The following is a 55,318-nucleotide window of genomic DNA, read 5'->3' on the forward strand; positions in this document are numbered from 1 at the left end:
ACCAGAGCGTGGACCGACGCGACCTGGACCGCGTCTACCGGGGGCTGCGCTCGGACGAACCGGTCCGGAGCCGGGCGCACCGGCTGCAGCGCCCGGAAGTCCACATTCCAGGTCTGCGGAGTGCCGCATGGCACGATCCCTCCGAGTTCTCCTGGGTCGCTGGCTTGGAGGACGCCTACCCCCGGATTCGCGCGGAGTTCGAGCGCCAATACGCCGCGTCCGGCCTGACCCGCCACCCGGAGTCCACCGAGCTGGCGGAGCAGGGCCGCTGGAGCACGTACCACTTCTACCGGATGGGCGTGGCGTATCCGGAGCACCTGGCCGACTGCCCGGCGACTGCCGGGGTGCTCGCCGCGGTGCCCGGGATCTCCGACGCCGGCATGTGCTACTTCTCGGTGCTGGGGGCCAACACGAAGGTCAAGCCGCACTGCGGATTCCTGAACGCCCGTATCCGCTGCCACCTGGGCATCGTCGTGCCGCCGGACTGCCACATGCGTGTCGGCACCGAGACCCGCACCTGGCAGGAAGGCCGATGCCTGGTCTTCGACGACTCGTACGAGCACGAGGTCGACAACCTGGCCGACCGGCCCCGGGCGGTGCTGTTGTTCGACACCTGGCACCCCGACCTCTCCGATCCAGAGCGCCGCGCTCTGACCTACCTCATGAGGGAGTGGAGCACGGATGTGGACTGAGCAGGGCGACGGCGGTGTCGTCACTGCCGATCCCGGGCAACTGACCGCCTTCATCGACTCCGTGTGCCGGCAGATGGGAGCCGACCCGGATGTGGCGGCGGCGGTCGCAGGCCACCTGGTCGGCGCGAACGCGGCCGGCCATGACTCGCACGGCGTCCTGCGGCTCGGTCAGTACGTGGCCGAACTCGACCGCGGCGATCTCGCGCCGGCCGCTCGGCCCTCGGTGCTCAGGCGTCGCGGTGCCTGCCACCTCGTCGACGGTCACCGGGGATTCGGGCATTTCACAGCGCGGTTCGCCTCGGAACTCGCCATGGCCGAGGCCGCCGAGACCGGCCTTGCCGCCGTCGCCATCCGGCAGTGCGGGCACATCGGCAGGCTGGGCCACTACTGCGAGGAAATCGCGGCGGCGGGGATGGTCGGCCTCATGGTGGTCGGCGCGGTCGGTCCGGACGTCGGCGTCATGGCCCTGCCGGGCACCTCGCGGCGCTTCCTGGCAGCCAATCCCTGGGCACTGGGCATACCGGCCGCCGATTCCCCCGTCGTGGTCGATGTGTCCATGTCCATGCTGGCCGAGGGGAAGGTCTCCGACGCCGCGGCGCGCGGGGTGCGGCTGCCGGCGGGGTGCGTGGTCGACGCCGCGCATCAGCCGAGCCAGGAGCCGGGCGACTACTTCGCCGGCGGTGGACTGCTGCCCCTGGGCAGCCCGGCCGCCGGTCACAAGGGCTTCGGGCTGGCACTGGCCGCCGCCCTGCTGGGCGGCCTGGCCACCATCGACGACGACGACCCCGTGCTCGCCGGCACCCAGCGACCGCCGTGGTCCACCGGTGAAGCGGAGATGTCCGGTGTCTTCCTCGTCGTCATCGACCCGGAGGCCTTCGGCGGCCGGACGGCCTATCGAGAGTCCGTCGGCGAGGTCGCGCGGCACATCGCCAAGGTCGAGGTCGACGACGGCGCCACCGTGACGGTCCCCGGCGAGCCGGAGAACCGGAGCCGCGGTCTTCGCGCCGACGGCTTCGACCTGCCGACCGCCGTCGCCGCCCAGTTGGCCGACATCGGAGCCCGTTTCGGAATCCCGTTCCGGGCCGCGTGAACGAGCACGCCTCTTCACGTTCCCCGCAGCAGTGCTCTTTTCCATCACAACGAAAGACAGCCAAGGAGGCTGACATGCCGGCGTGGGTCGGAGACAGTCGACCGTATCTGGATCAGTGGATCGAGGAACAGCGCGTCGATCGGGCGCAGCTCACTCGAATAATCGACGGGCTGGAGTCCAGCGCGCTGCGCGAACCGAGCCAGGAGACCACCTTGCAGCGGCCGGAGGTGATCATCCCCGGCCTTGCCGCCAAACCGTGGTGGGACGCCGGCGAGTTCCCCTGGGTGGCGGATCTCGAGGCCTCGTTCGAAGCCATCCGCAAGGAGTTCGAGGCGGTGGGCGGTCTGGAGGCGACCGAGGCCGTCCGGCACCCCAACTCCGCCAACCTCGCCAAGGCCGGCCGGTGGAGCGCCTACTACTTCTACCTGTTGGGAAGAAAGTATCCGGAACACCTGGCCGCGTGTCCGGATACCGTCAGCGCGCTGTCCGCGCTGGACGGTGTCAGCGAGTCGGGCATGTGCTACTTCTCGATCATGGCGCCGAGGACTCACGTGGCGCCCCACTGCGGGTTCATCAACGCCCGTGTCCGCTGCCACCTGGCGCTGGTCGCCCCTGAGGGCGGGCACATGCGGGTCGGCACCGAGGACCGTCGCTGGGTGGAGGGCAAGGCGTTCCTCTTCGACGACTCCTTCGAGCACGAGGTGTGGAACGACAGTCCGTCGGGCCGTGCCGTGCTGCTCTTCGACGTCTGGCACCCGGACCTGACGGAGATCGAGAAGCGGGCCCTCGCCCACATGATGACCGTGTGGAAGACGATCCTCTACACGGACAACTAGATGAGCCCGGACACTTCTGCGGACGTGTGGGGATCCGCCGGGATCCCCACCACCACACACTGGGCGCTCTCGTCCTGGGCCTTGGTCAAGTCGACGGGATTCCCCTACGAACTGCTGGAGCGGTTACGGGCCGAGTCGATCGCCGACCTGGTGGCCGCCGGCGATGACAAGGCCATCGCCGACGCCATCGAGGGATGCGTGCACCACTTGGTGGACACGTGCCTCGAAGGGCGTTTCCTGGAGGCCGTCATGCTCTCCAGCCGAGGTGCGTACGAGCAGTTGCACCGCTGGCTGGCCGACGGCCCCGATCCCGGCCGGCTTCGTTCGGGAGACCGCCGGAAGGTGCTGCTGGCGGCCATGTACCTGCAGCGCATGTGCGCGAAGAACGAGAGCACGAGCTTCTTCGGGCCGGTGTACTGGGCGCGCGTCGGCCCGGGGGAGGGGCTCGTACTCGAAACCGGCGAGCCCGCCCCGGCGCGTACGCGGACCTACTGGACGCACTGGGCCGCGGAGGCCATCGCCGACGTGATGAGCGCGGACCCGCAGGTGCTGGCGCAGCTCGTCCCCTCGATCCCTCCGCAGCTGGTGCAGCGTGATGGCGAGTACATCGCGGTGCGCTTCGTGGACTGGCCGATCGAGGTGGATCGGCTTCAGCCGCCGGACCCAGGCTCGCTGGAGGACCGGCTTCTCGCCCGGTGCGACGGGCGCATGGACGCTGCGGGGCTGGCGCGTGCCGAGAACGCGGAGATCGAAGCGGTCACCGCGGCACTCGGCGAACTGGAACGGCGTGGCCTGGTCGACTACCGGGTGCAGGTACCGACGGGGGTGATCGACCCCCTCACCGCGCTGCGCGACCGTGCCGCCGCGCTGCGGGGGCCGGCCGGCCCCCGCTGGTGCTCGGTACTCGACACGCTCGGCAGGACAAGCGCCGCGCTCCAGGAAGCGGGCTCCCTCAAGGAGCGCCGGGACGCGTTGAACGGCGTGTCCGCTGCCTTCTCCGAGGTGACGGGCGCGGCGGCGGAGAGGGAGGCCGGCCGACACTATGCGGACCGGTCGGTGGTGATCGAGGACGGGCACTTCCCGTGGGATCGCTTCGACATCCGTGACCCCCTCTACGGATACCTCCGCACGGACATGCCGGTCCTGTTGGACCTGCTGTTCGAGCTCTCCCTGGCTCGTCGACGCCGGCGCGTGGAGATGATCACCGAATGGTTCGTCGATTCCTTCGGATACCGCAGCGTGCCGCTGGACCGGGTGATCGCCCATGCCAATGCCGACGGACTGGGGCAGCGGCTGCGGTCGGCGGACGATCAGGTACTGGCGGGCGGGCCATCGGCACTGACCGACCAGTTGTTGCGGAACACCGACCGCTCTCGGGTCCAGCTCGACATGGACTGGGCCAGGCAGCGGGCGGCGGGAGTCGACTTCGACACCTGGTGCGTGGCCGGGGCGGACCTGTTCGTGGACGCGCCCAGCCTGGAGGCCGTCAACGCCGGCTCCTTCCAGGTCGTCATCGGTGAGGTGCACGGCCTGCACGACCAACTGCTGCAAGGGCTCTGGCCGGCCCTGCACCCGCAGCGCGCGGCGTTCGAAGCGGAGGTCGGCGCACTCATCGGCGGCCTGACGGACGGCCGTATCTGCGACCCGGTCATGGGGCACTGGCGCAAGACCCTGGCCCGCAGCGAGGTGCTGCCGGAGATAGAGTTCCGCGGCGCCAGCCCGAGAGGGGCGGGTGACGTGGCCCGAGCCGCCTCCCTTTACATGACCGCGGACTCCGGGCGCCTGTCGCTCGAGTCCACGGCGCTGGGCAGGGTCCATCTCACCCGGCCACCCCTGTACTCCTGGGGGGACGAGGTGGAATCGGTGTTCACTCCGTTCACCGGTGCCCGGCTCATCGGCGCCGACGACATGTTCCGCAGGCTGGACGGGGCCGATCACCTTCCCAGGCTGACCCTCGGCCGTACGGTGGTCCACCGGGAAACCTGGCGGATTCCCACGTCCAGGAGGAAGTCCTGGACGAGCCTGTCCGTGGAGAACCAGAGATTCGCCCACGGGCTCAGGGAACAGTACGGGCTTCCGGAGCGGATCTACGCGAAGTTCCCCGGTGAACCCAAGCCGATCCTCGTCGACTTCGCCGTGCCGGCGCTCGTCGACCTGTTCTCCCGTCACTGCGCCCGAGCCACCGGGGCGGTGGTCGTCTCCGAAATGCTGCCGGACCGTGATGGTCTGTGGCTGCGGGACCAGGCCGGCAGGCACACCAGCGAACTGAGATTCGGATACTACCGCCGGTCGTCTACGGCAGGTGCGTGATGGACAGTGCGGGGACGGCCCGGGTGAAGAGTGTCGCGGGTGCGGGAGCGCCGCCGGAGACAGGTCCGGAGGGCGTCGGTTGCACACCCCTGCTGCGGCTGGTTGTTCCTGTGCGCGGTGAGAATCGCAGGCTCTGGCTCAAGCTGGAGGGCGCCAACGAGTACGGGTCGATCAAGGCTCGCACCGCACACGCGCTGCTGGGGGCTCGTGAACGCAGTGGGGAACTCCGGCCCGGCGGGGCGATCGTGGAGTCCACCTCCGGAAACCTCGGTGTCGCGCTGGCGGGCATGTGCCGGCGTCGTGGATACCGGTGCACTCTGGTCGTCGACGCCGACACCCCGAAGCGCAGCAAGGGGCTGATGGAGGCTCACGGGGCAGAGGTCATCGTGGTGCAGCGGGTTCCCGGCCGCAATCCGGTGGTGGAGCGTCTGGCCACCGTACGGCGATTGCTCCGGGAACGACCTGGTGTCGTGTGGACGGATCAGTATTCCAGTCCGGCCAATCCGGATGTGCACTATGGCTGGACGGCACCGGAGTTGGTGAGCGGGCTGGGGGACAGGCCCCCGGACGCCGTCGTGGCGGCAGTCTCCACCGGCGGAACGCTCGCCGGTCTGTCCCGGTACTTTCGGGAGCATCACCCCGACACGCGCATGGTGGCAGTGGACGCGGCCGGTTCGGTGGCTACCGGCGGCCGGCTGGAGCCGCGGCCGTTCAAGGTACCCGGCTTCGGCTCCGGGCGTCCGTCCGCCTTCCTTGGTCCAGAACAGTGGGACGTGCGCGTTCTGCTGGACGACCTGGCTGCTGCCCGGGCCTGCCGGCTTCTCCGTACGGCGACCGAACTCACTCTCGGCGGCTCGGCGGGGGCAGCCGTCCTCGGTGCTGTGATCGCCGCGCTCGGCGATCACGACCTACGGGACATCTGCGTGATCTGTCCCGACATGGGCGGCGCCTACCTGGGCACGGTCTATGCGGATCCTCCCGCCGAGCTGGCCGAGACGGGTTCCCTGCAGCGGGAAGGGTTGGAGGCGATCGCGGCAGCAGGCATGAAATGACGCGCGCCGCTCGGAGACGGCGGAGACGGCGGAGACCCGGCGGCGGCCGAGCCGGTCGATGACCGGGCCGAGGAGGCCGAGGCCGAGGCCCGGCGGGCGTACGCGACCGAGCAGGGCCGCCGCTGGTTCCGACACGACCCGAACGGCGCGGACGCCATCGCCGCCGCGACGAAGGCCGCCGGCAGGGCCCGGGAGCGCACTGCCGACTACCTGCTCGCGGCGCGGCTGGAGCAGCTGCGCGAGCAGCCGACGGCGTCGCCAAGATCCCCGTCACCGACCTTTGGGAAGGCAAGGGCTACGCAGCCCGCATGACGCTGCGGGCGTTGCGCGGCTACGAGACCTTCAGGACGGGTTGGGGGACGTGGCCTTTGGCGGGCGCCCGGATTTCGCTGTTCAGCTCTTGCGGGCCAGCGGTTGCCCGGCGAAGTCCACCCCTTCAAGGCCATGGGCCATGAGGTTGCGAATGTTGCCGTGATCAGTGTCGTTCGGCGTCGCCAGCACACTGCGATAGTGCTCACCGAATGCCAGCAGGGCCTCTTGGTCGCTCAGTCCTTCCAGCAGGGCCAGTCCCAGCGTCTTGCAGGAACCCTCGTTCTCACCTGCGGCGTTTTCCAGTTCCCCGTTGCGGAACGCCTGCGGCCGGTATTCGTAGTGCGCGGTGATGAAGGCCAAGGTGTCGGCGAACTCGTGCTCACCTGACGCAAGGCTTGCCCGCAGCGAGTTCAGATCAGTCATCTCGGTTCCCCTGGGTTGGACGGACGGTCCGTTTGCCTTCCGTGACCGGGGGACCATAGCCCCTTCAGGCCATCCGGTAGGAATCGGGCCACATGTCGGAACGACCGGCGGTACGACGGGCTGCTGCGCGCCATCGCGGTCTACGAGGAGGCCCACCCGGACGAGGTGCTGGCCGGGCCGCCGACCGGCCCCACGGCTGGGTCAGCCCGGCTTGACCGCCAGCGTCGCAAAATAGTTCGACATGTATTGAGCGGATGCGTTGGATTGGTGCGGCGCTTCCGTGAAGCCGGTGAGGACGAACCCGGCGGCGAGCTGCCCGCCGATCTGGTCGGTGAGGGTGTGGCTGTATTCAAGAGGGGCATCCGCGCCGAACTTCGTGGCGCGTTCCTCGGCGGAGTACTGCGTGACATCGCTGTAAGGCAGCTTGTGCACGACGATCAGCTCGCCGCGCTCGTCGAGCGCCTCGTGGTCGAACAAGTACGCATCAGGGTTGAGGAAGCCCACGAGCAGAGTTCCGCCCGGTCGCAGGACGCGGAAGCATTCACGCCACACCGGTGCCAAGTCTGGTACGAAGAGGTTGGAAACCGGATGGAATACGACGTCGAATGTTGCGTCGCCGAAGGCGCTGAGGTCGCGCATGTCGCCTAGGACGGTGCGCAGCTCGAGTCCGTCGCGCGCCGCCACCATCCGGTCCTGGCCGAGCTGACGGGGTGAGTTGTCGAATACGGTGACCCGCGCCCCTGCGGCGGCGAGGATCGGACCCTGCTGGCCGCCGCCGGAGGCCAGGCACAACACGTCCTTGCCGGTCAGGTCCGTCGGCAGCCAGGAGCGGTCGACTGGCTCACGTCCGATGAGAACAATCGACCAGTCGCCCCTGCGGGCGCGCTCGACATCCTCAGCACTCACCGGCCTCGACCACTCGTTGCCCTCTTGGACACACTTGTCCCAGGCTGCCCGATTGTGGGCAACGGGGTCAACAACGTTGTCCTGCACGTTCAACTCCCTGCTACAGCCAAGCGGGCACCCGCGGTACTGACAGTTCGGTGCCGCTAGCCAACACGATTGCAGGGTGCGGGCTCAACGAAATGAGCGGGCAGCCAGGTGTCCACGGGCTCGACGGGTGGTCGCGCAGCGGGTGCGTAAGCGCTGATTGCCGGGGTTGCGGAAGCCGTAGGCGCCAAGGGCGATGGTCTTGATGCTCCGCCCGCGCGTTCTCCGATGCCGGGCCGCGCGCCCTGGTGGAGTGCTACGCGGGCCGCCGCCGACCGTCGCGCGACGGTCCGATCCGCCGCCGCGGACCTCAACTCAAGCCACCGGGAGCGGCGTTCGCCGACCGATGGCAGAATGATTGGGTGGTCACCCTTGAGACTCCCCGTTTGATCCTGCGTCGCTGGCGCGAGGAAGACGTTGCGCCCATGGCTGCCGTCAATGCCGACCCCGAGGTCATGCGGTGGATCCGTGACGGCAGCGTCCGTGACGAACAGCAGACTCGCGGCGGGATCCGGGCATGGGAGAGCGAGTGGGAGTCACGGGGCTTCGGCCTGTTCGCCGTGGAAATCCGGTCCACTGGCGAGCTGGCCGGGTTCACCGGCCTTTCGGTGCCCGACTTCTTGCCGGAGGTACTGCCGGCGGTGGAGGTCGGCTGGCGGCTGGGACGTTCCCACTGGGGGCAGGGCTTGGCCACCGAGGCCGCTGCGGCCGCTGTACGGTTCGGGTTCGAAGAGCGAGGGCTGGAGCGGATCGTCAGCATCACTCAGGTGGGCAACGACGCCTCCGAACGGATCATGACCAAACTGGGGATGCATCCGGTGCGTGAGACCGTCAATCCCACTGGCGGCCGGCGAGTTCGGGTGTTCGAGTTGTCGTCGGACCAGTACGTCACAACCACTCGTTGACGGCGGCAACGAGGACGGTGGCCTCGTAGCGGACCGCGAGCTCGTCGAAGACACCGCCCGGTGGTTCCTTTTGCATCGCCTCTTGCATCGCCGACAGCCCAGCCACCTCCGGGACTCAGGCAGGACATCCAGGCAGTCTCTTTCGGATCACCGCGGGGTAGCCGTCAAAAATGGGCGGTTCCCTGCGGCTGGCCCGGCTAGTGTCCGTCCGAGTGGCGAGCAACAGGGGGCCTGATGGCGACGTCAGTAGTGGGCGAGGCGCTTGGCCGGCTGTGTGCCGTGCACGTGTCGGAACGGGATGACGGCGACTTCCCTGACGAGCTGTTCGACCGTGTGGACGACCTGATTGATGCCTACGGCGCCGACGACGTCGCCGAGATCGTTGCTGCGGCAGTGGAAGCCGGCCAGGCGTCGGTAGAACAGGCGATCGTGTTCCTGAACGTTGCGGCGTGGTCGGGCACGGATAACGGTGCGTCCATGAAGTCCACTCTGGACGAGTGGGTACGGAAGGCAGACGACGCCGTTCGTCTGGGCATCGCACTGCACCACGAGTGCTACCCCTTGCCCACGCGTACGGAGATGATTGCGAAGCTTTCCGAGATCGCTCTGCGCTTCCCGGCGTACCGGGCGATCTGCGAGCGTCACATCGCAGACCGTCCCGCGGACTGCCTCCGCAGTTGAACGCTCGCTGCTTCCGGACCGGACCCACCGGCGAGGTGGCCGCTGGCGCACATCAGCACATCAGCACTTCGCCGGAGCTCGTGAAAGGGGGGGCGATGGCGGACGAGCCTGACGATCACGCCCTCGGGCGGTGACGCGGCGGGCTGACCAAAAGGTCCACCTGGCGGTCGACGGCAACTGCCGCCCGCCGGCCTTCGTCCTCACTCCGGGCCAGGCTGGGAATGCACCCGCGTTCGGGACGGTGATGGCCGCGATTCGTTGCCCCGTCTGGAGCGCGAGGTGATCCGAAAGAGACGGCGTAGGCCCGCTGTCAGAGAGTGTTGGCAAGATCGTTGCCATGAATGGCACACGTACCACCCCGCCCCGGCCGGTCGACATCGCCGCGGTCTTCCCCGCGCTGGCCCCGCTGGGCCGCCCAGCGGTCCGGTTGCACCCGCGTCCCGGCTCTCCCACGGTGCACGACAGCTCGATCGGCGGGCCCCTGCTGTGGCCCGCACAGCAACCCTGGCTGTACTGCCGCATCGAGCATGAAGGCCTCCACCCCCTGGTGCCCGTGGCCCAGTTGTACGCGCGGGACATACCCCTGCTGCGGCCGCCCGGGCGGACCGACCTGCTGCAGGTCCTGTGGTGCCCTTCGGAGCACGCGCCGGACTCAAGCATTCCGATCGAGTTGTCCTGGCGGACCGCCGCGGATGTCACCGACGTGCTGGCGGCGCCGCCCGAGCCGTTCGACGCGGACGAGTACCTCTACGTGCCTGAGCCGTGCGTGCTCGCGCCGGAGCAGGTCACCGAGTACCCCGATTCCCTGGAACTCCCCGAGGAGTTGAAGCAGCAGATCACGGACCCCGCGCCCTGGCGGGCGGCGGGCATCGTGGTCGACGACGCCGACCCGCAGGTGCTCTATGACAAGGCGCTGTCCCACGCCCCCGGCTGGAAGATCGGTGGCTGGGCTCCCTGGGGGCTCACCGACCCCGTCCCCCGGTTCTGTGTGGCCTGCGGTACCGCGATGACGCCGCTGCTGACCATCGCCTCGTCCGAATGGCACCGCAGCAGCACGAGTTGGATCCCGTACGAGGATCAGGTCCCCGGCGCATCCGACGACAGTTGGTCCAATCCGCCCGAGATCACGGTGCTGGACGCCAATCACCTCCAGCTGTACGCCTGCCCGGCGAACGGAGGCCACCCGCACACCGACCTGGTCCAGTGAGGGGCTTCGGAACGCCCGGAACCGGGCATTCCGCAACAGCGGCGTCCGTACGGGGTGACGAAGGGATCCGACCGCTCCCCCCGGCCGGATCCGGCGGGGCTAGGGATCTTGCCGGTCAAGCCCGCGTCGTCCGGTGTCGGGCGGCGCGGGCAAGGCAAGCGTCCCGGGAGCGATCCGATCGGACCACCACTGGCCATGGCGTGGTTCGAGCCAGACGCCGGCTCCGTCGTAGGTGTCCCGGAACTCAGGGTGGGCGATCAAGGCGGTGAGAAGGTCCTGGTCGGCCGGTGACACGGGCGGCAGGTGGAAGCGCTTGATGTGAACCCACCGGTAGCCGTGGCTCTGCCCGTCGGGGAAGTCGGCATCCTGAAGACCCGCCCGCCCGGCGTCGCTCCCGGTCGGCTGGGTCGTTGACCGGGTGAGGCGCCGGGCCGGGGGGAAAGCCACCGTGCTCGCGGACGGCTCGATTCGGCTACGCGTCGCGCCTGTGCAGCAGCAGACCGCCGACCAGCAGCGCGGCCGCGCGGTAAGGACGGTGATCCGGTTCGGCACTGCCATGAGCGTGGTGCGGATCATCCCGGTGCCGTACTCGCCGCTGACGGCCAGCACCGCGAAGACGGCGATGACCGCCTGCCCGACGGTGACGCCGGTCAGGGCGAGCTTGACGGCGTCCTGGCCGCACCCCGCGTCCGGGCACTTCACGGCCTTGGCGGTGCCGCAGCCGACGGCCACGGTCAGCGCGACGGCGAGCAGGAGCAACCTGCCCATTTCCCCTGCGGTGCGCAACTTTGTCCACTCCGCGCGCAGGGCGCGGCCGAAGTCCCCTCGCCACGCGCCGTCAGCCGTGCTCGCGAGTCGTGCACCGCTCAGGAGACTCATACGTCCCTCCCGCGCAGCCGCACCCCGGCCAGACCGAAGGCGAGCGCGGCGTATCCGCACAGCACGGCGAGGCCGGCCCAGGGCGCCAGCGGGTAGTAGCCGGTCGACGGTTCGTACACGCTGAGCACCTGCGCGTACTGCGGCAGGGTCTGCTGGATGGCGAAGCCCGCGGCCGGGGTCACCCGCAGCAGCCACTCCGAGACGCCCGGGGGCAGTACGCCGGAGGTGGCGAGCAGGAAGGGCAGCACGATCGACGCGATGACCAGGGCGACAGCCGTGCCGCTGCGCCGCAGCAGGGCACCGACGCCGAGAGCGAGCACGGCGGCGGCTGCGCAGAGCAGTCCGGTTCCGACCATGACGCGCACTTCGGTCGCCGACGTGACGGGGAAGACATGGAAGCCCCTGCCACCCGTGCTGCGTTCCCCGATGGGAATGGTGATCGCGGCGGCGACCAGGCCGATGGCGAACGCGACGCCCCCGGCCACCAGCGCCTTGGCACCAAGCACCCGGCCCCGCGGCGGAGTTGCCGCCATGGTCGTACGCAGCAGACCACGCCGGTACTCGCTGGTGATGAACACCGTGCCCACGGTGATCACCACGATCAGCCCGGCGAATGTGCCGACGAGGAAGTTCTCGACGGAGAAGCCGACGCCCATGGCGGGCCCGCCGACGACCGGTGCGATGTCGCCGGCCCCCGTCACGGTGAACCCGCCGCCGTCGGTCTGGGTGAAGCCGCCCTCGGTGGTGTTCGTGTAGCTGCCGGAGGTGCCCGCGTCACCGCCCACCTGGGTGCCGCTCCAGGCGCTCTGGGACCAGCCACCGGTGAGGCCGGGACGGCCGAAGGTGCCGGTGGCCACGGCGGGGCTGAAGCCCGTTCCCGCCGCGGTGTCCTGCTTGGCCTCCGGTGACGTGGCGAAGAGCCCGGCCTGCACGGTGCGCGCAAGCCCAGGCAGCTTCGCCTGGCCGACCTTGGTCCAGTGGGAGCCGTCGGTGGACGCGTAACCGGTGAGGCTGTCGCCGGAGCGGACCAGGCGCAGCCAGCGCGGGGACTCCTCGGTCACCTTGCCGGAAGGGCCCGCCGTGTCGTGCGTGTAGTCGTACTGCATGCGCACGCCGTGACCGCCGGTGGCCATGACCGCCGCGTACGGGGATCCCTGGGTGAGGCTTTCCTTCACGATGATCCCTGCCTTCGCCCAGGGCTGGGCGCCCTGGGCCGTCTTGCCGGTCCCGGTGTCGGCCACACCGGTCAGGGACCGCAGGGGAACGGTGAGGGCGCCGTCGCCGGTGAGTGTCCTGTGGACGAAGTAGAAGCTGTCATTGACGGCCTCGCCGCCGGGGCCCTTCGGATACGAAGCGGAGTCGGCGCCGCCCCCGCCCCCGCCGGGGGCGGGGGCGGCCGTGCCGAGCAGGCCGACCACGATCGTCACCCGGAGCGCCCCCGCCATGGCGAGGACCCAGCCGCGTACCGTACGGAACTTCGTCCACTCGGCGTGCAGCGTCCTGAGGAACCCGCTCGGCTCAGCGCGCCTCGTGGCCGGGCGGCGAGGGGTGAGGCTGGCTGTCATCGCGTGGCCTCCCCTGCCGGGATGCCCCGGTACTCCACCGCGTCCCGGGTGAGCTCCATGTACGCCTCTTCGAGCGTCGCCCGGTGCGCGGACACCTGCGAGAACGGCACCCCGTTCCGGGCGAGCAGGGCCACGATCTCCTCGTCGGGCAGGCCCGTGACGCCAAGGGTGTCCGGGCCGGTGGCGAGAACGGCGGCGCCCGCGCCGTGCAGGACCTGCGCGGCGCGCGGAGGCGCGGAGGTACGCAGGGTGACCCGGCCGCCGGACGCCTCGGCGAGCAGCTCGGACACGCTGGTGTCCGCGACGACCCGGCCGCGACCGATCACCACGAGATGGTCCGCGGTGTCTTCGAGTTCGCTCATCAGGTGACTGGAGACCAGGACAGCGCGGCCCTGCCGGGCCAGCTCCGCCAGGAAGCCGCGCATCCACACGATGCCGTCGGGGTCGAGGCCGTTGAACGGCTCGTCCAGCATGACCACCGGCGGGCACCGAGCAGCGCCGCCGCGATCCCCAGGCGCTGGCGCATGCCCAGCGAGAAGCCGCCGGCCTTGCGCCGGGCCGCCGTGCCCAGGCCGGCCTGTTCGATGACCTCGTCCACGCGCCGGGGTGGCACGCCCTGTGAGTGGGCCAGCCACAGCAGGTGGTTACGGGCGGTGCGGCTCGGCTGCAACGCGGAGGCGTCGAGCAGTGCCCCCAGATGCCGGAGGGGGCGACGCAGGGTGCGGTACGGCACTCCGCCGACCAGGGCCTTTCCCTCCTCAGCTGCGTCAAGGCCCAGGATCACGCGCATGGTGGTGGACTTGCCCGCGCCGTTCGGGCCGACGAAGCCGGTCACCCGTCCGGGCCGCACGGTGAACGTCATCCCGTCCAAAGCCAGCTGCGGCCCGAAGCGTTTGCGCTAACCGACGACCTCGATCGTCGCCTTCGTACTCTCATCGCTCATGGCTCCACCCTGTGACGGAGCGAGTTACAGGGGCCGAACGGCCACTGTCATCTCGCTGTTAGGCGCCTCGGCTTAGCCTGGCCTGGTACGTGTCCTGGTACGTGTCTCGTGCGGTGGCGAGAGGGGAGCATGCGGATGAAATGGGGCCCGGCCCGACGGCTCGCGGACCTGACTGCCCGGCTCGGCCTGCGCCGTGGCACTGCCCGCACCCGCTTCACCGCCCTGTACGTGACTCTGTTCCTGCTGTCGGGGACGGCGCTGCTGGCCATCGCGGCCGTGGTGGCATCCGGCGGAACGCGCTCCAGCCAGACCGCCCCCGATGGCGGCACCGAACAGCCCGCCACGGCGGCACAGGCCCAGGGCCGCATCGACGAGCTGGAGCAGCAGCTGGCCCAGGCGCACGACACCCAGTCCCGGCAGATCCTGCTCGGCTCCGCCATCGCCCTCGGCATCATGGCGGTGATCTCGGTCGGGCTCGGCTGGTTCGTCGCCGGCCGGGTGCTTCGCCCGCTGCGCGTGATGACAGCGGCCACCCGCCGGATCACCGCCGACAGCCTGCACGAACGCCTGGCCATCGGCGGCCCCGGCGACGAGGTGAAGGACCTCGCCGACACCATCGACGACCTCCTCGGCCGCCTGGAGGGCTCCTTCGACGCCCAGCGCCTCTTCGTCGCCAACGCCTCCCACGAGCTGCGCACCCCGCTCACCACGATGCGGGCCTCCCCGGACGTGGCCCTCGCCAAGCCGGGCCCGGTACCCGAGACCACGGCCACGCTGGCCGCCCGGATGCGCGCCGAACTCGACCAGGTGGACCGGCTGCTGGAGAGTTTCCTCGTCCTGGCTCGCACCCGGCACGGGGAGTTCACCGACTCGGCTGACCTCACCCTCGGCCAACTCGCGCTGACCGCCCTGACCGGACGGGCAAAGGACATTGCCGCCAAGGGCCTGACCGTGCGTGAAAACCGGATCGACGACTGCGCGTGGGTCTGGGGCAGCCAGACGCTGCTGCGCCGCGCGGTCGACAACGTGGTCGACAACGCGATCACGCACAACGGCCCCGAGGGCTGGATCAGTGTCGCGGTACCGGCCGAAGGAGACGACGCAGGCGCAGTGTCCCTCGTCGTCGAGTCCAGCGGACCGGTCCTCGACCAGCGGCGGGTTGCGGACCTCGTGCAGCCCTTCCGCCGCCTTGGCGCCGACCGGACCGGCACCGGCCAGGGCAGCGGCCTCGGCCTCTCCATCGTCGCGGCCATCACTCAGGCCCACCACGGCACCCTGGACCTGCGCGCCCGCCCCGACGGCGGCCTGCGCGTCACCATCACCCTCCCCCGTACGGACGGCAGGGCGACGGCGAAAGCTCACAACACAGAAACGGCCGTGACGCGTTGAGAGTCCTGGTGGTCGAGGACGCCCGGCCCCTCGCCGAAGTCATTGCCGAGGGACTGCGCGACCAGGGCATGGCCGTGGACGTGGCCCACGACGGGCTCGACGCCGCTGCCAAGCTGGACGTCAACGCGTACGACGTCGTCGTGCTCGACCGCGACCTGCCAGGCATCCACGGCGACACCCTCTGCCAAATGATCACCGAGCGGGACGGCCGCGTGATGGTCCTGATGCTGACCGCCGCCGACTCACCCGGCGACCGCGTCAGCGGCCTGACCCTGGGCGCCGACGATTACCTCGCCAAGCCCTTCCACTTTCCCGAACTCGTCCTGCGCATCCGCGCCCTGGCCCGCCGCCGCCCCGCCGCCCGGTCCCGCACCCTGAGCACGGCGGGAATCGAACTCGACCCGATGCGCCGCACCGCCATCCGCGACGGCCGCCAACTCGACCTCTCCCTCAAGGAGTTCGCGGTACTCGAAGCCCTCCTGAACGCGAGCCCCGCCTTCCTCAGCACGGAAAACCTCCTCGAACAGGTCTGGGACGAACACGCCGACCCGTTCACCAACACCGTCACGGTGACCATCAGCCGCCTGCGCCGCAAACTCGGCGACCCCCCGGTCATCGCCACCACACCCGGCGTGGGGTACCGGATCACCGACCCAGCCGTCCCACCCGCCTGAGCAGCCGCCAGCCGCCAGCCGCCAGCCGCCAGCCGCCGGCCGCCAGGCGCCGGCGACTCCGTGACCGTGACCGGCGCTCTGACGCCCGAACTGGAGGTCCGGGCAGACACCCCGCTGTCCGCATTCGCGACTGGCTGACCCCACGCAGGACAAGGTCCGTTCACCCGTTAGCCGCCATGAGATGTCTTCCCACGCGATAGCCGAGCTGCTGGCGGCCTGGTGGTAGCGGAGCGTTCGCGAGCCCGCGCCCGGCGACGTGGCCAGGCACGGGCTCTGGCCGCCCGACCTACTCATGCTCGTCTAGGTAGCCGCACCCAGGCGGAACTCGTGGTCCGCCGTCTAGCCTTCGGATCATGAGTTCCGTACAGCAGATCGATTCGTCCGAAGAAGAGGCTCTCCCGCAGCTGACGGGAACCTGGTCCCTGATACTGGGCACCGCTGCTGTCGCGGCCGCCGGCTGCCCCCTGCTTCCGGAATTCGTTCCGAACCTGCTCCGCTACCTCCCTCTCTTCTTCATCCTGCCCTTGGGGATCTGGGCGGTCGTCTCAGGAGGCATCGCCCTGCGACGTGTGCGCGGCGACGAGGGAGCCAGTCGCATCCGGGCGCGGGCCGGGATCGCCCTCGGCACGGCGGCCGTCGTGACGGCGGTGGCCACCATCGTCTGGGCGTGCTGGGCACTGCGCCACATCTGAGAGTGACGGCCGTGTGCGGGGCCCTCGCAATACGGGCGGTGCCTGGCACGGCTCGTACTGCACCCGTGCGAAGCACCGCCCGCCCGGTCAGGCCCCGTCGCGGAGGTTCACGGACCGGAAGTTGAGGTCGGCGAAACGAATCTCCACGGCCGTGTGGATGTACGCCCCAGAGTTCGCTCACCGCCCCGCGGCTCGACAGCCGACTCAACGGCAGCCGCCGTTCAGCGCTTCCCCTTGCGGCCCGCCGGGTGAAGAAGGGTCTGACGCCGACTACGCCCACTCGACGCCCAGCTCACCAGGCGCGTCCAGCTGCTCCCGGGTTGCGCGCGTGAGCTCGCGACCGCGGTCATGACGCTCAGGGGCAGGTTGACGGCCTCAGGCCGCCGGGCCGTGGGATCGTCCCGTGCGGCCGCGGTACGCGGCCCTCTTCTTGTCAGAGGTGGGGCATTCCTCCGGTGCCGGAGTCGGCGAGGTGGAGGGCCTGGTGCGCGCGTTCTTCGATGAGGCGGCGGAATCCGGCGAGTGCGTACCGTTCCCCGGTCGCTGATCCCGGGCCGCGGATGCCGGCGGTGTCGGCCATGAGCTGCTGGGGCTGGGGCTGCCAGCCCACCACCAGGACCCGTAGCCCCCAGCCCTCCGCCCGCCGGTGCAGGTCCAGCAGGTGCAGCAGCCCGTCACGGTCCATCAGGGCCACCCCGTGCAGATCGACCATGAGAACCCGCTCGTAGGCGGTGACCTGCTCCAGTACCCGCCCCAGGGCCATACCCGCCTCGGCGTCGAGGTCGCCGTCGGCGCTGGCCCACAGAGTGCTGCCGCGGTGCTGCACGTCCACAGTGATCAATGCGTTGCCTCCCGTCACCCGGAAGGCCGGTGCCTCCGGGGCCCTCATCTTGGCGCGGACCCGCCGCGGCAGGGACGTGACTCGCTGGCACCCCGCGCCCCGTCTTGACGGCCGCAGGAGGCACGGGCACACACCGGTCCCGGCGCCGCGGCCCCTCCCCGCGCTGTGGGGGAGCTGCGGCCACTGCACGGACAGCCGGGTCAGCTGCCGCCGCGCTGGTGGTACTGGCCGACCCGGGCGCGGTAGGTGGCGTCGCCGCGGTGCTTGTCCTTGCCCCCAGCTCGGCGAGCGCCCCCCGCACCCGCACCAGCAGGACCTCGGCTTCTTGATCGTTCATGGCCCGGCTGCAAACGGGTGCGCTCATGTGGGTGTTCCGTTGGAAGGGGGTGCGTGGAGGGGGAAGAGGGAGACGGTGCCGGTGATGTCCAGGAGGCGCTGCATCTGCCGGTTGGGGGAGTCCAGGCGGATGTCGATGCCCGCCTTCTGGGCGGTGTGCCGGGCGACGAGGAGGGCGTTGAGACCCGCGGAGTCGCAGAACGTGAGCCGGCTGCAGTCGACAACAAGGGGCCTGGCCGGTGTGGCGTGCCGCAGGGCTTCGGCCAGAGCGTGACTCAGGTGCGGGCCGGTGGTGAGGTCGATCTCACCGACCGGCCGCACAACCACCGTCTGGTCCAGCACGTCCACGCTCACGCCGTTCTCACCGGCGGGCCCTGACGGATTCACGGTCATGACAGAGCACCCTCTCAAAAGGCCACGCCACGGCGGCGCGACTCGAGGCAGAGATCAGGTTGTCCGGGTGTTGCGCTGGTCATGGCTGTCCTTGCGCAGCCGGTCCGTGTGACGGGTCATCGCGTCGATACGGTCCGCGAGCTCCGAATCCTCCGGACGGCGCAGGTGCGCCCGGGCCCCGCTGAGGGGCTCGACGAGCCGCGCCACGTCGTTGTCCGCGAGCGCCTGGTCCAGCTCCGCCATGGACGCCGCCGCACCGGGCGGCAGGTCACTCAGAGAGCTGACCTGTCCGGCCAGACGGCGCAATTCCGCGGCATTGCTACGGGCCCACGCCGCGACGGTGCGGTCCGCAGCCCGGGAGTTCCGGGTGGCGGCGACACGCTCTTCACCGGTGCTGCCGGCGGCTCCGGGGCGAAGGCGCAGGTAGCGGCGTTCGGCCGCCTGGCGGCTGGCTACGCCCAGCGGGGCGGCGAGGTCCGACCAGCTCGCACCATTCTCCCGGGCCGCCTTGACCAGCCCGCTCTCCCACCCGGCCAGCCGCTCACGCACCTCTCGCAGCATCGTCAGCGCGGCCAGAGCCTGGTGCGGGCCGGGGTCCGGGGCGACCGAGGGCTCTCGGGAGGCTGAGTGAGCGGCATTCTCCATGGCCTGATTGATGATCTCCAGCGCTGCCGCAGCTGCGCCGGGGCTGAAAGGTTCTGGCTCCTGCATGGCACCCTCCACAGTCCAGTCATCCTCCGGGCGACGCTCAGCAGGTCACCCGATGCATGACATTCACCATGTCACTCGTTCAGTGACTCGCTGCTTGTCATCGTCTGGATGACATGTTACAACGGATGCACGTTGAAGCGCATTGGCAGTTTCTGCCTGAACCAACTGGAGGTGTTTCGCGATGTTGATGCGCACCGACCCGTTCCGCGAGATGGACCGGATCGTCCAGCAGCTGTCGGGCACGTCGGGCACGTGGTCGAAGCCGTCCGTGATGCCGATGGACGCCTACCGCCAGGGCGACGAGTACGTGATCGCCTTCGACCTCCCCGGCGTGAGCACCGAGGCGATCGACATCGACGTCGAGCGGAACATGCTGACCGTGAAGGCCGAGCGCCGGCCGACGGGCAAGTCCGACGGCGTGCAGATGGAGCTCTCCGAGAGGCCCCTCGGTGTCTTCTCCCGCCAGATCATGCTGGCCGACACCCTGGACACCGAGCGCATCGAAGCCGACTACGACGCGGGTGTCCTGACCCTGCGCATTCCGATCGCCGAGCGCGCCAAGCCCCGCAAGATCAGCATCGGCAGCACTGGCGACCGCAAGCAGATCTCCGGCTGAACCGGCCCCCATGCCGCGGCGGGGGACCAGGGGCCCCACCCCTCCCCCCGGGCACCCCGGTCCCCGCCGCCTTCCTCTTCTCCCCTTACCCTCTTCGTCCTCTCCCGTGGGGGTGACGTGATGGCTATGCGCCGCGAATCGTTTCTGGCCCACGTCCAGGAACGCGGCCAGTACGCGACGCGTGAAGACGCCGAGCGTGTGGCCCGTGTCGTCCTTGCCTTGCTGGGCGCGCATCTGATCGGCACGGTGCGGGCCGAGCTCGCGGCCCGGCTCCCCGAGACCTACGCCCTGATCCTCCTCAACCCCCTCCAGACGGCCGAGCCGCTCTCACCCGAGCGTTTCGTCCGCGCGACCGCGGCCTGGATCGAAGGCGCCACGGAGACGACGGCCCTGTGGGACATCGGCGCGGTCCTGTCCACCGTCGTCGCCGCCGCCGGCGACGAACTCACCCACGAGATCCTGCTCCAGCTTCCTCCTGGCTACGACGTCCTCTTCGGCCACCCCCAGCCCACCTGACCACCATCCGAGCCCCGAGCTGCCCCGCCCGACCACTGCAGAGAAAGGCCAGCGCACCGTCATGTACGACCAGACCCGACCCGACCGGATCCCCGCGGCCATGACGTACGACCAGATGCTCGAACGCGTCCGCTACGAAGGCGCCTACCCCACCCGCGAACGCGCCGAAGAAGCGGTCCGCAGTGTCCTGGGCGCCCTCGGCCGCCAGCTGACCGGTGACGAATGCGTCGACCTCGCCCGCCGCCTGCCCGCCGAAGCCGCCCTCGCCCTGACCTCCGCCGTCCCCGACGTCGAACAGCTCACCGGCTGGGGCTTCGTCAAAGACCTCGCGGCCCGCACCGGCGTCAGCCCGGCGGTCGCACGCTGGGACACCGGCGCCGTCCTCGCCCCCGTCGCCGCCCTCGCCGGCCCGGGCCTCCTCGCCCGCATCCTCCAGCAGCTCCCCGACGGCTACGCCCTCCTCTTCGGCCAGGCCCAGCTCGGCCAGCCCCAGCCCGCGGCCGCCTGACTGACCCCTCCCGCCAGGCGGATGCTGCCCCAGGGCGCGCCTCTTTGTGTCTGACGGAGACTGATTACCTCTCTGGCGAGCGAACAGAAATCTGTCCCGGCCGGAGTAGACATTTGCTGGCGGTGTGGTTATGGTTTCTCACGTAGCCGAGATCAAGCAGGGCCCGGCAGGGACGAACTGCCGGGCAGCAGCACCTGTAGTTGCAGTTCGCAGGACGGTGCGGTGGTGGAGTGTCGAAGCCAGAGCGGTTGCAGGACGGCGACGGGACTGACGACCGGACCGGGTGGCCCGCAGTGATCAGGGGCCGCCGCAAGCAGTACCGCAGTGACGCAGTGGTAGTACCTGGCAGTGGTAGTACCTGTAAGTGCAGTTCGCAGTACCCAGCAGTGAAGTGAGTGGAGCAGCACCTCGGTGAAGGCGTCGGCTGCGGGCGCGCGCACCGGGAGGTTCGGCAGTGGGGTTCTAAGCCAGAGCGGACGCAGGATGGGCGACGGGGCTGGCTGCCGAAGAGTGGCGCTACCGCAGGCCGCTGAGCAGTTCGCATCACCAGCAGTTCGCAGTAACCGTTTGATGAGTGATTGTTCCCAGAGGGAAGAACGGAGGAGCCGAACGCCATCAGGATCGCCCGGGTCGAAGGCTGAGCCCGGGTACCGCAGGACATCGATAGTGAGGTGGTCTCCGGTCAAGCAACCGCGATCCCCGCGCCCCGGCCGGCGTATCGGTCGGGCCAGCGGAAACAGAAGGCCGGCGCAGTCTCAGGGCCGGCAGATGGTGTTGTAGTTCCTTCGGGGCCCTGGCGCGATAGGCGCCAGGGCCCCTCCACGCGTTCCCGACAGAAGGTCTCATGACAGCAGAAGCCCCGGCCGGCCCCCTCGGCGGGCACCTGGACGATGACGACTACCCCGCCTACACCATGGGCCGGGCCGCCGAGATGCTCGGCACCACCCAGAACTTCCTCCGCGCCATCGGCGAAGCCCGCCTGATCACCCCGCTCCGCTCCGCCGGCGGACACCGCCGCTACTCCCGCTACCAGCTGCGCATCGCCGCCCGAGCCCGCGAACTCGTCGACCAGGGCACCCCCATCGAGGCCGCCTGCCGCATCGTCATCCTCGAAGACCAGCTCGAAGAAGCCCAGCGCATCAACGCCGAATACCGGCGAGCCACCGCCGAGGCCCCTGAGGGGCCGACCACGGTTTGAGAGGAAGCGGCCGCCCTCGCCGGTCGCCCTGCCCGCATCCGCCGGATGATCAGGGTGGCGTCGTGTGCGCTATGACGGTGTCGCCATCGGCATAACGCGGCGCCCGCACGGCACCCGGATGTTCCTTGCGGAGGCCGGCATGGAGGGCGCAGCACGCATGGACCCAACGACTCCGAGGGCTGGAGTGACGAGACGCCGGCCCCGACATGGGGGAGTCCCTGCGGTAGGGCGGCCGTCTGGCCTTTTTCGCGAGGCCGCTGACGATCAGCTACAGAGATGGTGTGCCTTCGACCGCGAGAGCTCCGCGTCCACCTTGCCCGCGCAGACCCCGCGAAACGGAGGGGGTTGCCTGGGTTGACGTACGGGGTGGCGGGTACGGCCGGGGTAGCCGACGGAGGGGATTCGATGGGGCCGGCGCTACTGACTCTCGGGGCCGCTGTATTGGGGGGCCTGGTCACGCTCATGTCAGTGCTGTTGACACAGCGGGGGGCGGAGCGGCTTCGGAGGGAAGACCGGGAACGCTTGGATCGGCACCGGTTGGAGGATCGGAAGCACGCTTGGGACACCCAGGTCCTTGAGGGGCGCCGAGCGTCTTACGCGAGGATCAACGCTGCTGCTCGCAGTGCCAGGGATGCGCTTGTGTTGTGCAGCATCCAGTTCCGGGATTCGGAGCCTGCCGCGCCGGAGACGGGCGCAGTGTTGGACAGTGTCTGGGCGGCCTATGTCGCGCAGCATGCGGAAGCTCAGATGAGTGTGTCCGATGAGGTACTCGTTGCGTTGGGAGCGGTGAATGGCTCTCTTCGACAGATGTACGGCCTTGTGCAGGGACTGCGGAGGGGCACCTCGGATCGGGAGGCCGCTTTGAGAGAGTTAGAAATACGCAGAGGCGAGTTGTGGGATCGGTTGATTGCGGCCAGGGATGAGATGCGGAAAGATCTCGGCATCGCCTCCAGTACTTGGCAGCCAGGCACGCCACAGGACACCTCGTAGCTGGCGTGTTGCGGTCCTGGAGGCGGAGCCGGAAGGATCCTTGGGGCGGGGAGCGGAGTGGACCCGCTCGAACAGACCGGAGGCCCGTTCCCCGTGAAATGGGGTCGCCCCGGCTTACTTGAGGGGTTTGGCGGACTGAGCCGGTTCCGAGGGCGGCGTACAGGACGAGTGGGCGGCCGTTGCGGCGCGGTGCCACTGCACTGCCCGGACCACTGCACCTACACCACTGAGGCCGACGGCCCTTCGGCAAAGACCTGGAGATCCAGGACTGCTCGGCCCTGGTCGCCGCCGTCGCCCGCCACCGCGTGAACACCCCGGCCCTGGCCACCGACGAACCCGACGCCTACTGGCGGGCCGCCGCCCTCATGGACCAGCTCGTCCTCCTGCGCCCCCTGCCGGCACAAAACCGTCGACGACACCTTCGAACCCTGGCGCGACCTCATCAACGACATCCGCGCCCTGCGCCTGAAGGTCTTCGACATCGCCGACCGACTCCGCTCTCTCCTGAAGAGGCGCACCTTTGCCGGGGGAGCCGCCTCGGGCAGGGACCCGCCCACCAGGGCGCCGAGCAGCTGACTCACCGCTGTCCCCGGGCACTCGTGGGAGGGGCCGCGGTTCGCGGCGTCGTGGGGCCCGCGAAATTCTGGACGTCGCCTTGGTTCGCCCGGACCTGGTGGCGGAGGTCAGCGACGACACCTCATTCGCCGGGGCCACCGGAGGTCATTGTTCCCAGTAGCCACGCCGCGGCAGTTCGACCCATACATCCGGCGGCCCCGCGACGGCGCGTGCATCGGTAAGCCGCAGTCCGGCGTAGCCACACGCATAGGCCGCTGCGTTGTGCCGGTAGAGGTACGAGGTCAGGACTGCTTCGGGACCGTCGCCGGGGTCTGGCGAACCGCCCGGGTGGAGATCCGAGCCTTCGAGGCTGCCGTTACGGGCGATCCTGCCCTGATTGCCGCTCTTGGGGTTGGCGTAGAGCCCGTAGCAGACCGTTCCAGCGGACAGGCGGGTCAAAACGCCTGGCATCGACGGCGCGTAGCCCCACGGCTGGGTGACGATGCAACCACCCCGCACGGTGGTCACGCCCACGATCTGCAGGCTCGCATCGAAGTTGTATTCCCAGGGCTCTTCGCGTAGTTGCTTCAGTTCGTCGCCGTCCGCTGGGGTTGCCTCCAGGCGGCGTATCGCTTCTTCGGCAGCGATCCCGGCCACGCAAGCAAGACCCGTGCCCTCGTAGTGGAGGTCTGCCAGTGCGGCGACGAGTCGTGCGCCCGCCCGTGCGGCCGTTCGTTCCACCAGGTTCAAGCCGCGCATTCCTTCGGGCACCTCGAACAGGTCGGGCGTCGGTCCGGCCAGGCTGAGCCGCCCCGGTGACCAGCCCCCGATCAGGGGTTTCCAGGGATCCGCGCCGGCAGCAGCGAGGGCCCGCGCGTTGTCCGGCCGGTCGGACCAGACGGCTTTCCACAAGGCGGTTGTCCCGTTCTCCAGCACGTCCACGTCCGCGACCCGCCGAGCCAGCTCGGTGACCACGCGCGGTGACCCCCAGGACGCCGCCCGGTGCAGGGGCCGCCCTCCGCTCCACGCCTCCGGATCGGCACCCTCATCGAGGCGCCGCGTCACATCGCCGTGGTCTGCCCAGCTCTCCCAGACCATGCCCGCCCAGCCATCCTTGCGACCCGTCACTGGTCCCCCTCCGAGGTGAATGCGGCCGGCTCCTGCCACCGCCCCGTACGCGCAGCATCACAGACGGGTCTGACAAACCTGACGATCGTCAAAGGGCCGGTGGGCCGGTGGGCGGGTGGGCCGGTGGGCGGGTGCAGGTGTGGGCCGAAGCAACCCTCCATGATGATCATGAAGTGGGCCGCGACCGCGGCTGCCGCAGCGCCCCGCCCTGTCGTGGGGTGGAACCTCGCCCCTGGTACGGGTACGGACGTAGGAACCCGGGGGTAGCGGCTCATTCAGTGGTTCTAGGGCCTGTTGGGAAAGTGCCGACGGGCCGGACGAGGTGATGCCCAGGTCCGGCCCGTCCGCTCGCCTCTACAGGTCGAGCTGGTACTGCAGTGTCGTGTGCGTGGGCACGTAGCCGAGGCTGTCGCTGATGTGTCTCATGTGCGTGTTGCTGTCGGCAGTGTCGGTCAGGAGGCCGCCGAGATCTGGATAGCGCCCGTGGGCTTGTCGGATCGACTCGGCCTTCATCCATCGGCCGAGACCGTGTCCGCGGTGCTCGGGCAGGACGCCGGTGCCGTAGTGCTGGCCATCACCCGTGCCATTGCCGGGGACGACGAGTTCGGTGAACCCGGCGATCGAACCATCGCAGTTGTCGATGGCGACGACGGTGTGCAACTGGTCGCCGCGCTGTTCGACGGCTTTCGCCGCAGCCCGGACCCGGTCCACGTCCCAGACCACGGTGCCGTAGTCGGTGTCGTCCATGGGCATGTCGTCCATGGCCCGGCGTGAGGCGGCGAACGTCTGGGCAAGGGCGTCGGGGACGGTTCCCTGCCATGACGCCAGCCGGTAGCCGGGATGCGGACGCTCGATGACCTCGGCGAGGTCGATGGCGTCCATGTCGGCCAGCGGCAAGCGGGCGAACCTCAAGGTGAGGACCTTGCGGAAGCCGTGGGCCGGCAGGAAGTGGTCGCCGGGCGATCCGGCCTGGGCCTGCGCGCTGACGCAGCGTCGGGCGTTGTCCCGGGCGGCGGCCACGGCCGTGTCGAGGAGCTGGGAGCCGACGCCCTTGCGGCGCTCCACGGGGTGGACGTGGAGGGTCAGTTCGGCCAGGTGCGCTTGTCCGCCATCGAACAGGCGCAGAAAGGCCGTTCCGACGGGGACGGAATCGGCGTCAGACGCCAGCCATGCAAGGCGCCGGCTGTGTGCCCCGTGAGCAGGGTCGGTCAGTGGGGTGATGCGAAACGACAAGGTGTCTCCGTCGTGAGCAGGTGGCAAAGGCCAGTACGCGGGCTCAACTGCTGGGCACTCCTGCGCATGTGCTCCACACCTCCTCGTCGACAGCGCCGGTCCGGATCAACATGGACGGCTGGGAGAACTTAGCTGGCCCATCGGTTCCTCGGCAAAGGGTTAACGGAAGGCTGGTGCGGCCGTGTGATCACAGCCACTCATTGAGCCGTACGCCGAGAGGGCCGCCGAGCTCGCTGTGGTGCGCACTGCCCGCCGCGCCCGAACCGGTTGGGAGGTCGCGGCATGACCACCCTGACCCCCCGCGCGGGAAAGACCGACGACATCCGTCGGGAAGACACCTCCTGCGGATACGAGCGGGACGAGACCGGCTCCCTTCACCAGCTCGGCGCCATGCTGCTCACGATGGCTGAGCGGGACGACGCCCTGGTCCCCGAAGGGCGCCGGCCCCGGCGCACCCTCGCCGAGATGGCCCCCGGCTACGTCCGGCCCCGCTGCTCACCTTCAACCTGCCGGTCCGCGCGACGGACGACGCCTGCGGCCCGTGCGGCTTCTGGACCTGCCGCTCCGGCCAGATGCCGCCGTCCCGGCCCCGCCACCGAGCTCGACGGGCAACGCTCCGGTGAGCGGCTGCGGCCACCCGCCGACCCTGGCGACATGCCCGACCGCCGACAGCCCGGACCGCGAGGCCGCGCACACCATCGCCAGCCACCCCGAGCAGGGCGGGTCCCTCTTCTGCAACTCCGGCGTGATCTTCGAGGTTATGTCGATCTATGCGGTCTCTGGCGCCTGTGAGCTGGTGGCTGGCCAGACGAACGTGTCGATGTCGGGTGGTCGAATCGTCTCCAGCCGCTCAGCTGGAAACGCTGCCTGCGATCGTCTGCGCGACTTGGGCCGCCGAGAGGTGAGTGGTGTCGATGACCTCGGCTTCTCGACGCAGCCAGGGAAGGGCGTCCTGGTAGCGAGGTATGTGGTCCAGGCGCCATTGCCGAGCGCCTGTTTCGACCGTGTCGCTCTCGATGCGTTGGGCCAGCGTGTCTGGATCGGTGTGCAGCACGTAGTGCCGCACCGGAATGCCAGCCTTCGTCAACCCGGCGTGGATCTCCCCCCAGTACTGCTCGACCAGCACCGACTGGGGGATTACGAGCACTCCGCCGACGAAGTCGAGGACCTGCGAGGCGGTCGCCACGACCAGACCACGCCAGGGCGGCCATTCCTGGAAGTCCTTGACGGGAACGGAGTCGAGGACGTGCCTCAGCATGAAGCCGACGGTCTCGGAGTCGAAGACCCTTGCGTCTGGAAGGAGCGCGGCAAGTTCCTTCGAGGTCGTCGTCTTGCCGGCGCCGAAGGTCCCGTTCAGCCAAATAATCATGCCGGTGACCCTATCCGCGGGGGACGGAGTCACTGTTGGCGTCCCGGACAGGACCGGTCTGCGGAGTACCCCAGCCGACGCGCCGCGAGAGTCAGCGGTGCTCAGCAGCTCCATTCGATGGCGCGGCCGTCGGGTGCGGAGGCGGCGGATCTCGCCGTGGGCGGTCTCCGGTTTACGGGTGGGATTGGCGACCTCGTCGCGAAGGTGCCGGTTGCGTTCGAGTGCGGTCTCCAGCCTGCGTTGCAGGGAGGCGCCCGTGGCCGCATGCCGTGGGATCCCGTGTGGGGCGGGGGCTCGCTGTTGGAGCTGATTGCTCGCGGTGATGAGGTCGGCCTGCGTGTACAGCCAGGACCGGGAGACACCGGCGGCGATTGCAAATCTACGCCCGGGTCAGTGTATGGAACAGCGTGACGAGACAGCATTTCACGCTCAACACCCGCCGCGTCCAGCTCGACGTCTGATCGCGGTTGTCCGGCCTCCGCACTGGTGGGTCCGCACGTTGAGGTGTCGCGTATTTCTTGCTCGGGTCGCCGTGATGGGTCATTTTCGTAGTGCCCAGGGCTCCGCCTGGAGACGGTATGTTCGTCCGGTGGCGCGGAGCGAAGCGCTTCGGGAGGGGGAGACTACCGGTGGACGTTATCGCGATCATGGAAGCTCTGGCTGAACAGGGCGTAACGGTGCTGTTCAAGGCGGATGCCGAGCGGATGGCAGAGAGGCGCAGGCCTTGGACCTTCGTCGCCAGCGGGGCCCCGTTGCGCGAGGACGTCCTCGTGCGAACCGATGCCGCGTCGGTGGAGCAATGCCTCGCAGCGTGCTTGCCCCGCCTGCGTGAGCTGGGCTTTTCGTTCCCTGAGTGAGGGAGCGCGCGGCAGTGGGTGCGTGTGGCAGTCGGCGCAACGCCGAGCGCGCCTCACGCCGACCGTCAGCGGCCTCTGGTTAGCCTGCGGATCCCGGCCATCGCGTCCCTTGGGGGCAGCTGTGACACAGATCCGGATCGCCACATTCAACCTCGAGAACTTCGACGAGACCGCCGTCGGCGCGCGTCCGTCGCTGGCTGAGCGCATCGCGCTGATGAAACCCCAGATCAACCGCCTCCGGGCGGACATCGCCTGCTTCCAGGAAGTCCACGGCCAAGAACGCCCCGGCCAGCCCCGCGAACTCCTGGCCCTGAAAGAACTCCTGACCGGCACCAACCTCGACGGCGCGCCGCTGGTCAGCACCAAGCCCGCCAACGATGCGGTCTTCGACATGCGCAACCTGGTGATCGCGACCCACCTGCCGGTCATCAAGCACGAGCAGCTCAAGAACGACCTGGTCGCCGAGCCCCGCTACCAGCGGCTCACCGCCACACCCCCCGACACGGCGCCGGTCGGGATCGGTATCGAGCGGCCCATCCTGCACGCGCAGATCGACATCGACCACGCGGCCCCCGGCCGCCTGCTGCACGTCATCACCGTCCACCTGAAGTCCAAGCTCCCCACCGACATCCCCGGGCAGGTCATCGATGCGCAGAAGGGCATCTGGCGCACCGCCGATGCCTGGGCCGAGGGCAGTTTCCTGTCCTCGATGAAGCGCATGAGCCAGGCCCTGGAAGTACGACGCCTGGTCGACCAGATCCTCGACGACGACCCGGACGCGCGGATCGTCGTCGCCGGCGACTACAACGCCGAACCCGAAGAGGTCCCGGTGCTGGCGATCTGCGGGAACGTCGAGGACACCGGCAACGGCGACCTCGCCTCCCGGGTCCTGGTCCCGATCGAGCACACCGTGCCGAACGAGGCCCGCTACACCCTCTTCCACCACGGCCGCGGCCAGATGATCGACCACATGCTCGTCACCCGCAACCTCCTGGCCCACTACCGCGGCTCAGAGATCCACAACGAAATCCTCCACGACGACTCCATCGCCTTCGCCACCGACAGCAAATACCCCGAATCCGACCACGCCCCCGTCGTCGCCACCTTCGACTTCGACTGACCGGCGGGGCGGGCGCCCCGGCCTGACGCCCGGCCCGCCGCCGGGCCAGGCGCTGGACAACCGGGAGGGGCAGTCGGCGACCCCGCCGGCTGCGCCCCCGGCGCCGGCCGACGTGGCAGTGCCGATCAGCGGGCATGGTCGATCAGTCACACCACCGTCAGAATCGGCCCGGCCTCTGCTCGCCGCGGCGGCGGCAAGGTGCGGCGCATATTCCCCGGTCAGGTACTGCGCAGGAGTTCGAGAAGTCGCCCTGGAGCTCGTAGTGGCAGGTAGTGATCGGTGTCGGCGACCACCTCCAGCCGCGCGCCGGGGATGCCGTCGGCGAGGCGCCCGGCGATGACCCTGATCTCTGGGTGGTCGTGATCGCCGACGACGACCATCGTCGGCGCCTCAATCCGGTCCAGACGGCCAACGGCGTCCTCGTCGGGGTCGAGCGCGTGCCCCTTCTCTGCGGCGGCTCTGATTTCGGCGTTCTCCCGCACCATCGGTTCGATGACGTCGAAGCCAGGGGCGCGGTCGCCCAGGCTCGCCCAGAGCGTGAGCTCCAGTTCAGCGATGCGGCGTGCGTCCGATCCGCGATGCGCCGTGACGTACGCATCCATCTCAGGGCTTCGGGGCCACTCGTGGCCGCCGACGGACGCCGCGATCAGCGTCATCGAGCTGACCCGCTCGGGGTGTTCCAGGGTGAAGTCGAGCGCGACCTCTCCTCCCATGCTCAAGCCGACGAGCTCCGCGGCCTGGAAGCCGAACCGGTCCAGGACCGCCAGCAGGTCGTCTTCATAGCGGAACGGCCCGGTCGGAAGTGTCGAGCGTCCATGACCCCTGGCGTCGTAACGAACCACCGTGTGGTGCCGTGCCAGCTCGGCGAAGACGCGGTTCCACAGGCGGCTGTCGTGGACCGATCCGTGGAGCAGGACGAGCGGGGGGCCGTCCCCGGCCCTCTCGGCCCATATGCGGCCTCCGCCGGCGTCGCGGATCAGCTCGGTGGTCGTCATACCTCCGATTCGATCACACCGTCGCCGTCAACAGCGCCTCCACCGGCGGCAGGGGCCCACCCGACGAGCCGAACCTCAAGGCCCTGCGAGAACGTCGAGAGTCGAGCCGCGCCGGTCGCGCCGGTCGTGGCTGTCGCGCCGGTCGTGGCTGTCCTGCCGGAGCTGGTCGGTGTGCCGGGTCATGGCGTCGATGTGATCGGGCGGCGCGTGTGTCACGGGTGGCCTGGACGCGCTCCTCGTCGGTGGACCGGGAGCCGGCTGATCAGTGTGTGACACGGGCGACGAGCCCGTCCCACAGCGACATGCGGCAGCGGGCAACGGAGCGCGCAGTGGCCGTGTCCCAGATCCGTATCTCGGCCTTGTAGGGCGCCCATGAAACCGCACGTGGTGTTCCGGCGACCCAGCCGAGTGGGATGCCCAGGTGGCCGTGCCCTGTCAATGTCTTCGAGGTGTCGTTTCGCAGGTCCCAAAGGCGCACGGCTGTACGGTCGCCAGTGGCCAGTACCGAGCTGTCCGGAGCCCAGGCGACGTCTGGAGCGAAGGCTCCGGGTGCGGGGAGGACGTCACTCTGTACGCCATCGCTCCGCCACAACAAGACAGCCTCATAGGCTGAGGACGCTGTCGCCAGCCATGCACCGTCGGGAGACCAGCGAAGCGCGTCAACGGGACCGTGCCGGCCGTGGAAGGTCAAAGTCAAGCCTGCGCCCTCGTGGTGCATTTGGTGTATGGCCAGGAAGGGCTCTCCAAAGCTGCTGGCGGCAAGGAGGCTGCCATCGCTGGACCACCCCAGATCCGTAACGCTGTCCTGCTCGGCGAAGGTCCACACAGTCTTCAGCGCGCCCTCTTCGGCGCGTACAACCCTGACACCGCCCTTTGCTCCTCCAATTGCTATGTCGTTTCCCCCAGGCTCCCAGGCCAGTGCGTCCACAGAGTCCGGAAGCACTGGCTGCCCCGCGATCAGCCCTCCAGTTCGGGCGTTCCAGATCCTCAACGACCCAGTGGAGTCCCCCGCGGCTAGCTTGTCGCCGGTTGAGTGCCATCTGATGCGCATCACGCCGTCCCGGCTGCCTAGGAGAGACCTGACGAGGTGGAGGTCGTCGGCGTCCCAGAGGTGCACTGCGCCCTCAGTGTCCCCGGTAGCGAGCCATCTTCCATCGGGCGACCACTCGGCGCATACAATTCTGCCTGCACCCGGGTAGTGACGAGAGGTCGCTAGCTTCCCAGTGTGAGTGTTCCAGAGGCGTAAGAATATTGGCCCCTCAGAGCCTCCATGAGCGGAGAAGACCTTGCCCCCGTCGGGGGCAAGGGCAACAGCGGTCATTTCGCGGACGTCTTCGGTATAGTCCTCGGCCGCCAATAAACCGAACGGCATCATCAGCGCCAGCAAGAACGCCCCCACGAAGATCCTGCGTCGCAACGGTGTGCGGGGTGGTTGTGCGATGCCGCCGGGTGCGCGCAGGCGAAACCGAAAATCGTCCTCGAAACGCCGCATGACCCTATCCAGGTCTTGCGCAAAATACTCCGGCTCCATTCGAAGGGAGGCATCCTGGAGATGGGGCAGCTTGCGAAGTGACTCTGGAAGTGCATCCCTTGGGGGACGTTCGGCGCCATTGATGAACACGGCAATCACGTCGATTCCCGACTCCAGCGCGGTTTCGATTTCCCTGCGTACGAAGTCGTCTTCGTGATCCAGGCGCCGACCGCCATTTTGATGCTGTACATCGATCCACGTACTGCCGATAACACTTAGCATGGCATCGCAGCGCCGAATGAGGGCGGGAAGTCCCTTGGGGCCGAGCAAGCTCAGGAAGTCTCGTCCCGGCGGCAATGTGTGTTCATCAAAGAAGACGTGGTGGCGCCCGTATTTTTGAGCCAGCAGGCGGAAGATTTTGCGGGATTCGTTGAGGGAGTCGGTGCGGCGGTAATTGATGAAAATTCGCGGCCGGCGTCGGAGCTGTGCCAGCTCCCCGAGCCAAAGCGACACCAGGCACGTGACGATTCCCGCAGCAAGCCCGTACGCAAAGCCGACAGCGGCCTCGCCGCGAGTGACTGCGCCCCACGTCATGCCAAGGGCAGAAAGCACGACTGCGTTCCAGATGCAGACCGTCGGCGGGCTGAGCGTGCCACGTAGGAGGGTGACTTGCACAAGGACGAACAGCCCTGCAACCGACAGTAAGAGCAAGAGCAGGCCGTGTTGGTCACTCCCGGCTCTGGCTCTGAGAGTCGACGACCACACGAGCGCGAAGTAGGGCACTGTGATCAGCAGAACGCGAACGCGAGTGGTCATGGAAGGTGCCCCCGTTGCTCCACACAGGCCTGCTGCCAGAGGCTATCGGAGTGAGGCGTCCAGAATCCGGCAGACGTGAGATGGACGTGAACGGGGGCCATGATCGTGTCTCGGCGAACGAGGTGATGACGGGGCGGGGGAGTGGAGCTGTGCCTGCTGGAGCGGAGGTTGATCCTCCGAACCGGCGCTGCGCCGCGCGGTGGGCAGGGCCATGCCGAAGGCATGCCGCAGCGCGGAGGCGCCCCTGTGCCAAGCTGGTCGATCACGGACTGGGCCCGGGCTCTTGTCGACGGGCCCGGTGCCGATGCCGTCAGCGGGTAGGTGCAGGGTGTGAACGAGCGAGAGCCGAATATGTCCGAGCCCGAGGACCTGCTGGCGGGGCTGAGCGTCGACGACCACCGACCGGAGCAGCCCGTGCTGCTGGACTCGGCCGGCGCTCCGATCCGGACGTGGCAGGAGAACTATCCGTACGACCGGAAGATCCGCCGAGCCGAATACGAGCGGGCCAAGCGGACCCTGCAGATCGAACTACTGAAGCTGCAACGCTGGGTCAAGGACAGCGGGGCCCGACTGGTGGTGCTCTGCGAAGGCCGGGACGCCGCAGGCAAGGGCGGCACGATCCAGCGGTTCACCGAGCGCCTCAACCCGCGCGGGGCCCGCATCGTCGCCCTGGACAAGCCGAGCGGGCGGGAGGCCGGGCAGTGGTACTTCCAACGCTACGTCGCCCATCTGCCGACCGCCGGTGAGATCGTCTTCTTCGACCGCTCCTGGTACAACCGCGCCGGGGTCGAAAGGGTCATGGGATTCTGCACCGACGAGCAGTACGAGCTGTTCCTGCGGCAGTGCCCCGACTTCGAGTCCATGCTGGTGGACGACGGGATCCTGCTGATCAAGTTCTGGTTCTCCGTCTCACGTGCCGAGCAGCGCACCCGTTTCGCGATCCGCCAGGTCGACCCGGTACGCCAGTGGAAGCTGTCTCCCACGGACCTTGCCTCGCTGGATCTGTGGGACGCGTACACCAGCGCCAAGGTCGAGATGTTCCGGGCCACCGACACCGAGCACGCACCATGGACCGTGGTGAAGAGCAACGACAAGCGGCGGGCCCGGCTGGAGGCGATCCGCAGCCTCCTCGGACGCATCGACTACGGCTGCAAAGACGCCGAAGCGGTGGGCCGTCCCGACCCGCTGATCGTGGGCGCCGCCGATACGCTCCTGGAGGCGGGGGAAGAAGACGCCGATCTTTCGCCCACTCCACTGGCCGGCCCTCCTCTCGGTCCCGGCCGCCATCCGCGTAGCCCTCAGGCTGCTGATTCGTGATGACCGGCACGTCTAGGAGCACGGCTGGGGGCGAGATCAGGGCGGGTGTGGGGCTCCCGGCCCCCGTAGGCATGGCTACCGTGCCTGCGGAACTCCCTGCTAGTGCTCTGACCGGATAGGTACACCGGCTTCCGGGCCGCCCTGCGATCATGTACGCATGGATGCGGGGGGATCTCCTCATAGGCGGCGCATACCGGGCGGCTCTCGGCGGCGTCGGGTCAGTTCCGCTCTTTTCGCGGTGGTGGCGGGGCTGGCCGTGCTCGCCGCGCTGGTCGTCGTGGTCGTGGTGCTGCCAGGGCTGGTGGTCGAGCGCGATCTCGGCGGGGCCAGGATCTCGGCCGCTGAACGGCTCACAGCTGTGAACAACGTACGCACGACGCTCGTGCAGGCGGTCGGTGGCGCTGTCGTCCTCTTCGGCGCGTACGCCACCTGGCGGCAGTTGAGGGTCAACCAGGAGGGGCTGAACGCCACCCGGGAGGGACACATCACCGACCGCTTCAGCCGGGCGGTCGACCAGCTCGGCAGCGAGAAGACGGACGTGCGGATCGGCGGCCTCTACGCACTGTGGCGGATCGCGGACCATTCGGCTCACGACCGGGAGGCGGTCATCTCGATCAAGGCCGCGTTCCTCCGGACTCACCTGCCATGGCCCCCGCAAGCGCAGACTCGCCAGCGGCGGAAGCGTCGATCAACTCCGTGCCTCCGCTGGAGACCCGTGCCCCGGATGCCCAGGTGGCGCTCACCGGCCTCGGAGTCCTGTGCCAGGAACGCCAGCCCGACTGGCTCAACGTCAGCTATACCGACCTGCGCCGGGCCGACTGCGACGGACTGTGGCTGCACCACATCAACTTCGACGGCGCCTGCCTGGAAGCGGCGAGCATCTACCAGGTCAACCTGACCAAGGCATCGCTGATCGCGGCCAACATGCGACACGTGGAGCTCGGGACGTCGATTCTCCACCAGAGCCGCTGCATCGAAGCCGACCTGCGCGGCGCTCGCATGGTCAGGGCCGACCTCCGCGAGGCTGACTTCTCGGGGGCCGACCTGCGGGAGGCGAATCTGCGCAAGGCGCGGGGCCATGGCGCCAAGTTCACCGGCGCGGATCTGAGACTGGCTGACCTCCGAGGAACCGACCTCACCAGTGCCGACCTGACACGGGCCGAGCAGCCTGCTGCAAGCCGCCGCGCTCGCGAGGAACGTCCCACCCCTGCATTCGGCCTGATGCTTCAACCGAGGTAGTCCGTCAGGCGGACGCACCGAGGGGTCGTCCGCCCCAGCGGATGCGTTTCTCGCTGCGGATGCGGATGCGGGCGCGTTCGCGTCGTTGTGCTGTGAAGACGTCGGGGTGGCGGGCGTTGCGGTTGCGCCAGTGGAGGTAGGCGTGCAGGGCCCGGGTCTGGGCGTTGTGGTTGGGGCGGTGGGAGTTGGCGAGGGTGAACTGCCGTAGCGGTCCGAAGTGGGCTTCGATGGGGAAAATCCAAGGGAGCGGACGGCCGCGCGCTGCTACGGTCGGGCGCTATGAGCTGGCTCCCCGATAACTTCGTCCATCCCGTACTGGTACCGCTGCCGGGCAGTGGTCATCACTTGCGGCCAATCCGGGAGGCGGACACCCCGCTCGACTATCCGGCTGTGATGGGTTCGCGCGAGCGGCTGTGGACCATCTACGGCCCAGCCTGGGGCTGGCCCGCGGCCACCATGACCTACGAGGCCGACCAGGCCGACCTGTTGCGGCACGAGAAGGAGATCGCCGCACACCAGTCTTTCAACTACGCGCTGTTCGACGCGGCGGAGACAGCTCTGCTCGGCTGCGTCTACATCGACCCACCGGAGAGGGCCGGCGCGGACGGCGAGATCTCGTGGTGGGTGGTGGACGAGCTGGTGGACAGCAAGGTCGAGCAGGCCCTCGACGAGCTGGTGCCGCTGTGGATCGCCGCCGACTGGCCGTTCGAGCAGCCGCGCTTCCTCGGCCGAGAGATCTCCTGGTCGGACTGGCTCGCCCTGCCGGAGCACCCCGACGCGTAAGTAGCTTTTGTCGTAATGCTCTGGGGGCTTGGTGCTCGAACGGCCGTCTCGATTGGGTGGTCGTCGGGTGCTCGGCGCATGCGAGGAGGGCCTCCCGAACAGCTCGATGGTGTCGAATCACCGAGCATCAGGAGACCCTGGTGTCGCAGTCTTGCGTGCCGATGGCCGTGCACTCCACCGCGGGTACTCGGGGGTGGCTGTCTGGCTCACCGGTTCGGAAACGCTGCCGACAATCGCCTGCGAGAGTGTCGGTATCCGAGCTACATGACGGACGCGGAGTGGGTGGTGGGGCGGCCGCTGCTGCCGGTGCCGGGTTGGAGCAGGGCCATGGCGGGCAGCCGGAAGCGTACTGCCACCGGGCGATGCTGGACGCGATCGGCTGTCTCGTGGACAACGGCATCAAGTGGCGGGCGATGCCAGCCGACTTCCCGCCGTCTATGTGCAATCAGAGTCGTCAAGCCCGGAGAGTTGTCAGCTGAGCGGTTCGAGGATGTCGGGCTTGCCGTCCACGGCGGGACCCCAGCCGTCTGGAAGGTGTGCGGCGGCGATTTCGACGGCCTCCTTGGCAGTGAAGGCTCCGTCGATCCGTTCCCGCCCGGAGCCTTGTGGTTCGTGCAGTCGTAGCACGCGAAACCGTTCGCCATCGAGGGGGAAGATCGAGGGCAGGTCCTGGGACCAGGGGAAGCGGGTGCATCGGCTGAACTGCAGTGATCCGTGGCCGACCATCGGGAAGAGGCTTCTGAGAGCAGGGTTGGCGTAGGCCGCTTCGACGAGGCGCTTGTCTATGAGGTTCTCGTTCATCTCTCGAACCAGTTGCCACTGCGCTGCTACTGGGTCCTCAGTTGCCGTCCGGGATGCGTCGCTGTCGTTCATGCCCGGAGATTAGCGGACTCGCTGCGAGCGGGTTCGGCACCTTCCCCGCCGATGTCACCTCGACGATCGGCAGCAGCCTTGCGGTGGCCGGGATGCCGAGCTGGCGTGGTGTCGGTCCGGCTGGGGGCCTCTATGTTCTTCGTCAAACGTGTGGGCAGCTTCGGCCCGGGGTTCGATCTTCTTCGGGGGCATGAGACTGTCTGGTCGTGCCAGAGATGATGAGTGGGTTGGAGGCGGCCTTGGCTGAGGCATCGTCTCCTTCGTGGACGCAACGTGTTCGTGCCGGGCGCGACCTCGCTTCCTTCGCTGATGTTCCTGAAGCTGCGGAAGCGCTGGTTGGGCTGCTGCTGGACGTCGAGGACACAGCAGTGACCCGGCAGACGGCAGAGGCCCTGGCCCGGGTGGGGACGGTGGCTGCCGTAAGGCTCATTGCTCTCGCGGTTGCCGAGGCTGACGACAACCAGGCTGACTGGCTGCAAACCGGGGTGCATGACGCGCTCGTGGGACCGGACGGTGTGCCGGACGTCGCAGCGGCCTGTGCGAACCTCGCCCGGGACCAGGAAGACGCTGTCCGGCGGGCTGCCGCCGATATCTCGGCGTGGACAAACGGCACAAGGCGTTGACCTGAATCGACCTGTTTATGGGCTGGTTCATGCAGCCGTCGCTTGGGGGAGGCGGGGTTCGTAGAAGGTTCCGTCCCTGAGCATGGCGAACAGGACACTGATGCGCTGGCGGGCGAGGCGGAGGAGAGCAGTCCAGGATGTCCGCGCCGCAGGTGCCGTAGCCGTAGTGCGGCCGCGGGGAGGCCGCCGTGGGCGGTGGTCCAGACGACGGTTTCGACCTGGTGGCCGGTGAACTCGGGGATGACGCGGCGCAGGTACTCCTCGCGTACGGCCTCGCGGTCCGCCGGCGGGACATCATCCAGGGCGTCCAGGGCGTCCCCAGGCGAGCTCCTCGCGGACCTCGCGCAGCATCAGCAGTGCGGCCAGGGCCGGGGGCGGGCTGGAACCGGCCGCGAGCGGCGCTGTCGTCTTCTGTGGGGCGGCATCGGTCATGGGACTCTCCGCCTTCTTGTCATCCTCCAGGTGACTCCATGCTTGTCATCGCTTCGATGACATGTTACAACGGTGGCACGTTGAAGCGCATTGGCAGTTTCTGCCTGAACCAACTGGAGGTGTTTCGCGATGTTGATGCGCACCGACCCGTTCCGCGAGATGGACCGGATCGTCCAGCAGCTGTCGGGCACGTCGGGCACGTGGTCGAAGCCGTCCGTGATGCCGATGGACGCCTACCGCCAGGGCGACGAGTACGTGATCGCCTTCGACCTCCCCGGCGTGAGCCCGGAGGCGATCGACATCGACGTCGAGCGGAACATGCTGAAGGTGAGGGCCGAGCGCCGGCCCACGGACCGGCCCGAGGGCGCGCAGATGGATCTCTCCGAGCGGCCCCTCGGTGTCTTCTCCCGCCAGATCATGCTGGCCGACACCCTGGACACCGAGGGCATCCAGGCCGACTACGACGCGGGTGTCCTGACCCTGCGCATCCCGATCGCTGAGCGCGCCAAGCCCCGCAAGATCAGCATCGGCAGCGCCGACGGCCGCAAGCAGATCTCCGGCTGAGTCCTCCAGCCTCAGCCGGCCACGGAGGGCGGGGGAGAGCCGAATCCCCCTCCGGCGCCCCGCCCTCCGCACCCCTTTCCTCCTTACCTGCTCTGGAGGTGACGCGATGTCGATGCGCAGGGAGTCGTTCCTGGCCCGCGTCCAGGAACGCGGCGAATACGAAACCGTGGAAGAGGCCGACCGCGTCGCCCGTGTCGTCCTGGCCCTGCTGGGCGCTCACCTGGTCGGTAGCGTGCGGGCGCAGCTCGCCGCGCGGCTTCCCGAGACGTACGCCCTGATTCTCCTCAACCCCCTGCAGGCCGCGGAGCCGCTCTCGCCGGAGCGGTTCGTCCGCGCGACCGCGGCCTGGATCGAGGGCGCCACCGAGACGACCGCGCTGTGGGACATCGGCGCCGTGCTCTCCACCGTGGCGGCCGCCGCGGGCGATGTCCTCACCCGCGAGGTCCTGCTCCAGCTCCCGCACGGCTACGACCTCCTCTTCGGCCACCCCCAGCCCACCTGACCCGCGCCGGCGGGAGCCCGAATCCTTCGCAGAGAAAGGAAAACCGCAGCCATGTACGACCAGCCTCGACCGAACCGGTCCACCCCCGCCATGACCTTCGACCTCCTCTTCGGCCAGGCGGAACTGCGCCGGCCTGAGCCTGCCGCCGCCTGAACCAGGCCGGCAGTGCGCAGGCGTACGTCAGGGCCGGAACCGCTCCTGCGGTTCCGGCCCTGCGTACGTCGATCAGTGCTTGAAGACGTCCTTGACCTTTTCCTTGGCCTGGCGGGCGTCGCCGGTGGCCTGCTCTGTGCGGCCTTCGGCGGTCAGCCGCTCGTTGCCCGTCAGGCGGCCGGCGGTCTCCTTGAGCTTGCCCTTGGCCTGCTCGATCTTCGCCTCGGTCTTCTGCTCACCAGACACAGCTGATCACTCCCTCTTGGGCGGAAACGCCTTACGCAACCCCGTATGGCCGCTGGAAGTCCTCGTAAACGGGCCGGCTGCAACAAGCCCTGCCCAGGCTCAGGAGTGCCGCGGTACCGCCCGGCGCGCTACCGGGGGAGGAAGGCGCGGACGATCTTGCCGCCTTTGGGCCGGGGCGTGACGACGACGTGGTGGGCGAGGTCGTTGACCATGTGCCAGCCGAATCCACCCGTCCCGTCGACGAGGTCGGGGGTCCGCATCCGTGGCAGCCCGGGGCTGGGATCCTCCACGGCGACCTCGATCGTGCCGGGGTGGGCGGCGAGGCGGAGGGTGCAGGCGCCGCCACCGTGGCGCAGGGCGTTCGTCACGAGTTCGGAGACGACCAGGACGACCGTATCGGCCTGCTCCCGGCCAATGCCCTGCCCGAGGGCTTCGAGGAACGCCCGGGCGGCCTGGCGTGCCTCGGCCACGGCGGACTGAGAACGAAGGGCTGTGCGCTCGGCGCTCATCGTGGTCATCGCGCGCTCCGGGTTCTGTTGTCGGTGGCCGGCCCTGCCTGCCCGGTCGTTGTGCCCCCGCCCGCCCCCGTTCAACCCGGCAGCGCCCGATTACCTCAGAGACACGCACACGAAAATCTATGTCGGCTGGAGTAGACATTGGGCGGTGGTGTGGTTATGGTTTCTCTCGTAGCCCAGTCAAGAAGGTCTGGCAGAGACGAACTGCCGGGCAGCAGCACCTGTAGTTGCAGTTCGCAGGACGGTGCGGTGGTGGAGTGTCGAAGCCAGAGCGGTTGCAGGACGGCGACGGGACTGACGACCGGACCGGGTGACCCGCAGTGATCAGGGGCCGCCGCAAGCAGTACCGCAGTGACGCAGTGGTAGTACCTGGCAGTGGTAGTGCCTGTAAGTGCAGTTCGCAGTACCCAGCAGTGAAGTGAGTGGAGCGGTACCTCGGTGAAGGCGTCGGCTGCGGGCGCGCGCACCGGGAGGTTCGGCAGTGGGGTTCTAAGCCAGAGCGGACGCAGGATGGGCGACGGGGCTGGCTGCCGAAGAGTGGCGCTACCGCAGGCCGCTGAGCAGTTCGCATCACCAGCAGTTCGCAGTAACCGTTTGATGAGTGATTGTTCCCAGAGGGAAGAACGGAGGAGCCGAACGCCATCAGGATCGCCCGGGTCGAAGGCTGAGCCCGGGTACCGCAGGACATCGATAGTGAGGTGGTCTCCGGTCAAGCAACCGCGATCCCCGCATCTCCCGTCCCCGTTCGGACGGGTCAGCGGACAGAGAAGGCCGGCGCAGTACCAGGGCCGGCAGATGGTGTAGCAGTTCCTTCGGGGCCCTGGTGCCATAGGCACCAGGGCCCCTCCACGCGTTCCATGAAAGAGGTGCGATGACAGCAGACGACTCCTACGGCCGTCTCGATGACGACGACTACCCCGCCTACACCATGGGCCGGGCCGCCGAGATGCTCGGCACCACCCAGAACTTCCTCCGCGCCATCGGCGAAGCCCGCCTGATCACCCCGCTCCGCTCCGCCGGCGGACACCGCCGCTACTCCCGCTACCAGCTGCGCATCGCCGCCCGAGCCCGCGAACTCGTCGACCAGGGCACCCCCATCGAGGCCGCCTGCCGGATCGTCATCCTCGAAGACCAGCTCGAAGAAGCCCAGCGCATCAACGCCGAATACCGCCGCGCCGCCGAATCGGCGAATCCGACGGCTGCGGCCTGAGGCGGGGAATGCCTGCCGGGTACCGGCGGGCCCTTGCCCACAACTGTCCGGGTGCGGGACGTGCAGGTCGTCTCCTATGGTGACAGGGCGTGCTGGCACGTAGCCTCTGCGTAGCTGTCGTGGTTCGGAAGTTCCCTTTGCCCACGCTTTTGGCGTGGGCGTTTTGCTGTGCTGTGCCGCGGGAACCAGGGCGATCACCTCCGCCTTCCGCACGTCGAGGGAGGCATCATCGACTGGAAGGAATGAGACATGGCTACGGGAATTGTGAAGTGGTTCAACGCGGAGAAGGGCTTCGGCTTCATCGCCCAGGACGGCGGCGGCCCGGACGTCTTCCCGGGCCCGTAGTCACCCGGCCGGGCTCTGTCACGCCCGCTCGTCGGCCGTCAGGCAGTCCCGCCTGACAGCCGTGTGGCGCCCCATGCGCGATCCGCGAACCCCGGCCCCCCCGAGGCCGACGTGGCCCCGGGCAGGACAACCCGGGGTCACGCTCAGCAGGCCCGCGCCTCGAGATGCCGAGGGAATTGCGCCGCCAGAATGCCAACGGCCCCGCTGGCGCTGGTGTTCCGGTCAGGCTCCAGCCGTGGACAGGGCTCGCGCCGTAGGTGCTGCTCTCGGCCGTGTAACGCTGGCCGGCGGTGGGACAGCCGGGCCGGGGCGGCATGATGAGTTCCGTAGGGCGTGCGTGGTCTCATCGGCATGTGCTCGCGAGGTCATGTATGTGGGAGCGGAACAGTGGAGTACTGCGATGGTGACGGCAACGACCAGTGATATCGAGCAGGCGGCCGAGGTGCTGCGCGCCGGCGGTCTTGTGGCCCTTCCGACCGAGACCGTCTACGGTCTGGGCGCGAACGCCGAGGACCCCGCCGCCGTCGCACGCATCTTCCAGGTGAAGGGGCGTCCGTCCTCTCACCCGCTGATCGTCCACATCGCCGCCGCGGAGCACCTGGACGACTGGGTCGAGACCGTGCCCGCCACCGCGCGTCTGCTGGCCGAACACTTCTGGCCGGGGCCGCTGACCCTGGTCCTGCGGCGCGGTCACCGGGTGCCCCTGGAAGCGACGGGTGGGCTGGAGACGGTGGCCGTGCGCGTGCCCGACCACCCCGTCGCCCTCGCGCTGCTGTCGGCCTTCGGGGGCGGCGTCACGGCCCCGTCCGCCAACCGCTTCGGCTCGGTCAGCCCCACCACCGCGGGCCACGTCCGCGTGGAGCTCGGTGATGCCGTCGACTTCGTGCTGGACGGCGGCTCCTGCGAGGTCGGCGTCGAGTCGACCATCGTTGACGTTACGGGCGAGATCCCGAGCATCCTGCGACCCGGCGGTGTGACGCGCGAGCACCTCGAAGCGGTGCTCGGACGCTCGATCGCGGTGCCCTCGACCAGTCACGTCCGGGTGCCGGGCCAGCACCCGTCGCACTACGCGCCGCGTGCGCGGGTTGTCCTGGTCGAGCCGGAGAAGGTCGTGGCCGAAACCGAGCTCGCTCAGGGGCTGGGGCACAAGGCCGGTGTCTTTCTGCCTGCCGCCTTCGCCGACGCTGCGGTCAAGGCGCACGCAGTGGTGACGGTCCCCGATTCGATGGACGCCTACGCGCACGGCCTGTACGGATTCTTGCGAGAGCTCGACCAGCAAGGGTGCGACCTCATCATCGTGTCCCTGCCGCTGGAGGAGGGGCTGGGGCTGGCGATCGCCAACCGGCTTCGCCGGGCTGCGGGGCCCCGGCCCTCCCGGTGAGCGGCCGCGGCCTGGACGCTCAGGACGTGGTGGGGACCGCCGCATCGAGGCCGCGGGCGGCGACGAGCTGTGCACTGCCGTCGGCCAGCCGGTAGGACAGCCCCACCACGCCGAGGCGGCCGTCGGCGACCCGCTCGGCCAGGACGCGGGAGCGCTCCAGCAGCAGGTCCACGGTGTGCTCGGTATGCTCGGCCAGTATCTCCTCGGCCGTCTCGCGTCCTGCGGCGCGGGCTGCCAGCACGCTCGGGGTCACCCGTTCGACGACATCACGGACGAAGCCGCCCGGCGTCTGTCCGTCTTCCAGGGCGGAGCAGGCCGCGGCGACGGCGCCACACGAGTCATGGCCGAGGACGACGACCAGCGGCGCGTTGAGGACGCTCACACCGAACTCGATGCTTCCGAGCACTTCCGTACCGGCTACGTGCCCGGCGGTGCGGACCACGAACAGGTCGCCCAGGCCGCGATCGAAGATGATCTCGGCGGCCAGCCGGGAGTCGGAGCACCCGAACACCACGGCGAAGGGCTGTTGGGACGGTGCGATCTCGGTGCGGCGGGTGGCGTCCTGGTTCGGGTGCTCGGGGGCGCCTGAGACGAAGCGCTGGTTACCGGCGAGCAGCAGGTCAAAGGCGTTGCGGGGCATCTGGGTCTCGGTCATGGTCGCAGCCTACGAGGCGGCGTCGGCCGTCGCTGTGACCGGTCCCACCGAAAGACGCCGGGTCGGGCAGCGCTGCCAGCCCCGGCATTACCCGCAGACGCCGGGCGATGGCGCCCTCGATGCCAAACCTCAGCGCGCGGCGTAGCTGCCCGGCCCCGTACGGCGGCCCCGCTCTCCGCCTGCACATCCGCACAACGAGCCAGGCGCTGCTCGCGCTGTCGGCCGATCGGGGGCCGCCCGGTCAGCCGGACGGGAGAATAAGGGTGTCAGCGGTAGGGCGCGCGTGTCCGCGCGGTCTGTCCCCCGCATACAGGACAGCAGGTCAGGTCATGGCCAAGCAGCCGAAGTCGTCCCAGCCCACGCACGGCGAGGGCCCGAGTCGGCACAAGGGAACCAAGCAGCACGGCTGATCACCGGATGTGGACGAGACCAGGCATCAGGACAACCCCAGCGCCCCCCGCTCCTTCCACCCGGAGACGTACGCACCCGCCAAGGGGCCCGGCAGGACGGTCTTCAAGGAGGAAGCGGGCAATCCCCACGGCAAGCCCTCCAAGAGCATGGGCAGCCGCGGCGAGGAGCAGGGCAAGGGCTCTGGCGACAAGGGAATGCACGACACCGGCCCCCGAGGGAGGTCCCAACGTCCGAGCGGCGGCAAGGACGCCTCCGCTTCGACCGGAGTCGACCCCCAAGACCCGCCCGGCACCCGCCACGCCGGGTAGACCACCCGCACCGCCGCCGTGCGGGACGTGGCGAAGAACGCCCTTGCGGCCGCGGACGAGGAGGATCAGGCGGCCCGGCGCGACGAGGCTGCCGCCGTGGGTCTCGGTGGGGATCGACGGATCCCCCGGCGGCTGGCCTGCATGTTCGGATCCTCGTCTTCGTCGACACCGTGGCGGACGGTCCCCCGTACGGGCGGCTCGACGGGCGCCCGCCGCCGGACGGCCGGAGGATCAGTGCGGGAACACGCGACGGGAGCTGCCCAAGGATGCCAAACACCGCCGGTCGCCCGAAGCGGGCGCGCATCGTCCTGTCAGGCGTGCTGGTCCTCGCCGCGGTCGTCGTGACCGGGTGCGGCGGCGAGGCCCGCGACGCCGGGCAGGGGCCCGGAGCAGGGCCTCGCCCCCAGGCGGCGCGCTCCGGCAGGGTCACCGTCGTCTACGAGGCCCAAACGGTCAAACCGGAGGACCGGCAGGCCGTGGCGCTGATCCGGAAGTCCCGTGTGCTGGAGCGGTCGGCCGACTGGGTGAACAGAGCTCTGGCCCTCCCGCACGATATGGTCGTGAAGGTCACCGCCGACGTGCCGCCCGGCGTCACCGACGCCGTCACCCAACCCGACGGCAGGACGATCTTCATCCCGCCGTCGTTCCTGACGGCCATCGAGAAGACCCTCGCCGACGTCGTGAAGACCGTCGAACGGCCCGCCCCGTTCCCCGCGTCCGAGTACAACACCGACGATCTGACCGTGCTGTCGACCGAGTTCATCTTCGGCCACGAGATGGGCCACGCCCTGCAACGCCAGCTCCTCCTGGCCAACCTCGGCCTCGAAGAGGACGCGGCTGACGGCTTCGCGTCCTTCTACACCGTCAACGAGGTCGGGCCGGGCCCGTCGCTGGCCGCCGCGGTCCTCTTCGACGAGCTCGCCCGCAAGGAAGGCCAGCCGACCCTGGAAGGCCTGGCGAGCGACCATCCCGTCACCCAGCAACGGGCCTTCAACTTCCTGTGCTACCTGGAGGGCAGCGACCCGAAGAAGTACCAGAAGTCCCTGGTCGACAGCGGCTATCTCCCCAAAACCCGCGCCCCCCTCTGCCCACAGGCGTGGGCGATGCTGGACTACGGCTGGTGGACCCAGTTCCGACCCCACTTCAGCGTGGCGTTCAGGGCCCAGGGCGATGAGGAGCAGAAGAAGGCGCATGCGCGGCTGATCGCGGAGACGGAGGCCCTGGCGCGGCGCATCGACGAGATCCGCAGCGGTCAATGACCCGTGCGCGTTCTGGTCTCAGGGGTCGGCACGGAGACCTTCGCGGTAGCCGTCGAGGCAGGCGGTGGAGCCTCAGTAGCGACGTGATGATGCAGGGCGTTGTCGTGGACTGGACCGACGAACCGGACGGCAGCGTGACACTCACCGTGGACGCTCTCGCAACGGAGTAGGCGCTCGGCGTTAGCCAGGACGTTCCCCCGGCGGCCTTCGAGGGGCGTCCCCAGCCCGGACGGCGAGGGCTGACGGCCAGCGCGCCCGACCGACCCGGCCACTCGTCGCGCCCCGCGGGGGCCCCGGCACCCGTCTTGTTGTGACGCCTTCGCGGCAGGCGTCACAACAAGACAGGTGCACTCTCCTGGGCGGGATCTTGGGATGCCGGGTGATCCGGACCGCCAGCCGGGGCAGCGGCACGCCGCGCCGCTTCGACCCGGCGGTTTCCTGGGCCAACCCCATCGAGGCGCACTTCGGACCGCTACGGCAGTTCACCCTGGCCAGCTCGAACCACCCCAACCACACAGTCCAGACCCGGGCCCTGCACCTCTACCTGAGCCGGCGCAACAAGAACGCCCGCCACCCCGATGTCCTTGCCGCCCAACGACCTGAACGCGCCCGAATCCGCAGCGAACGAGGCATCCGCTGGGGCGGCAGACCCCGGCCCATCGCAGCCTGACCAACGACGTGAACGTGTCCCTATCCGCAGCGAGAAAGGGGATCCGCTGGGGCGGCCGGTCCAGCATCGCCACCGCTTGAGCTCCGCGCGGCTGCAGACCGGGCGGGGCCGAGCGCTGATTCGCCGATCAACTGACGTGGGCGGCGATGGCTCGCGCGCACACCCGGGATTCGGTATGCGTCGTGTCGACCTCAAGGTCGTAGGTCACTCCTTGGTGAACTACATCTGCCTGCGACGCAGCCATTCCCTGGACTCGATCTCCTCGTGCGACCTCACGGCCGGCGGCGACTGCACTCTCACACTTGACGCCGACCCACAGCACCGCCAGGTCGCCAAGAGCCTTCTGCCAGCGCTGTTGGGACGCCGCTCCGCCGAGGAAGACGTCGTCGACGATGATCCGGGCGCCTGCACCGGCCATCGCCACAATGCCCTCGACCCAGGCCGCCTCCAGCGCACGGAAGTCCGCCCCGACGCTCACTCGGCCGTCTGCCCCGAACTCGATTCCCGCGTCCGACGCCTGCATCTTCGCGGGCAACGCGTCAACGAACGAATCGACCCCGAACGCCAACCACGGATCCGGCAGTACGTCCTGCAGGCACCGCACGATCCCAGACTTCCCCGAGCTGGAGCCACCATTAAGAATGATCATCTGAGTCGTCACCGCGCCACGGTAGGGGCACCTCCCCAGGACACGAAACGAATTTCGGGAGGTACCGCCGTGCTGCCACAACCCGGTGAACGTTCCCGGTCACGGCACTAGTCGAGACCAGGTGGCAGGTGGGTCGCTACGCGATGGCCGGCCTGGCCCTGGTCAGCACGCTGAAGCAGGGCGACTGGCCACCCGCACATCGCGCCCTCGACACCCTGCTGCTGCTCTACCAACGTGACGAGTTCCAGAGGCTCGACCACCTCGACTCCGGCTGTCAGTGGCACTTCCTCGGTGTCGAGGGGCTGATGCCGCCGCCCGTCCGTGAGCTCCTCCAGGACCTCACCAGCCGGGACGCACCCCCTGCCGGGTCTGGGGTTGATGTCAGACCCGCCTCGTAGCGTCGAAGACGAGGGTCCAGACCGGGACCGCTGGGGACGTGAGGAGCAGGCCATGCCGCCGACGCCGCCGGGTTCGGCATCCCCGCGCGACGCCGCCGTTGCGGTTGAAGAGCGAAGAGGTCCTGCACGCCCCGACCTGACTGGCCGCCGTCGCCGCCCTGCACGGGCGGAACAGCTGCGCATGGCCTTGTGCGAAGCGGACGAAGCGGACGAAGCGGACCTCGTCCGGACCGTCGGCCGACTGCCCGGCCGCCGTTGCTCGAATGGATCCGCTCAGCTCGGGTTGGCGAGCAGGTCGGCGTGCCGTTGGCGTGCGACCTCGCGGAGGATGGGGATCAAATCGTGCCTCGTTCGGCCGAAGGTCTTGAGCCGGTGGCAATTCGGGCAGAGCGTGATCATGTTGGCGGCCGAGTCTTCGCCCCCTGCTCCGAGCTCGTCGATGTGGTCGACGTCGAGGAGCGGCAAACCGGTGTCAGTGAGGTCCTCGGGCTGGCCGCCGCACTGCGGGTTCTCGCATCGGCCGCCGCTGCGCAGAAGGACCGCGTCGCGGGCGGCGGCCAGCCGTACGGGGCGTTCGCCGCTCGCGCGTCGTTGGCCGCGGGTGGTGGCCTGTCGGGCTTCGGTGAGGCGGACCAGGCGCTGGTACCTGCGGGCCTGCTGCTCGGGCGACAACGGCTCGGCAGGTGTGGGGCGTTGGTGGGGCAAGCCGTTGGACGGGGAGGCCAGGGTGATGGGAGGAGGGGTGGGGTTCTCGTGCTCCAGTGCGGCGGCGGGGAACAGGGAGGTGTAGTCGTCCTCCTTCTCGTACGTCCCCTGAAGGGTGGCAGCGAACATGCCGCGCAAGCGCTCTCGAACGAGCGTGGCGTCGTTCTGGGCGTCAGGCCGGGACTGCCGCTGCAGCTTGGCCACGCGCTTGCGGAGGCCGGACTGCTGCCAGAACTCGGGTGAGCCAGTGAAGATCGCTTCCCCCAAGCCGGGTTGGGCCTTTACTGCCTCGACCTGTGCACGGTGATAGAGCGGTTCCCAGTCGTAGGCTTCCACGCCTTCCGGGAACAGGAGGTTCTCGGGTACCAGCACGCCTATGGCTGCGTCTGTCCAATTGTGGCGGCGCAGCATGTCGTCGCTGAGCCAGACATTGCCGGGCTCTCCGTCGAATGGGGGGAGCAGCATGTCGTTGATGTGGCTGGGGCGGGAGCTGTAGGCCAAGGTGTACTCCGAGAGTTGACGGCTGGGTGCGAGGACGGGTGTGCAGCCCCTGAGCAAGATGATGCACGTTCAGGGAGCCTCGCGTGTGGGTGCGGCGGGGATCGTGGTTGCCGATCTCCTGGGGTAGGCCGGCGGTCTGAAGTGGGTTGGCGGGGTGTTTTGACGGTGAATATAGGTGACCAGCGTCCGCAGCCGAGTCAGGTCGGGCGACAGGACGGACACGCTCAGCCCCCGTACTGCCCCCGCCGCGCGGCTCTGCATGCCTCGCAAGGGGCTGGCCCCGACCCCCATACCTGTACGTGGGATCGTGACTTCTCTGCACCGACAGCGAGATCGGCGCCGTCATCGAAGCGCCGGCCGAAGACCTTCATGTTTCGACAAGTCCTCACGCGGGTGCTCGGCTCCGGACGTGCGGACGCCGTACTCTCGCGTGCAGGCATCTGACCGGCCTCTCCTCGAGGCTCGGCGGCGCCCTGCCCAACGAGCCAGAGATGCTGCGGTTGACACCGCAGCATCTCGCGGCTGGCCAGCCGCAGCCACACGCTTGACCTCTACTGCCCGCTTCGTATGGCCAGCACCAGCCAGACGACTGGTCCCGCTGCCAGAACGATCAGCAGTAGACAGCACGGTAGCGGGGACGGCCCCTTGAGGGGTGGCTGGGCTGCTATCTGCGGGGCCACTCGGCGCACGTCGTCGGCGTGATACCACCTCTTGCCGGCGGACCCGGTAGTGGTCATCCAGCTCTCCGTACGGACCCTCACTCCATGGGCCAGCGCATTCACATACACCGAGCGAGCACCGACGCCCGGCCACAAAGTGCTCACCTGGCGCTCCGTCAGCCAGTTGCCCTCCAACTCGTCAGCCACATCTTGCCCTTCTCCCAGCAGCCAGTGATACGGCATCATGAACTGTCCCATAGCCAGGCGTAGTTCGCCCCCCTCCCATCACTTCTCGGGGTTCCGACGCGCCGATCCGCTTCCCGGGGTCCGACTGCCCCCTACCCCGAATCACGGCGACGGGGCGTGAGCACCGTTAGTGCAGTCAACAAGCCACTTCGCGCAGGGGCCGGTCTGCGAGGGGACGCCCCGCAGGTCAGCGGTAGGTCTGGTGACACAGTGAGGCGATGGCGGGGCTGGTGACGCCGTGGGCCGCGCGACGGCTCCCTCATGTCCCCGGCTCCGGCCCCGGGTGCGGGTAGGGCTGGGCGGTGCGGCGTCAGGGCAGGGAGGTTCGGCCGCGCTTTCGCCTTGGCTTTGGGCTTGCCTGCGGGGCGCGGCGCCCGCTTCGCTGCGGTGGCCCGGCAGGGCCGTACCGGTCCTGGTCCGGCCGCCCGGCGGGCGCAGCCTCGGGCAGGGGGAGAGCGGCAGTGCCGCCCGTGGCACGGGCGGGGGCCGGCCGGGTGCTTGTGATCGGCCGCCGCCGGGGCGTGGGTGCCGGGAGGCGAGAGCGGGGCGAGGTGGACGGTGACGCACTCGGGGGCCGTGAGCAGGACGGCTAGGAGCAGGGGGAGGGACCAGCGTCCAGGTGATGTTGCACCCGCCGGTGGAGCCGATGTTGGCGCAGGCTGCAGAGGTGATGCCGCCGGTGCGTCCGCTCGCTTCGGGGGTGGCGTATGAGCAGAAGTTATGGACAGGTTGTGGCGTCTGTCCGTTGTCCGGCGTGCGGGGTGGTGTGGCCGCCGGCGGTGAAGATGCGGTCGAGGTGGTGGCGGAGTACGGCGATGGCTGACTCTGGTGTCCGTTGGGCGACGAGGATGCTGGTGCCCATGGTCGCGGTCATGGCGAGCAGGCTGATGGCCTCGGTGCGTGCGTCGGCGCCGGGATCGGCCAGGCCTGCCGCCTGGGCTCCTTCGATCAGGCCGGTGAGGGCATTCTCGGCCGCGTCGGGGTTGTCGATGAAGGGCTGGGCGGCGAGTGCTCCGTCGGTCACGGACAGGATCGAGTAAGAGCTGTACAGGAGGTGGAAGGTCCGGCTCTCCTGGTCGGTCGGCAGGGATGCCAGCAGCAGCGCCTCGATCGTCACGCGCGGGCCCGGGTCCGGTCCGGCGGCGGCCAGTCGGGCGCCCACCCGGGCGGTGAAGCGGTCGGTCAGGTGCTGGAGTCCGTAGAAGAGCAGCTTCTCTTTGGTCTCGAAGTAGTACTGCACGAGCCGGAGGGATACGCCGGCCTCGGCGGCCACGTCGCGCATGCCGACGGCGTGTAGCCCTCGCCGCCCCGCGACTTGGATGAGCGCTTCGGCGATCTGGGTGCGCCGTTCCTCGTGGTCCACGCGCTTTGGCATCAGTGCTGTCTCCGGCCGTGGGTGGGTGGTGGTTCAGGGGGCTCGGAGCCCGGCTCGGTCCGAACATCTTCATGGTACCGCCGTATCAACAATATGGTACGTTCGTATCACGAAGAACCGATCTTCCTGGAGGTGCCCCGTGCCCGAGAACACGACCCGAGTACGCCGCGACATCGGCCACTACGTGAGCGACGCACTGCGCGACCGGTACTTCGCCACCTGTGACGTCCTCTACGCGAAGGGAGCGCCCGCTCGCTCCGAAACGGACGTCGAGACGAGCTTCGGCACCACCCACGTCTACCGGTACGGCCCCGCCGACCCGGCAGCCGAATCACGCACACCCGTGGTCCTGATACATGGTTCGGGAGGCTGCTCCGCCCAGTGGTATCCCAACACTCTTGCCCTCAGCGCTGAGCGCCCCGTCTACGCTCTCGACACTCCCGGGGACCCCGGCCGGAGCGTCCAACGCGAACCGATGTGGCAGCCAGAGCGCGCGGCGCAGTGGATGGACGAGGCCCTCGATGCGCTGGGCCTCGACAAGGTCCACTTGATCGGCTCCTCGTACGGTGGCTGGTTGGTCATCAACCAGGCCCACCTTCGGCCCGGGCGGCTCGCCTCGGTCACTGCCCTTGACCCGGGCGGTCTGGAGAAGGTCGGCCTGCGCTTCTTCGTATGGATCTTCGCCAGCCTCTTCGCCACCTACGCCCCCAAGGCGTGGCGCCCCCGCCTCGCCAAGTGGCTGGAGCAGCCGGTAATCGTCGTCCCCGAGCTCCGCGCGATGATCCAGGCCAGCGTGAAGGCCTTCAGGATCCGCCGCCCCGCCCCGCTGCCGCTGTCGGACGCGGAACTGGGCTCCATCCGCACGCCGTTCTACCTGATCATGGGCAAGCGCAGCCTGCTCGTACACCCCAAGCGGCAGCTGGAACGCGTACCGCGCCTGATACCCGGCGCCCGCGCCGAGATCGTCGCCGCCACCGGCCACGGCCCGCAGATCGACCACCCCGACCTGGTCAACGCCCGGATGCTGAGCTTCATGGAGGACATCGACTCCCTCGATCCAGCGGCGGCACGGGGCATGGACGCGTAGCCGCGAGGGCCGCAGACACGGACTGTCCAGCAGTGCATAACAGAAGTTCGACGGGTACCGTGCGCTGGTGTTCACCCCGGCGGAGCCGGGTGGGCGGGTGCTGCTCCAGCCCCGCCGCGGCGCCCTGGTCCGAGCAGGTGCCGGCGTCCGGCCGCAGCCACGGCGAGACGTCAACCGCCGGCACCAGGCGGCCGTCGTTCGCCCGGGGCAGAGGCACACGCGCCAGCGCGCGACGTAGCCGGGCGACGTCGATCCGACCCCGGTTGATCCCGGAGTACAAGGCCCCGTGCCCCCGCCGGTGTTCCGGCGCGAGCGCCAGGTCCACGAGGGTCCGGACCGGGCCATCGGTGCACAGCAGCGCGTCGCAGAGCTCGAACAGGGCGTTGCTCCGCGCGGTCAGGCACGCGTACAGCTCCGACCTGAACTCCGCCCCCACCGTCAACGCGTCTCGTTGAACCTCGTGCTCGGCCAGTCCCACGATCCCGGCCTCCGTGCTGCGTTGTCGCTGAGCACAGGATCGGGCCGGATCCCCCTTACACGTCCGATGAACTGGGAAAACGCCGACCAAGTTCGAGTCTCGTTCGACGCCCGGTGTTAAACGTCAAGCTTGGGGCCTGTTGCGAAAGTGGATCTTGTTCGTTCGTGATCACCTGCCGTGGACGTGGTGCAGATGCCGTCGACGACGACTGGACCATCTAGGTGGACTCCACGGTCATGCGGGGCCCTCCATGACGCAGGCTGGTGATCGGATCACGCGGACAGAGGCACATCCTCCCGCTCGGAGGGCTCTAGACGGCGCCTCATCTCTTGGCCCGCTTTCAGCAGGATGTCGAGGTGTTGTTTGGCGAGCTCCTTGTGCCCTTCATCGATCAGCTCCTGCACGGCTTCTACCGCAGCCAGGTAGTTGCGAACCCACTGGTACAGGAGACTGTTGGCTCCGCGGACGATGCGACCGGCCGCTTGAGCGATTGCCACAAGGAGATCCCTGTCAAGGTCCACGAGGCGCGCATGTGCGACCGTTTCCGTATACCCGCCTTGAGGCATCTTCTTCTGGGGCAGTCGATCGGTGGCTCCGCACTCTCGAAGGAACCCGAGTACGGCACGCTCGGCTTGTAGGGCCTGGTGCCCTGTCTCGAACTCAATCGCTATCTCGGTAATCCAGCCCCGCCGCGTGTGAGCCCTCAGCCTCGCCTCTCGGGAGGCCTCACCAACGACGCCAATCTTGAGTGCATCCAACTCCTCGTGTCGTACCACGTACAACAGGGCCGATTCGTCTGCCCGATCGTGGAAGTTGCCCCCGGCCACCCTGCCCCCGTCTCCTTGGTTGTGTGGACTGTACTGGGAGCCTCCGACACTGCCCCCTCTCGACGCCCCTCCTTACACTGACGGTGCCTGCTGCAGTAGCGGAGCCGCCCCTGTTCTGTGCCGACACCACACGCAGCTGGTTCTTGGGCCGTCCGCCGGTGGTTGCCCTGGCGGTGTCTGTATTCGGGAGCAATGGGCGGGAGTCCATCCGGGCGGCAGTGCACGCCCAGTGGCGGGCCGACGACGGCTCGACCTCCGCGCGGCCGACCAGTGCCTGGCGCGATGCCCCAGCGACGGGCACTCCGGCACGGGGCTGCGCTTGCCGTCCTCGCGCCTTTGCTGTCAGCGCACACGCCGCTGATCCCGTGCCCATTGTGAACCGTGCTCGACTTACTTCCTATGACGAGTTCGGACTTGGCGAGCCGGGGCCGACCCCCTGGGGCTCCGCCGGAGGGAGCCCCAGGGGGCCGGCTATGCCTCTTCGGCGGGGCCCTCGACCGCCAAACTGCGCAGACTCTCCATGAACCGCTCGTACAGCTCACGGGCCACCCGGCCGTTGCTGGTAAGCCGACGGATCTCCTTCTCAATGGGCGTCAGGTCGGGTGCTGCCTGCTGGGTGATGCGTTGCAAGGCGTCCTGGAATTCCGGGTGGTTCACGATCTCGTCGACCCACGCTTCGACCCACAGCGACTCGTCCGCGTCGGGGACTCTTGGCAGCCCGGGAAATCCTCAGGCGAGATGGGGCTTGGTCGCTTGGAGTCGAGGACTGTCAGGGCAACGTCCGCCGTTGTCCTTAGCAGGACCCGCGTCTCCCAGGCGTACGCCATGAGCTCGTCTGTGAATGCTCCGCGTGGCCGGTTCCCCTGAGTAGCCATCCACTGAGGCGGTGAACCAGTGGTGACCGCCGACTTCCCGGCCGCCCACCTCCAGCACGCTGTCCAGCGCAACCGCGGTGGGAGCCAAGCGACCTCGCATCGGGATCAGCCGGTCGATGTTCGAGCGCATTTCCGAGGCTGGGACTATCCGCGTGCCGTGGAGTACTCGATACCGCTTGGAACAGGTCCGGGAAGAACCGGTCTTCCATGCCGGCGATGTCCTGGTTCATCGGGTCCGGAAACGCTGTGCCGTTGCCGAAGTCCTCCGTGCTGTCGCTGATGAAGGGGGAGGTCGTGAGCCCGGTACGTGATCTCGCTGACTTCGTGTGGCCAGCTTCGTGGCCTGCCCGCACCTTCACCTGGCGGCCCGGTCAGCGGCACTGCCCGGGCCTGGCCTTCATGTCGGCAACGGGGCGGCTGCACGGGTTCGAGAGTCTGGCCGAGCCGCGTGTGCTGCTGGCGCTCGACTTTGTGGGCGGCATGACGGAGGTGCTGTCACAGCCGTTCACCCTGAAGTCTGCGTGCGGAGCTTCGCCGCGGCTGGGACGTGTCAGGTTGCTCGCTGTTTGGCTGTCCGAGAAGGCCCGGCTCATGGCGTCGGCTGCTGTCAGATCGTCGTTCCGGACATCCGTACGTGCGCGATGTCTTCGTCCTCGTAGTCGAGTTCGACCCTCACCGAGTCCGTGAGTCGGTGGCCGTCCTTGTCCGTGAACGGTACGGGGTCCAGCTGCGGGTCCGCGCAGACGTCGGCGTTTGCACAATCTCGGAAGAGCTCAAGGCCCGGATAGGAGGCCCGCAGCCACGCTTCGGTGGCATCCCGGGGCGCGCGGAAGTCCAACTCGTACGAAATGCTCAGCCACTCGCCCGTGGTGCAGCGTCGGTCGTGCGTCCCGTCGGGCAGTCGGGCGGCCCGGAGGAAACGGGCAGCCTCGTCGCAGGGCACGCCCAGGCTGCCGTTGAAGGCTGATATCGCCTGGGACACGTACCAGCCGCCGCCCCCCAATCCGGCTGCTGCGACGGTGGCCGCGAGCCATATCGCGATGCGCTGGCGTCGTCCGGACATAGAAGGAACCTCCTGGTCAAAGTTACTTGAACATGTTCAATGACGCGGCCCGACGATCTTCGGTTCCGCTTGGCCGGCAAGATCTGAAAGAAGCCGTCCCGGGAATGGCGGGGCGATCGCGTGCACGGCCGGAATCGCGATGCCCCCGGCCCGGGGGCCGTCAGACAGGGTCCAGCCGCCACCACTACGCGGACGACGGCCTCCTCCGACTGGCGGGTCCGGCCCCTGAGTGCGTACCTGGCCAAGCAAGCCATCTACAGCGCTCCTTACGGTGTTGGCGGGTTGATTCCGGTCCTTCGTGCGATCGGGAGACCCAGGGGCCTGGGTGTGGCTCTAGCGCGCTCATGCCGTGGTTGTGGCTTTGACTGATTGGCCGCCCGGTGCCCCGCGACGACACGGCCCCTCATTGGGATGAGCGAACAGAGATCGCTTCGTAAGGACACGTCGGCGTGGTCGTCTGCAGGGACCAGTCAACCGATCGACGAGGGAGGCTCGGGTGCCCGACCTCTGGGCGGGGGCGGATGCCGGCAAGGCCGCGCATCACTGCACGGTGATCGACGCGGACGGGGCGAAGGTGCTCTCGCGCCGGGTTCCCAACAACGAGCCTGAGCTCCTGGAGCTGATGGGCGACGTCCTGACACTGGCCGAGGACGGTCCGGTGACCTGGGCCGTCGAC

At 68.9% G+C, this 55,318-nt stretch carries 52 protein-coding genes and 9 pseudogenes (1 of these 61 cut by a window edge); 35 read left to right on the plus strand and 26 right to left on the minus strand.

Features of this window, described 5'->3' with window-relative positions:
- Positions 1-8: 8 nt before the first annotated feature.
- From ACZ4TG_RS25515 to ACZ4TG_RS25535, 5 genes are all read left to right on the plus strand, one after another.
- Positions 9-692: an aspartyl/asparaginyl beta-hydroxylase domain-containing protein gene (locus tag ACZ4TG_RS25515; protein ID WP_468166669.1), complete on the plus strand. Its 684-nt coding sequence runs from the start codon at positions 9-11 to the stop codon at positions 690-692.
- A complete protein-coding gene (locus ACZ4TG_RS25520; protein ID WP_468166671.1) occupies positions 682-1,782 on the plus strand; it encodes an Ldh family oxidoreductase in 1,101 nt (366 codons plus the stop codon). The genes ACZ4TG_RS25515 and ACZ4TG_RS25520 overlap by 11 nt, the downstream gene beginning before the upstream one ends.
- A gap of 74 nt (positions 1,783-1,856) precedes the next feature.
- Positions 1,857-2,618 (plus strand): aspartyl/asparaginyl beta-hydroxylase domain-containing protein, encoded by a 762-nt coding sequence (locus tag ACZ4TG_RS25525; protein WP_468166673.1) that lies wholly within the window; start codon positions 1,857-1,859, stop codon positions 2,616-2,618.
- Positions 2,619-4,928, plus strand: a complete 2,310-nt coding sequence (locus tag ACZ4TG_RS25530; protein ID WP_468166675.1) for a lantibiotic dehydratase — start codon at positions 2,619-2,621, stop codon at positions 4,926-4,928. It begins immediately after the preceding gene.
- Positions 4,929-4,951: 23 nt separating this feature from the next.
- Positions 4,952-5,980, plus strand: a complete 1,029-nt coding sequence (locus tag ACZ4TG_RS25535) for a cysteine synthase family protein (protein ID WP_468166677.1) — start codon at positions 4,952-4,954, stop codon at positions 5,978-5,980.
- Between the two features lie 393 nt (positions 5,981-6,373).
- Here the strand turns inward: ACZ4TG_RS25535 and ACZ4TG_RS25540 are convergent, their stop codons facing one another.
- Both ACZ4TG_RS25540 and ACZ4TG_RS25545 read right to left on the minus strand, forming a co-directional pair.
- Positions 6,374-6,715: a HopJ type III effector protein gene (locus ACZ4TG_RS25540; protein WP_468166679.1), complete on the minus strand. Its 342-nt coding sequence runs from the start codon at positions 6,713-6,715 to the stop codon at positions 6,374-6,376.
- A 201-nt stretch (positions 6,716-6,916) separates the two neighbouring features.
- Entirely contained in the window at positions 6,917-7,708 is a 792-nt protein-coding gene (locus ACZ4TG_RS25545; protein WP_468166681.1) for a class I SAM-dependent methyltransferase, read from the minus strand.
- 389 nt (positions 7,709-8,097) lie between these two features.
- Here ACZ4TG_RS25545 and ACZ4TG_RS25550 point away from each other — a divergent pair, with 389 nt between their 5' ends.
- The 4 genes and pseudogenes from ACZ4TG_RS25550 (at position 8,098) to ACZ4TG_RS25565 (ending at position 10,498) form a co-directional block, all read left to right on the plus strand.
- A complete protein-coding gene (locus ACZ4TG_RS25550) occupies positions 8,098-8,610 on the plus strand; it encodes a GNAT family N-acetyltransferase (protein WP_468166835.1) in 513 nt (170 codons plus the stop codon).
- Positions 8,611-8,844: 234 nt separating this feature from the next.
- Positions 8,845-9,291, plus strand: coding sequence for a hypothetical protein (locus ACZ4TG_RS25555; RefSeq protein WP_468166841.1), 447 nt, complete (start codon positions 8,845-8,847; stop codon positions 9,289-9,291).
- A gap of 55 nt (positions 9,292-9,346) precedes the next feature.
- Positions 9,347-9,556: pseudogene (locus ACZ4TG_RS25560) on the plus strand (IS5/IS1182 family transposase); the annotation flags it as partial.
- Positions 9,557-9,628: 72 nt separating this feature from the next.
- Positions 9,629-10,498 (plus strand): hypothetical protein, encoded by an 870-nt coding sequence (locus ACZ4TG_RS25565; protein WP_468166683.1) that lies wholly within the window; start codon positions 9,629-9,631, stop codon positions 10,496-10,498.
- Between the two features lie 99 nt (positions 10,499-10,597).
- On the opposite strand, the gene ACZ4TG_RS25570 is transcribed toward ACZ4TG_RS25565, so the two are convergent.
- The 3 genes and pseudogenes from ACZ4TG_RS25570 to ACZ4TG_RS25580 form a co-directional block, all read right to left on the minus strand.
- A complete protein-coding gene (locus ACZ4TG_RS25570; RefSeq protein ID WP_468166685.1) occupies positions 10,598-11,377 on the minus strand; it encodes a hypothetical protein in 780 nt (259 codons plus the stop codon).
- Positions 11,374-12,942, minus strand: coding sequence for a DUF1349 domain-containing protein (locus ACZ4TG_RS25575; RefSeq protein WP_468166687.1), 1,569 nt, complete (start codon positions 12,940-12,942; stop codon positions 11,374-11,376). The genes ACZ4TG_RS25570 and ACZ4TG_RS25575 overlap by 4 nt, the downstream gene beginning before the upstream one ends.
- Positions 12,939-13,804, minus strand: a pseudogene (locus ACZ4TG_RS25580) (ATP-binding cassette domain-containing protein). The gene ACZ4TG_RS25575 and the pseudogene ACZ4TG_RS25580 overlap by 4 nt, the downstream one beginning before the upstream one ends.
- Positions 13,805-14,020: 216 nt before the next feature.
- Here ACZ4TG_RS25580 and ACZ4TG_RS25585 point away from each other — a divergent pair.
- The 3 genes from ACZ4TG_RS25585 to ACZ4TG_RS25595 all read left to right on the plus strand — a co-directional run bounded on the left by ACZ4TG_RS25585 (position 14,021) and on the right by ACZ4TG_RS25595 (position 16,640).
- On the plus strand, positions 14,021-15,274 hold the full coding sequence (locus ACZ4TG_RS25585) for a sensor histidine kinase (protein ID WP_468166689.1): 1,254 nt from the start codon (positions 14,021-14,023) through the stop codon (positions 15,272-15,274).
- Entirely contained in the window at positions 15,271-15,948 is a 678-nt protein-coding gene (locus tag ACZ4TG_RS25590) for a response regulator transcription factor (protein ID WP_468166691.1), read from the plus strand. Before ACZ4TG_RS25585 ends, ACZ4TG_RS25590 begins: the two co-directional genes overlap by 4 nt.
- A 353-nt stretch (positions 15,949-16,301) precedes the next feature.
- A complete protein-coding gene (locus ACZ4TG_RS25595) occupies positions 16,302-16,640 on the plus strand; it encodes a hypothetical protein (protein ID WP_468166693.1) in 339 nt (112 codons plus the stop codon).
- A gap of 433 nt (positions 16,641-17,073) precedes the next feature.
- Here the strand turns inward: ACZ4TG_RS25595 and ACZ4TG_RS25600 are convergent, their stop codons facing one another.
- The 3 genes from ACZ4TG_RS25600 to ACZ4TG_RS25610 all read right to left on the minus strand — a co-directional run bounded on the left by ACZ4TG_RS25600 (position 17,074) and on the right by ACZ4TG_RS25610 (position 18,855).
- A complete protein-coding gene (locus ACZ4TG_RS25600) occupies positions 17,074-17,472 on the minus strand; it encodes an STAS domain-containing protein (protein WP_468166837.1) in 399 nt (132 codons plus the stop codon).
- 369 nt (positions 17,473-17,841) lie between these two features.
- Positions 17,842-18,210, minus strand: a complete 369-nt coding sequence (locus ACZ4TG_RS25605) for an STAS domain-containing protein (RefSeq protein WP_468166695.1) — start codon at positions 18,208-18,210, stop codon at positions 17,842-17,844.
- A gap of 54 nt (positions 18,211-18,264) precedes the next feature.
- Positions 18,265-18,855, minus strand: coding sequence for an HSP18 transcriptional regulator (locus ACZ4TG_RS25610; protein ID WP_468166697.1), 591 nt, complete (start codon positions 18,853-18,855; stop codon positions 18,265-18,267).
- 247 nt (positions 18,856-19,102) lie between these two features.
- On the opposite strand from ACZ4TG_RS25610, the gene ACZ4TG_RS25615 reads away from it, so the two are divergent.
- The 5 genes and pseudogenes from ACZ4TG_RS25615 to ACZ4TG_RS25635 form a co-directional block, all read left to right on the plus strand.
- Positions 19,103-19,537 carry an Hsp20/alpha crystallin family protein gene (locus ACZ4TG_RS25615; RefSeq protein ID WP_468166699.1) on the plus strand — a complete coding sequence of 145 codons (435 nt, stop codon included), beginning with the start codon at positions 19,103-19,105 and terminating at the stop codon, positions 19,535-19,537.
- Positions 19,538-19,657: 120 nt separating this feature from the next.
- On the plus strand, positions 19,658-20,053 hold the full coding sequence (locus tag ACZ4TG_RS25620; RefSeq protein WP_468166701.1) for a DUF2267 domain-containing protein: 396 nt from the start codon (positions 19,658-19,660) through the stop codon (positions 20,051-20,053).
- A 61-nt stretch (positions 20,054-20,114) separates the two neighbouring features.
- Positions 20,115-20,561: a DUF2267 domain-containing protein gene (locus ACZ4TG_RS25625; RefSeq protein WP_468166703.1), complete on the plus strand. Its 447-nt coding sequence runs from the start codon at positions 20,115-20,117 to the stop codon at positions 20,559-20,561.
- 844 nt (positions 20,562-21,405) lie between these two features.
- Positions 21,406-21,759, plus strand: coding sequence for a helix-turn-helix domain-containing protein (locus ACZ4TG_RS25630; protein ID WP_468166705.1), 354 nt, complete (start codon positions 21,406-21,408; stop codon positions 21,757-21,759).
- A gap of 1,253 nt (positions 21,760-23,012) precedes the next feature.
- Positions 23,013-23,325, plus strand: a pseudogene (locus tag ACZ4TG_RS25635) (hypothetical protein); the annotation flags it as partial.
- A 144-nt stretch (positions 23,326-23,469) separates the two neighbouring features.
- Here the strand turns inward: ACZ4TG_RS25635 and ACZ4TG_RS25640 are convergent.
- The gene (locus tag ACZ4TG_RS25640; RefSeq protein ID WP_468166707.1) at positions 23,470-24,402 is read right to left on the minus strand and encodes an ankyrin repeat domain-containing protein; all 933 of its coding nucleotides are present in this window, start codon (positions 24,400-24,402) and stop codon (positions 23,470-23,472) included.
- Positions 24,403-24,786: 384 nt separating this feature from the next.
- A complete protein-coding gene (locus ACZ4TG_RS25645) occupies positions 24,787-25,665 on the minus strand; it encodes a GNAT family N-acetyltransferase (RefSeq protein ID WP_468166709.1) in 879 nt (292 codons plus the stop codon).
- A gap of 619 nt (positions 25,666-26,284) precedes the next feature.
- Here ACZ4TG_RS25645 and ACZ4TG_RS25650 point away from each other — a divergent pair.
- Positions 26,285-26,410, plus strand: a pseudogene (locus ACZ4TG_RS25650) (DUF5999 family protein); the annotation flags it as partial.
- 105 nt (positions 26,411-26,515) lie between these two features.
- Here the strand turns inward: ACZ4TG_RS25650 and ACZ4TG_RS25655 are convergent.
- Positions 26,516-27,034, minus strand: a complete 519-nt coding sequence (locus ACZ4TG_RS25655; protein ID WP_468166711.1) for a P-loop nucleotide/nucleoside kinase family protein — start codon at positions 27,032-27,034, stop codon at positions 26,516-26,518.
- A 629-nt stretch (positions 27,035-27,663) separates the two neighbouring features.
- On the opposite strand from ACZ4TG_RS25655, the gene ACZ4TG_RS25660 reads away from it, so the two are divergent.
- Complete coding sequence (locus tag ACZ4TG_RS25660; RefSeq protein ID WP_468166713.1) at positions 27,664-27,891, plus strand: hypothetical protein; 228 nt, start codon at positions 27,664-27,666, stop codon at positions 27,889-27,891.
- Between the two features lie 121 nt (positions 27,892-28,012).
- Positions 28,013-29,011, plus strand: coding sequence for an endonuclease/exonuclease/phosphatase family protein (locus tag ACZ4TG_RS25665; RefSeq protein ID WP_468166715.1), 999 nt, complete (start codon positions 28,013-28,015; stop codon positions 29,009-29,011).
- Between the two features lie 218 nt (positions 29,012-29,229).
- Here the strand turns inward: ACZ4TG_RS25665 and ACZ4TG_RS25670 are convergent, their stop codons facing one another.
- Entirely contained in the window at positions 29,230-30,006 is a 777-nt protein-coding gene (locus tag ACZ4TG_RS25670) for an alpha/beta fold hydrolase (protein ID WP_468166717.1), read from the minus strand.
- Between the two features lie 262 nt (positions 30,007-30,268).
- Positions 30,269-32,293 (minus strand): hypothetical protein, encoded by a 2,025-nt coding sequence (locus ACZ4TG_RS25675; protein WP_468166719.1) that lies wholly within the window; start codon positions 32,291-32,293, stop codon positions 30,269-30,271.
- A gap of 351 nt (positions 32,294-32,644) precedes the next feature.
- Between ACZ4TG_RS25675 and ppk2 the strand changes: the two genes are divergently transcribed.
- On the plus strand, positions 32,645-33,610 hold the full coding sequence (gene ppk2 / locus ACZ4TG_RS25680) for a polyphosphate kinase 2 (protein WP_468166721.1): 966 nt from the start codon (positions 32,645-32,647) through the stop codon (positions 33,608-33,610).
- A 645-nt stretch (positions 33,611-34,255) separates the two neighbouring features.
- On the plus strand, positions 34,256-34,849 hold the full coding sequence (locus tag ACZ4TG_RS25685; RefSeq protein WP_468166723.1) for a pentapeptide repeat-containing protein: 594 nt from the start codon (positions 34,256-34,258) through the stop codon (positions 34,847-34,849).
- A gap of 4 nt (positions 34,850-34,853) precedes the next feature.
- Here the strand turns inward: ACZ4TG_RS25685 and ACZ4TG_RS25690 are convergent.
- Positions 34,854-35,090 (minus strand): annotated as a pseudogene (locus ACZ4TG_RS25690) (IS630 family transposase); the annotation flags it as partial.
- A 38-nt stretch (positions 35,091-35,128) separates the two neighbouring features.
- On the opposite strand from ACZ4TG_RS25690, the gene ACZ4TG_RS25695 reads away from it, so the two are divergent.
- On the plus strand, positions 35,129-35,632 hold the full coding sequence (locus tag ACZ4TG_RS25695) for a GNAT family N-acetyltransferase (RefSeq protein WP_468166725.1): 504 nt from the start codon (positions 35,129-35,131) through the stop codon (positions 35,630-35,632).
- Between the two features lie 471 nt (positions 35,633-36,103).
- Here ACZ4TG_RS25695 and ACZ4TG_RS25700 read toward each other — a convergent pair whose 3' ends face one another.
- Positions 36,104-36,505, minus strand: coding sequence for a DUF6193 family natural product biosynthesis protein (locus tag ACZ4TG_RS25700; RefSeq protein ID WP_468166727.1), 402 nt, complete (start codon positions 36,503-36,505; stop codon positions 36,104-36,106).
- Positions 36,506-36,720: 215 nt separating this feature from the next.
- On the opposite strand from ACZ4TG_RS25700, the gene ACZ4TG_RS25705 reads away from it, so the two are divergent.
- Positions 36,721-37,128 carry a HEAT repeat domain-containing protein gene (locus ACZ4TG_RS25705; RefSeq protein ID WP_468166839.1) on the plus strand — a complete coding sequence of 136 codons (408 nt, stop codon included), beginning with the start codon at positions 36,721-36,723 and terminating at the stop codon, positions 37,126-37,128.
- Positions 37,129-37,422: 294 nt separating this feature from the next.
- Here ACZ4TG_RS25705 and ACZ4TG_RS25710 read toward each other — a convergent pair whose 3' ends face one another.
- Positions 37,423-37,560, minus strand: a complete 138-nt coding sequence (locus tag ACZ4TG_RS25710) for a hypothetical protein (protein ID WP_468166729.1) — start codon at positions 37,558-37,560, stop codon at positions 37,423-37,425.
- A 129-nt stretch (positions 37,561-37,689) separates the two neighbouring features.
- Here ACZ4TG_RS25710 and ACZ4TG_RS25715 point away from each other — a divergent pair, with 129 nt between their 5' ends.
- Together ACZ4TG_RS25715 and ACZ4TG_RS25720 are read left to right on the plus strand one after the other, a co-directional pair.
- Positions 37,690-38,124, plus strand: coding sequence for an Hsp20/alpha crystallin family protein (locus tag ACZ4TG_RS25715; protein WP_468166731.1), 435 nt, complete (start codon positions 37,690-37,692; stop codon positions 38,122-38,124).
- A gap of 106 nt (positions 38,125-38,230) precedes the next feature.
- Entirely contained in the window at positions 38,231-38,626 is a 396-nt protein-coding gene (locus ACZ4TG_RS25720; protein WP_468166733.1) for a DUF2267 domain-containing protein, read from the plus strand.
- A gap of 225 nt (positions 38,627-38,851) precedes the next feature.
- Here the strand turns inward: ACZ4TG_RS25720 and ACZ4TG_RS25725 are convergent, their stop codons facing one another.
- Together ACZ4TG_RS25725 and ACZ4TG_RS25730 are read right to left on the minus strand one after the other, a co-directional pair.
- Positions 38,852-39,025, minus strand: coding sequence for a CsbD family protein (locus ACZ4TG_RS25725; protein WP_382550343.1), 174 nt, complete (start codon positions 39,023-39,025; stop codon positions 38,852-38,854).
- Between the two features lie 128 nt (positions 39,026-39,153).
- Complete coding sequence (locus ACZ4TG_RS25730; protein WP_468166735.1) at positions 39,154-39,543, minus strand: ATP-binding protein; 390 nt, start codon at positions 39,541-39,543, stop codon at positions 39,154-39,156.
- Between the two features lie 868 nt (positions 39,544-40,411).
- Here ACZ4TG_RS25730 and ACZ4TG_RS25735 point away from each other — a divergent pair.
- From ACZ4TG_RS25735 to ACZ4TG_RS25745, 3 genes and pseudogenes are all read left to right on the plus strand, one after another.
- A complete protein-coding gene (locus ACZ4TG_RS25735; protein WP_468166737.1) occupies positions 40,412-40,750 on the plus strand; it encodes a MerR family transcriptional regulator in 339 nt (112 codons plus the stop codon).
- 249 nt (positions 40,751-40,999) lie between these two features.
- A pseudogene (locus tag ACZ4TG_RS25740) lies at positions 41,000-41,083 on the plus strand (cold-shock protein); the annotation flags it as partial.
- 412 nt (positions 41,084-41,495) lie between these two features.
- Complete coding sequence (locus ACZ4TG_RS25745) at positions 41,496-42,476, plus strand: L-threonylcarbamoyladenylate synthase (protein WP_468166739.1); 981 nt, start codon at positions 41,496-41,498, stop codon at positions 42,474-42,476.
- A 19-nt stretch (positions 42,477-42,495) separates the two neighbouring features.
- Here the strand turns inward: ACZ4TG_RS25745 and ACZ4TG_RS25750 are convergent, their stop codons facing one another.
- A complete protein-coding gene (locus tag ACZ4TG_RS25750; protein WP_468166741.1) occupies positions 42,496-43,131 on the minus strand; it encodes a carbonic anhydrase in 636 nt (211 codons plus the stop codon).
- A 419-nt stretch (positions 43,132-43,550) separates the two neighbouring features.
- Between ACZ4TG_RS25750 and ACZ4TG_RS25755 the strand changes: the two genes are divergently transcribed.
- From ACZ4TG_RS25755 to ACZ4TG_RS25765, 3 genes and pseudogenes are all read left to right on the plus strand, one after another.
- Positions 43,551-43,850, plus strand: a complete 300-nt coding sequence (locus tag ACZ4TG_RS25755) for a hypothetical protein (protein WP_468166743.1) — start codon at positions 43,551-43,553, stop codon at positions 43,848-43,850.
- A 266-nt stretch (positions 43,851-44,116) separates the two neighbouring features.
- Positions 44,117-45,109, plus strand: coding sequence for a DUF4344 domain-containing metallopeptidase (locus ACZ4TG_RS25760; protein ID WP_468166745.1), 993 nt, complete (start codon positions 44,117-44,119; stop codon positions 45,107-45,109).
- A 433-nt stretch (positions 45,110-45,542) separates the two neighbouring features.
- A pseudogene (locus ACZ4TG_RS25765) lies at positions 45,543-45,779 on the plus strand (IS630 family transposase); the annotation flags it as partial.
- Positions 45,780-45,906: 127 nt separating this feature from the next.
- Here ACZ4TG_RS25765 and cpt read toward each other — a convergent pair.
- Positions 45,907-46,440 (minus strand): chloramphenicol phosphotransferase CPT, encoded by a 534-nt coding sequence (cpt, locus tag ACZ4TG_RS25770; RefSeq protein ID WP_468166747.1) that lies wholly within the window; start codon positions 46,438-46,440, stop codon positions 45,907-45,909.
- Between the two features lie 116 nt (positions 46,441-46,556).
- On the opposite strand from cpt, the gene ACZ4TG_RS25775 reads away from it, so the two are divergent.
- The gene (locus tag ACZ4TG_RS25775) at positions 46,557-46,826 is read left to right on the plus strand and encodes a hypothetical protein (RefSeq protein WP_468166749.1); all 270 of its coding nucleotides are present in this window, start codon (positions 46,557-46,559) and stop codon (positions 46,824-46,826) included.
- Between the two features lie 273 nt (positions 46,827-47,099).
- Here ACZ4TG_RS25775 and ACZ4TG_RS25780 read toward each other — a convergent pair whose 3' ends face one another.
- Both ACZ4TG_RS25780 and ACZ4TG_RS25785 read right to left on the minus strand, forming a co-directional pair.
- Positions 47,100-48,032 carry an HNH endonuclease signature motif containing protein gene (locus ACZ4TG_RS25780; RefSeq protein ID WP_468166751.1) on the minus strand — a complete coding sequence of 311 codons (933 nt, stop codon included), beginning with the start codon at positions 48,030-48,032 and terminating at the stop codon, positions 47,100-47,102.
- A gap of 1,623 nt (positions 48,033-49,655) precedes the next feature.
- Positions 49,656-50,312 carry a TetR/AcrR family transcriptional regulator gene (locus ACZ4TG_RS25785; protein WP_468166753.1) on the minus strand — a complete coding sequence of 219 codons (657 nt, stop codon included), beginning with the start codon at positions 50,310-50,312 and terminating at the stop codon, positions 49,656-49,658.
- A gap of 139 nt (positions 50,313-50,451) precedes the next feature.
- Between ACZ4TG_RS25785 and ACZ4TG_RS25790 the strand changes: the two genes are divergently transcribed.
- Complete coding sequence (locus ACZ4TG_RS25790) at positions 50,452-51,399, plus strand: alpha/beta fold hydrolase (protein WP_468166755.1); 948 nt, start codon at positions 50,452-50,454, stop codon at positions 51,397-51,399.
- Positions 51,400-51,534: 135 nt separating this feature from the next.
- Here ACZ4TG_RS25790 and ACZ4TG_RS25795 read toward each other — a convergent pair.
- The 4 genes and pseudogenes from ACZ4TG_RS25795 to ACZ4TG_RS25810 all read right to left on the minus strand — a co-directional run.
- A pseudogene (locus tag ACZ4TG_RS25795) lies at positions 51,535-51,871 on the minus strand (transposase); the annotation flags it as partial.
- 278 nt (positions 51,872-52,149) lie between these two features.
- Positions 52,150-52,704, minus strand: coding sequence for a hypothetical protein (locus ACZ4TG_RS25800; protein WP_468166757.1), 555 nt, complete (start codon positions 52,702-52,704; stop codon positions 52,150-52,152).
- Positions 52,705-53,175: 471 nt separating this feature from the next.
- The gene (locus tag ACZ4TG_RS25805) at positions 53,176-53,361 is read right to left on the minus strand and encodes a hypothetical protein (protein WP_468166758.1); all 186 of its coding nucleotides are present in this window, start codon (positions 53,359-53,361) and stop codon (positions 53,176-53,178) included.
- Between the two features lie 825 nt (positions 53,362-54,186).
- Positions 54,187-54,642: a hypothetical protein gene (locus ACZ4TG_RS25810; RefSeq protein ID WP_468166760.1), complete on the minus strand. Its 456-nt coding sequence runs from the start codon at positions 54,640-54,642 to the stop codon at positions 54,187-54,189.
- Between the two features lie 496 nt (positions 54,643-55,138).
- Between ACZ4TG_RS25810 and ACZ4TG_RS25815 the strand changes: the two are divergent.
- Positions 55,139-55,318, plus strand: a pseudogene (locus tag ACZ4TG_RS25815) (IS110 family transposase) (its annotated part continues 824 nt past the right edge of the window); the annotation flags it as partial.

It is taken from the genome of Streptomyces sp. NPDC028314 (assembly GCF_055565795.1).

Coding starts and splice junctions, on each gene's coding strand:
- ACZ4TG_RS25575 (WP_468166687.1), bottom strand. CDS start 12,942: ATGACAGCCAGCCTCACCCCTCGCCGCCCGGCCACGAGGCGCGCTGAG.
- ACZ4TG_RS25720 (WP_468166733.1), top strand. CDS start 38,231: ATGTCGATGCGCAGGGAGTCGTTCCTGGCCCGCGTCCAGGAACGCGGC.
- ACZ4TG_RS25540 (WP_468166679.1), bottom strand. CDS start 6,715: ATGACTGATCTGAACTCGCTGCGGGCAAGCCTTGCGTCAGGTGAGCAC.
- ACZ4TG_RS25595 (WP_468166693.1), top strand. CDS start 16,302: ATGAGTTCCGTACAGCAGATCGATTCGTCCGAAGAAGAGGCTCTCCCG.
- ACZ4TG_RS25735 (WP_468166737.1), top strand. CDS start 40,412: ATGACAGCAGACGACTCCTACGGCCGTCTCGATGACGACGACTACCCC.
- ACZ4TG_RS25670 (WP_468166717.1), bottom strand. CDS start 30,006: ATGACGACCACCGAGCTGATCCGCGACGCCGGCGGAGGCCGCATATGG.
- ACZ4TG_RS25700 (WP_468166727.1), bottom strand. CDS start 36,505: ATGAACGACAGCGACGCATCCCGGACGGCAACTGAGGACCCAGTAGCA.
- ACZ4TG_RS25745 (WP_468166739.1), top strand. CDS start 41,496: ATGGTGACGGCAACGACCAGTGATATCGAGCAGGCGGCCGAGGTGCTG.
- ACZ4TG_RS25630 (WP_468166705.1), top strand. CDS start 21,406: ATGACAGCAGAAGCCCCGGCCGGCCCCCTCGGCGGGCACCTGGACGAT.
- ACZ4TG_RS25585 (WP_468166689.1), top strand. CDS start 14,021: ATGAAATGGGGCCCGGCCCGACGGCTCGCGGACCTGACTGCCCGGCTC.
- ACZ4TG_RS25760 (WP_468166745.1), top strand. CDS start 44,117: ATGCCAAACACCGCCGGTCGCCCGAAGCGGGCGCGCATCGTCCTGTCA.
- ACZ4TG_RS25810 (WP_468166760.1), bottom strand. CDS start 54,642: ATGTCCGGACGACGCCAGCGCATCGCGATATGGCTCGCGGCCACCGTC.
- ACZ4TG_RS25695 (WP_468166725.1), top strand. CDS start 35,129: ATGAGCTGGCTCCCCGATAACTTCGTCCATCCCGTACTGGTACCGCTG.
- ACZ4TG_RS25785 (WP_468166753.1), bottom strand. CDS start 50,312: ATGCCAAAGCGCGTGGACCACGAGGAACGGCGCACCCAGATCGCCGAA.
- ACZ4TG_RS25655 (WP_468166711.1), bottom strand. CDS start 27,034: ATGATTATTTGGCTGAACGGGACCTTCGGCGCCGGCAAGACGACGACC.
- ACZ4TG_RS25605 (WP_468166695.1), bottom strand. CDS start 18,210: ATGACCGTGAATCCGTCAGGGCCCGCCGGTGAGAACGGCGTGAGCGTG.
- ACZ4TG_RS25570 (WP_468166685.1), bottom strand. CDS start 11,377: ATGAGTCTCCTGAGCGGTGCACGACTCGCGAGCACGGCTGACGGCGCG.
- ACZ4TG_RS25620 (WP_468166701.1), top strand. CDS start 19,658: ATGGCTATGCGCCGCGAATCGTTTCTGGCCCACGTCCAGGAACGCGGC.
- ACZ4TG_RS25565 (WP_468166683.1), top strand. CDS start 9,629: ATGAATGGCACACGTACCACCCCGCCCCGGCCGGTCGACATCGCCGCG.
- ACZ4TG_RS25520 (WP_468166671.1), top strand. CDS start 682: ATGTGGACTGAGCAGGGCGACGGCGGTGTCGTCACTGCCGATCCCGGG.
- ACZ4TG_RS25715 (WP_468166731.1), top strand. CDS start 37,690: ATGTTGATGCGCACCGACCCGTTCCGCGAGATGGACCGGATCGTCCAG.
- ACZ4TG_RS25750 (WP_468166741.1), bottom strand. CDS start 43,131: ATGACCGAGACCCAGATGCCCCGCAACGCCTTTGACCTGCTGCTCGCC.
- ACZ4TG_RS25610 (WP_468166697.1), bottom strand. CDS start 18,855: ATGGAGAATGCCGCTCACTCAGCCTCCCGAGAGCCCTCGGTCGCCCCG.
- ACZ4TG_RS25710 (WP_468166729.1), bottom strand. CDS start 37,560: ATGACCGATGCCGCCCCACAGAAGACGACAGCGCCGCTCGCGGCCGGT.
- ACZ4TG_RS25675 (WP_468166719.1), bottom strand. CDS start 32,293: ATGACCACTCGCGTTCGCGTTCTGCTGATCACAGTGCCCTACTTCGCG.
- ACZ4TG_RS25555 (WP_468166841.1), top strand. CDS start 8,845: ATGGCGACGTCAGTAGTGGGCGAGGCGCTTGGCCGGCTGTGTGCCGTG.
- ACZ4TG_RS25640 (WP_468166707.1), bottom strand. CDS start 24,402: ATGGTCTGGGAGAGCTGGGCAGACCACGGCGATGTGACGCGGCGCCTC.
- ACZ4TG_RS25625 (WP_468166703.1), top strand. CDS start 20,115: ATGTACGACCAGACCCGACCCGACCGGATCCCCGCGGCCATGACGTAC.
- ppk2 (WP_468166721.1), top strand. CDS start 32,645: ATGTCCGAGCCCGAGGACCTGCTGGCGGGGCTGAGCGTCGACGACCAC.
- ACZ4TG_RS25615 (WP_468166699.1), top strand. CDS start 19,103: ATGTTGATGCGCACCGACCCGTTCCGCGAGATGGACCGGATCGTCCAG.
- ACZ4TG_RS25525 (WP_468166673.1), top strand. CDS start 1,857: ATGCCGGCGTGGGTCGGAGACAGTCGACCGTATCTGGATCAGTGGATC.
- ACZ4TG_RS25685 (WP_468166723.1), top strand. CDS start 34,256: ATGGCCCCCGCAAGCGCAGACTCGCCAGCGGCGGAAGCGTCGATCAAC.
- ACZ4TG_RS25705 (WP_468166839.1), top strand. CDS start 36,721: ATGATGAGTGGGTTGGAGGCGGCCTTGGCTGAGGCATCGTCTCCTTCG.
- ACZ4TG_RS25730 (WP_468166735.1), bottom strand. CDS start 39,543: ATGACCACGATGAGCGCCGAGCGCACAGCCCTTCGTTCTCAGTCCGCC.
- ACZ4TG_RS25530 (WP_468166675.1), top strand. CDS start 2,619: ATGAGCCCGGACACTTCTGCGGACGTGTGGGGATCCGCCGGGATCCCC.